General features: G+C 66.4%; 54 protein-coding genes and 2 tRNA genes (2 of these 56 running past the window's edge). 31 read left to right on the plus strand and 25 right to left on the minus strand.

Annotation, left to right across the window (positions count from 1 at the left end; translation table 11 throughout):
* Positions 1-1,921: the 5' portion of a twin-arginine translocase subunit TatC gene (locus tag AC5FRZ_RS02095; protein ID WP_170093173.1), read on the minus strand. The gene continues 242 nt to the left of window position 1, outside the view; the window shows 1,921 of its 2,163 coding nt (coding positions 1-1,921); its start codon is at positions 1,919-1,921; the stop codon falls past the left edge of the window.
* A 110-nt stretch (positions 1,922-2,031) separates the two neighbouring features.
* Between AC5FRZ_RS02095 and tatC the strand changes: the two genes are divergently transcribed.
* Positions 2,032-3,933, plus strand: a complete 1,902-nt coding sequence (tatC, locus tag AC5FRZ_RS02100; protein WP_493563735.1) for a twin-arginine translocase subunit TatC — start codon at positions 2,032-2,034, stop codon at positions 3,931-3,933.
* On the opposite strand, the gene AC5FRZ_RS02105 is transcribed toward tatC, so the two are convergent.
* On the minus strand, positions 3,930-4,910 hold the full coding sequence (locus AC5FRZ_RS02105; RefSeq protein ID WP_493563736.1) for a sensor histidine kinase: 981 nt from the start codon (positions 4,908-4,910) through the stop codon (positions 3,930-3,932). The genes tatC and AC5FRZ_RS02105 overlap by 4 nt on opposite strands.
* A gap of 91 nt (positions 4,911-5,001) precedes the next feature.
* Positions 5,002-5,874: an ATP-dependent sacrificial sulfur transferase LarE gene (larE, locus tag AC5FRZ_RS02110; RefSeq protein ID WP_170093176.1), complete on the minus strand. Its 873-nt coding sequence runs from the start codon at positions 5,872-5,874 to the stop codon at positions 5,002-5,004.
* Positions 5,875-6,071: 197 nt separating this feature from the next.
* Between larE and AC5FRZ_RS02115 the strand changes: the two genes are divergently transcribed.
* Positions 6,072-6,821, plus strand: coding sequence for a ribonuclease H-like domain-containing protein (locus AC5FRZ_RS02115; RefSeq protein WP_493563737.1), 750 nt, complete (start codon positions 6,072-6,074; stop codon positions 6,819-6,821).
* A 133-nt stretch (positions 6,822-6,954) separates the two neighbouring features.
* Here AC5FRZ_RS02115 and AC5FRZ_RS02120 read toward each other — a convergent pair whose 3' ends face one another.
* Positions 6,955-7,590 carry a rhomboid family intramembrane serine protease gene (locus tag AC5FRZ_RS02120; protein WP_206039118.1) on the minus strand — a complete coding sequence of 212 codons (636 nt, stop codon included), beginning with the start codon at positions 7,588-7,590 and terminating at the stop codon, positions 6,955-6,957.
* Between the two features lie 70 nt (positions 7,591-7,660).
* Positions 7,661-8,788, minus strand: a complete 1,128-nt coding sequence (locus AC5FRZ_RS02125) for an ORC1-type DNA replication protein (RefSeq protein ID WP_208627616.1) — start codon at positions 8,786-8,788, stop codon at positions 7,661-7,663.
* Between the two features lie 137 nt (positions 8,789-8,925).
* Between AC5FRZ_RS02125 and AC5FRZ_RS02130 the strand changes: the two genes are divergently transcribed.
* Positions 8,926-9,111: a hypothetical protein gene (locus AC5FRZ_RS02130; protein WP_170093179.1), complete on the plus strand. Its 186-nt coding sequence runs from the start codon at positions 8,926-8,928 to the stop codon at positions 9,109-9,111.
* A 118-nt stretch (positions 9,112-9,229) separates the two neighbouring features.
* Here AC5FRZ_RS02130 and AC5FRZ_RS02135 read toward each other — a convergent pair whose 3' ends face one another.
* Positions 9,230-10,000: a CPBP family intramembrane glutamic endopeptidase gene (locus AC5FRZ_RS02135; protein ID WP_208627618.1), complete on the minus strand. Its 771-nt coding sequence runs from the start codon at positions 9,998-10,000 to the stop codon at positions 9,230-9,232.
* Between the two features lie 195 nt (positions 10,001-10,195).
* Between AC5FRZ_RS02135 and AC5FRZ_RS02140 the strand changes: the two genes are divergently transcribed.
* Positions 10,196-10,870 carry an ABC transporter permease gene (locus tag AC5FRZ_RS02140; RefSeq protein ID WP_372479832.1) on the plus strand — a complete coding sequence of 225 codons (675 nt, stop codon included), beginning with the start codon at positions 10,196-10,198 and terminating at the stop codon, positions 10,868-10,870.
* A gap of 19 nt (positions 10,871-10,889) precedes the next feature.
* Here the strand turns inward: AC5FRZ_RS02140 and AC5FRZ_RS02145 are convergent, their stop codons facing one another.
* Together AC5FRZ_RS02145 and AC5FRZ_RS02150 are read right to left on the minus strand one after the other, a co-directional pair.
* A complete protein-coding gene (locus AC5FRZ_RS02145; RefSeq protein ID WP_208627620.1) occupies positions 10,890-11,306 on the minus strand; it encodes a plastocyanin/azurin family copper-binding protein in 417 nt (138 codons plus the stop codon).
* A gap of 38 nt (positions 11,307-11,344) precedes the next feature.
* Positions 11,345-13,363, minus strand: a complete 2,019-nt coding sequence (locus AC5FRZ_RS02150; protein ID WP_493563738.1) for a helix-hairpin-helix domain-containing protein — start codon at positions 13,361-13,363, stop codon at positions 11,345-11,347.
* Positions 13,364-13,450: 87 nt separating this feature from the next.
* Here AC5FRZ_RS02150 and AC5FRZ_RS02155 point away from each other — a divergent pair, with 87 nt between their 5' ends.
* On the plus strand, positions 13,451-13,828 hold the full coding sequence (locus tag AC5FRZ_RS02155) for a universal stress protein (RefSeq protein ID WP_493563739.1): 378 nt from the start codon (positions 13,451-13,453) through the stop codon (positions 13,826-13,828).
* A gap of 49 nt (positions 13,829-13,877) precedes the next feature.
* Entirely contained in the window at positions 13,878-15,404 is a 1,527-nt protein-coding gene (locus AC5FRZ_RS02160) for a glutamate-cysteine ligase family protein (protein WP_170093185.1), read from the plus strand.
* A gap of 100 nt (positions 15,405-15,504) precedes the next feature.
* Here AC5FRZ_RS02160 and AC5FRZ_RS02165 read toward each other — a convergent pair whose 3' ends face one another.
* Complete coding sequence (locus tag AC5FRZ_RS02165; protein WP_170093186.1) at positions 15,505-16,116, minus strand: cell division protein CdpA domain-containing protein; 612 nt, start codon at positions 16,114-16,116, stop codon at positions 15,505-15,507.
* Between the two features lie 123 nt (positions 16,117-16,239).
* Here AC5FRZ_RS02165 and AC5FRZ_RS02170 point away from each other — a divergent pair, with 123 nt between their 5' ends.
* Positions 16,240-17,175 carry a GIDE domain-containing protein gene (locus AC5FRZ_RS02170; protein WP_493563740.1) on the plus strand — a complete coding sequence of 312 codons (936 nt, stop codon included), beginning with the start codon at positions 16,240-16,242 and terminating at the stop codon, positions 17,173-17,175.
* 159 nt (positions 17,176-17,334) lie between these two features.
* Here AC5FRZ_RS02170 and AC5FRZ_RS02175 read toward each other — a convergent pair whose 3' ends face one another.
* From AC5FRZ_RS02175 to AC5FRZ_RS02190, 4 genes are all read right to left on the minus strand, one after another.
* On the minus strand, positions 17,335-18,078 hold the full coding sequence (locus tag AC5FRZ_RS02175; protein WP_153552181.1) for a DNA polymerase sliding clamp: 744 nt from the start codon (positions 18,076-18,078) through the stop codon (positions 17,335-17,337).
* Positions 18,079-18,151: 73 nt separating this feature from the next.
* On the minus strand, positions 18,152-19,246 hold the full coding sequence (gene nirK, locus AC5FRZ_RS02180; protein WP_208627629.1) for a copper-containing nitrite reductase: 1,095 nt from the start codon (positions 19,244-19,246) through the stop codon (positions 18,152-18,154).
* 301 nt (positions 19,247-19,547) lie between these two features.
* On the minus strand, positions 19,548-21,851 hold the full coding sequence (locus AC5FRZ_RS02185; protein ID WP_372479825.1) for a methyl-accepting chemotaxis protein: 2,304 nt from the start codon (positions 21,849-21,851) through the stop codon (positions 19,548-19,550).
* Between the two features lie 6 nt (positions 21,852-21,857).
* Positions 21,858-22,964: a BMP family lipoprotein gene (locus AC5FRZ_RS02190; protein WP_372479824.1), complete on the minus strand. Its 1,107-nt coding sequence runs from the start codon at positions 22,962-22,964 to the stop codon at positions 21,858-21,860.
* A gap of 278 nt (positions 22,965-23,242) precedes the next feature.
* Here AC5FRZ_RS02190 and AC5FRZ_RS02195 point away from each other — a divergent pair, with 278 nt between their 5' ends.
* Positions 23,243-24,034 carry a 23S rRNA (uridine(2552)-2'-O)-methyltransferase gene (locus AC5FRZ_RS02195; protein WP_208627632.1) on the plus strand — a complete coding sequence of 264 codons (792 nt, stop codon included), beginning with the start codon at positions 23,243-23,245 and terminating at the stop codon, positions 24,032-24,034.
* A 514-nt stretch (positions 24,035-24,548) separates the two neighbouring features.
* Here AC5FRZ_RS02195 and AC5FRZ_RS02200 read toward each other — a convergent pair.
* Positions 24,549-25,301, minus strand: a complete 753-nt coding sequence (locus AC5FRZ_RS02200; protein WP_493563741.1) for a pirin family protein — start codon at positions 25,299-25,301, stop codon at positions 24,549-24,551.
* A gap of 150 nt (positions 25,302-25,451) precedes the next feature.
* Between AC5FRZ_RS02200 and AC5FRZ_RS02205 the strand changes: the two genes are divergently transcribed.
* The 4 genes from AC5FRZ_RS02205 to AC5FRZ_RS02220 all read left to right on the plus strand — a co-directional run bounded on the left by AC5FRZ_RS02205 (position 25,452) and on the right by AC5FRZ_RS02220 (position 29,083).
* Positions 25,452-26,072, plus strand: coding sequence for an SWIM zinc finger family protein (locus tag AC5FRZ_RS02205; protein ID WP_170093211.1), 621 nt, complete (start codon positions 25,452-25,454; stop codon positions 26,070-26,072).
* 102 nt (positions 26,073-26,174) lie between these two features.
* Positions 26,175-26,609: a TRAM domain-containing protein gene (locus AC5FRZ_RS02210; RefSeq protein ID WP_153552176.1), complete on the plus strand. Its 435-nt coding sequence runs from the start codon at positions 26,175-26,177 to the stop codon at positions 26,607-26,609.
* A gap of 88 nt (positions 26,610-26,697) precedes the next feature.
* Positions 26,698-28,263 (plus strand): lipopolysaccharide biosynthesis protein, encoded by a 1,566-nt coding sequence (locus tag AC5FRZ_RS02215; protein WP_372479819.1) that lies wholly within the window; start codon positions 26,698-26,700, stop codon positions 28,261-28,263.
* 37 nt (positions 28,264-28,300) lie between these two features.
* Entirely contained in the window at positions 28,301-29,083 is a 783-nt protein-coding gene (locus tag AC5FRZ_RS02220; protein WP_170093213.1) for an SDR family oxidoreductase, read from the plus strand.
* On the opposite strand, the gene AC5FRZ_RS02225 is transcribed toward AC5FRZ_RS02220, so the two are convergent.
* From AC5FRZ_RS02225 to AC5FRZ_RS02235, 3 genes are all read right to left on the minus strand, one after another.
* A complete protein-coding gene (locus tag AC5FRZ_RS02225) occupies positions 29,080-29,316 on the minus strand; it encodes a hypothetical protein (RefSeq protein WP_153552173.1) in 237 nt (78 codons plus the stop codon). The genes AC5FRZ_RS02220 and AC5FRZ_RS02225 overlap by 4 nt on opposite strands.
* Positions 29,317-29,375: 59 nt before the next feature.
* Positions 29,376-30,374: a mannose-1-phosphate guanylyltransferase gene (locus AC5FRZ_RS02230; protein WP_493563742.1), complete on the minus strand. Its 999-nt coding sequence runs from the start codon at positions 30,372-30,374 to the stop codon at positions 29,376-29,378.
* Positions 30,375-30,519: 145 nt separating this feature from the next.
* Complete coding sequence (locus tag AC5FRZ_RS02235; RefSeq protein WP_015761999.1) at positions 30,520-30,813, minus strand: DUF7091 family protein; 294 nt, start codon at positions 30,811-30,813, stop codon at positions 30,520-30,522.
* A gap of 209 nt (positions 30,814-31,022) precedes the next feature.
* On the opposite strand from AC5FRZ_RS02235, the gene AC5FRZ_RS02240 reads away from it, so the two are divergent.
* From AC5FRZ_RS02240 to AC5FRZ_RS02250, 3 genes are all read left to right on the plus strand, one after another.
* On the plus strand, positions 31,023-31,955 hold the full coding sequence (locus tag AC5FRZ_RS02240) for a replication factor A (protein ID WP_372479817.1): 933 nt from the start codon (positions 31,023-31,025) through the stop codon (positions 31,953-31,955).
* Position 31,956: 1 nt separating this feature from the next.
* The gene (locus AC5FRZ_RS02245; protein WP_493563743.1) at positions 31,957-32,562 is read left to right on the plus strand and encodes an RPA family protein; all 606 of its coding nucleotides are present in this window, start codon (positions 31,957-31,959) and stop codon (positions 32,560-32,562) included.
* 179 nt (positions 32,563-32,741) lie between these two features.
* On the plus strand, positions 32,742-33,179 hold the full coding sequence (locus AC5FRZ_RS02250; RefSeq protein ID WP_015762002.1) for a DUF8146 domain-containing protein: 438 nt from the start codon (positions 32,742-32,744) through the stop codon (positions 33,177-33,179).
* Here AC5FRZ_RS02250 and AC5FRZ_RS02255 read toward each other — a convergent pair.
* The gene (locus AC5FRZ_RS02255; RefSeq protein ID WP_372479816.1) at positions 33,171-33,623 is read right to left on the minus strand and encodes a DUF5814 domain-containing protein; all 453 of its coding nucleotides are present in this window, start codon (positions 33,621-33,623) and stop codon (positions 33,171-33,173) included. The two genes, AC5FRZ_RS02250 and AC5FRZ_RS02255, sit on opposite strands and share 9 nt — an antisense overlap.
* A 103-nt stretch (positions 33,624-33,726) precedes the next feature.
* Here AC5FRZ_RS02255 and AC5FRZ_RS02260 point away from each other — a divergent pair.
* Positions 33,727-33,797, plus strand: a tRNA-His gene (locus AC5FRZ_RS02260).
* 356 nt (positions 33,798-34,153) lie between these two features.
* On the plus strand, positions 34,154-34,777 hold the full coding sequence (locus AC5FRZ_RS02265; RefSeq protein WP_493563744.1) for an HNH endonuclease: 624 nt from the start codon (positions 34,154-34,156) through the stop codon (positions 34,775-34,777).
* Here AC5FRZ_RS02265 and AC5FRZ_RS02270 read toward each other — a convergent pair.
* From AC5FRZ_RS02270 to AC5FRZ_RS02280, 3 genes are read right to left on the minus strand one after another with little or no spacing between them, the layout of a single operon-like run.
* Positions 34,726-35,913 carry a site-2 protease family protein gene (locus tag AC5FRZ_RS02270; RefSeq protein ID WP_372479814.1) on the minus strand — a complete coding sequence of 396 codons (1,188 nt, stop codon included), beginning with the start codon at positions 35,911-35,913 and terminating at the stop codon, positions 34,726-34,728. The genes AC5FRZ_RS02265 and AC5FRZ_RS02270 overlap by 52 nt on opposite strands.
* 48 nt (positions 35,914-35,961) lie before the next feature.
* A complete protein-coding gene (locus AC5FRZ_RS02275; RefSeq protein WP_493563745.1) occupies positions 35,962-36,561 on the minus strand; it encodes a DUF5789 family protein in 600 nt (199 codons plus the stop codon).
* A gap of 43 nt (positions 36,562-36,604) precedes the next feature.
* Entirely contained in the window at positions 36,605-37,336 is a 732-nt protein-coding gene (locus tag AC5FRZ_RS02280; protein ID WP_493563746.1) for a DUF4013 domain-containing protein, read from the minus strand.
* A gap of 108 nt (positions 37,337-37,444) precedes the next feature.
* Here AC5FRZ_RS02280 and AC5FRZ_RS02285 point away from each other — a divergent pair, with 108 nt between their 5' ends.
* The 11 genes from AC5FRZ_RS02285 to AC5FRZ_RS02335 all read left to right on the plus strand — a co-directional run bounded on the left by AC5FRZ_RS02285 (position 37,445) and on the right by AC5FRZ_RS02335 (position 50,049).
* On the plus strand, positions 37,445-39,538 hold the full coding sequence (locus AC5FRZ_RS02285; protein ID WP_493563747.1) for a DEAD/DEAH box helicase: 2,094 nt from the start codon (positions 37,445-37,447) through the stop codon (positions 39,536-39,538).
* 163 nt (positions 39,539-39,701) lie between these two features.
* Positions 39,702-41,585: an SLC13 family permease gene (locus tag AC5FRZ_RS02290; protein WP_493565070.1), complete on the plus strand. Its 1,884-nt coding sequence runs from the start codon at positions 39,702-39,704 to the stop codon at positions 41,583-41,585.
* Between the two features lie 65 nt (positions 41,586-41,650).
* Positions 41,651-41,723: transfer RNA gene (locus tag AC5FRZ_RS02295), tRNA-Pro, on the plus strand.
* Positions 41,724-41,844: 121 nt separating this feature from the next.
* Positions 41,845-42,738, plus strand: coding sequence for a hypothetical protein (locus AC5FRZ_RS02300; RefSeq protein ID WP_493563748.1), 894 nt, complete (start codon positions 41,845-41,847; stop codon positions 42,736-42,738).
* Between the two features lie 121 nt (positions 42,739-42,859).
* On the plus strand, positions 42,860-46,528 hold the full coding sequence (locus AC5FRZ_RS02305) for an LAGLIDADG family homing endonuclease (protein ID WP_493563749.1): 3,669 nt from the start codon (positions 42,860-42,862) through the stop codon (positions 46,526-46,528).
* Positions 46,529-46,801, plus strand: a complete 273-nt coding sequence (locus AC5FRZ_RS02310; protein ID WP_170093250.1) for a DUF7854 family protein — start codon at positions 46,529-46,531, stop codon at positions 46,799-46,801.
* A 48-nt stretch (positions 46,802-46,849) separates the two neighbouring features.
* Positions 46,850-47,410 carry a DUF7504 family protein gene (locus AC5FRZ_RS02315; protein ID WP_493563750.1) on the plus strand — a complete coding sequence of 187 codons (561 nt, stop codon included), beginning with the start codon at positions 46,850-46,852 and terminating at the stop codon, positions 47,408-47,410.
* Positions 47,411-47,449: 39 nt separating this feature from the next.
* Positions 47,450-47,785, plus strand: coding sequence for a DUF7855 family protein (locus AC5FRZ_RS02320; RefSeq protein WP_153552158.1), 336 nt, complete (start codon positions 47,450-47,452; stop codon positions 47,783-47,785).
* Positions 47,782-48,579, plus strand: a complete 798-nt coding sequence (locus AC5FRZ_RS02325; RefSeq protein WP_493563751.1) for a DUF7856 family protein — start codon at positions 47,782-47,784, stop codon at positions 48,577-48,579. Before AC5FRZ_RS02320 ends, AC5FRZ_RS02325 begins: the two co-directional genes overlap by 4 nt.
* Before the next feature lie 25 nt (positions 48,580-48,604).
* Positions 48,605-49,378, plus strand: a complete 774-nt coding sequence (locus tag AC5FRZ_RS02330; RefSeq protein WP_493563752.1) for a DUF7857 domain-containing protein — start codon at positions 48,605-48,607, stop codon at positions 49,376-49,378.
* On the plus strand, positions 49,375-50,049 hold the full coding sequence (locus tag AC5FRZ_RS02335) for a MinD/ParA family ATP-binding protein (RefSeq protein ID WP_493563753.1): 675 nt from the start codon (positions 49,375-49,377) through the stop codon (positions 50,047-50,049). The genes AC5FRZ_RS02330 and AC5FRZ_RS02335 overlap by 4 nt, the downstream gene beginning before the upstream one ends.
* Positions 50,050-50,079: 30 nt before the next feature.
* Here AC5FRZ_RS02335 and AC5FRZ_RS02340 read toward each other — a convergent pair whose 3' ends face one another.
* A complete protein-coding gene (locus AC5FRZ_RS02340) occupies positions 50,080-50,940 on the minus strand; it encodes a transcription initiation factor IIB (RefSeq protein ID WP_493563754.1) in 861 nt (286 codons plus the stop codon).
* A 193-nt stretch (positions 50,941-51,133) separates the two neighbouring features.
* Between AC5FRZ_RS02340 and AC5FRZ_RS02345 the strand changes: the two genes are divergently transcribed.
* Positions 51,134-51,640, plus strand: a complete 507-nt coding sequence (locus AC5FRZ_RS02345; protein WP_170093256.1) for a DUF7858 family protein — start codon at positions 51,134-51,136, stop codon at positions 51,638-51,640.
* Between the two features lie 144 nt (positions 51,641-51,784).
* On the opposite strand, the gene AC5FRZ_RS02350 is transcribed toward AC5FRZ_RS02345, so the two are convergent.
* Together AC5FRZ_RS02350 and AC5FRZ_RS02355 are read right to left on the minus strand one after the other, a co-directional pair.
* Complete coding sequence (locus AC5FRZ_RS02350; protein ID WP_170093257.1) at positions 51,785-52,498, minus strand: ParA family protein; 714 nt, start codon at positions 52,496-52,498, stop codon at positions 51,785-51,787.
* Between the two features lie 47 nt (positions 52,499-52,545).
* Complete coding sequence (locus AC5FRZ_RS02355) at positions 52,546-52,965, minus strand: HIT family protein (RefSeq protein WP_153552151.1); 420 nt, start codon at positions 52,963-52,965, stop codon at positions 52,546-52,548.
* Between the two features lie 114 nt (positions 52,966-53,079).
* On the opposite strand from AC5FRZ_RS02355, the gene AC5FRZ_RS02360 reads away from it, so the two are divergent.
* Positions 53,080-53,460 (plus strand): secondary thiamine-phosphate synthase enzyme YjbQ, encoded by a 381-nt coding sequence (locus tag AC5FRZ_RS02360; RefSeq protein WP_372479804.1) that lies wholly within the window; start codon positions 53,080-53,082, stop codon positions 53,458-53,460.
* 74 nt (positions 53,461-53,534) lie between these two features.
* Here AC5FRZ_RS02360 and AC5FRZ_RS02365 read toward each other — a convergent pair whose 3' ends face one another.
* Positions 53,535-54,170, minus strand: a complete 636-nt coding sequence (locus AC5FRZ_RS02365) for an IS6 family transposase (protein ID WP_493563755.1) — start codon at positions 54,168-54,170, stop codon at positions 53,535-53,537.
* 120 nt (positions 54,171-54,290) lie between these two features.
* Between AC5FRZ_RS02365 and AC5FRZ_RS02370 the strand changes: the two genes are divergently transcribed.
* A protein-coding gene (locus AC5FRZ_RS02370) for a hypothetical protein (protein WP_493563756.1) crosses the window boundary here: on the plus strand, positions 54,291-55,315 show its 5' portion. 208 nt of this gene lie beyond the right edge of the window; 1,025 of the gene's 1,233 nt are visible here — the first part of the coding sequence; it begins with the start codon at positions 54,291-54,293; its stop codon lies off the right edge, out of view.

Below are 55,315 nucleotides of genomic sequence, written 5' to 3' on the forward strand. Positions count from 1 at the left end.
GGATCTCGAACAGCAGTCCGATCCCGACCGTCAGCGCGAGCACGAGCCAGCCGAACTTGGCGACGCGATACGAGATGATCATCCCCGACTGGAGCACGTCGAAGGCCAGCCAGGAGATCACCGTCGGCGCGACGTAGGTGAACCCGACGAGGCTCCCGCCGATCATCGACGCGATGACGGTCCCGCTCCAGATCCCGAGCACGCCCCGCTGGCCGCCGACGAAGCCCCGTTCTTTCAGCGCCGGCCAGGCGAAGTAGACGATCAGTGGCAGCACCGCCACCGCGCCCAGGATCGCGGAGAACTTCACGATGAAGATCAGGTGCTCGACCGGGTGGAGGTTGACGAACGTCACGTCGGCCCGCATCGACGGCGGGAGGTTGCTGACGAACGTGTTCCGGATGTCTCCGATGCCACCGGAGTACAGGAAGACGAAGGCGGCCCCGGAGATCGCCATGAACGTGCCGACGAACCAGATCGCCTTCGAAGTCAGCGAGTCGAGGATGAAGGCGATGTCGTGGTAGTAGCCGCCGATGTCGTCCTCGGTGGTCTCCTCTTCGGTGAAGGCGTTCATCACGCCGGCCGTCGTCGAGGTGACCACGTCGGCGTCCTCCTCGTCCTCGTCGTCGGCTGCCTCACCCGTGCCCGCCATCGTGTCCTGAGCGAAGTCCCAGCGGCCCAGAATCGCCTCGGCTTTGTCCGGATTCCCGTCGTCCATCGCCGACTGGGCCAGTTCGAGCGCTTCCTGCTCTTCCATCTCCTGGAACCGCTGGACCGGCGCGCTCCGGACGGCACCGGCGCTCAGCGGTTCGATGTCGATGGCCGTCGGATCGCCGTAGTTGCCCGCCTCGGCGGCCGCCACGTCGAGGGCCTGGATCATGTAGTAGTACAGGACGACGATCGCGGCCACGACGCCGAACACGGCGGCGATGGCGATCGCGGTCGTCTCCGTTCCCAGTCCGAGCAGGTCCGGGCGAGCGATGTCGCCGGTGAGCCGGTCGGAGGGGAACCACGCCGCGAACGCCTGGATGTACTGGAACGCGGGCGTCGCGAGCAGGTAGTACACCGCGCCGCCGGCCACGACCGCTCCGGCCGCGAGCTTGTTCCAGCGCGTGCGCGCGACGGTGGCAGCACCGACCTCCTCGCCGGCCCGCTTGGTCAACACCAGTATCTTCGAGATACCGAGGCTGACGACGTACAGCCCGACGAGGGGCAGCGCCCACATCACCTGCGTGAACGGGTCCGGCGGCGAGAACAGCGCACCGAACCCGAAGATCAGGACCACCGCGACTCGCCAGCGGTCACGGAACGTCTCGTAGGGGACGATGCCGGTGTAGCTCAGCGCGCTCATAAACAGCGGGAGCTGCGCCGCCAGCCCGAACGAGAAGCCGAGCAAGGCGACGAAGCCGACCCACTTGGTGATCGAGTAGTCCGGCCGGAAGCCGGCGGCGTCGGCGTTTTCCGCCAGGAAGTCGAACATCAGCGGGAAAAAGAGGTTGTACGAGTAGAGGATCCCGCCGGCGAACAGGCCGATAGCGATCAACAGCAGACTCCAGAGCTTCCACAGTGGCACCCTGTCGGCGGGCCACAGATCCCGCTCGCGCAACGCGTCGCGGCTGTAGTAGATCAGGAAGGGGAGCGCGAGGAGGATACCGATGACCGCCCCGATTTTCACCTGCAAGAGGATCACGTCGAAGGGCGTGACGGCGACGATGTCGGCCTCTTCGGCGGTCCGTTCGATCATGTCCGCCTTCAAGCGATCCCACAGGAACTCCTGGAGCGCGTAGATCGTTCCGACGAGGCCGACGACCCAGACGATGAACACCTTCTGGAGGTGTTTTTGCGCGGCTCTGAGCATCGAGCCCATCGTCTCGCGGCCGCTCTGGACAGACCGCATCGTGTCTTCGTCGAGCCCCGTAGACATCTGGTCGGAGACTTGCCGACTCTGCGTTATCAATTTGTTCATCGCGCGAACGCTCCGGTCGGGACTGCGAAAAGAAAGTTTACAACAACGAGCAGCCAAGGGGGCCACAGATGGGCGACCGCGACGGCGACGACGAGCGAGCCAGCGAGGAGCCGGCCGACTCCCACTCGGAGGAGTCGCCGGCCGACGAGCAGCAGGTACCCTCGTCGACCGCCGTCGACGCGAAAGCCGACGACGCGTCCGACGCGACGGAGGACTCGGCGGACGACCCGGCAGACGACGACCGCGAGAGAGCGGACTCGGACTCGTCAGCCGACACGGAAGACGAAGACGGAGCCCCCGACTCGGAGGAAGACGAAGACGGAGCCCCCGACTCGGAGGAAGACGAAGACGGAGCCCCCGACTCGGACGACGATCCACAGGAGTGGTGGAAAGACCACGACCCCGCGAACGACGTCGACGAGTCCGGCGACGACGAGTCCGACGACGACGAGGAGCTGCCGCCGGCCGCCCGCCGAGACCAGACGCAGGCACGCGGCGACGCTCGCCGGGCCGACGAGACCGGCGACTCGTCGGACACCGACGATTCCGAGGACGGTGACGCCGACACGGCGTCGGACACCGACGACGGTGACAGCGACGACTCGGAGGAGCCAAAGCAGGTCCACGCGCCAGGCCCGTCGCCGAAAGGCGGTGGCACCGCGGCCAGTGCGACAGCGCGGCCGACGCGCGATCGCGAACCGCCGTCCCCGCCGGACGATGTCGGGCCGTCGACGGCTCCCGACGACGAGGAGATGCCCCTGACCGAGCACGTCGAGGAGATGGCGCTGCGGTTCCTGGCGGTCGGACTCGTCATGTTCGGCGTCGCCGGGATCGTCGTGTTCTACGCCAACGACCTGATCAACTTCCTGTGGTACTCGTTCCTGGGCGACCCGGCGCTCTGTCCCGGCCCGGACTGTGGCGTCAAGCCTCGCGTCTACCACCCGCTCTCGCTGGTGCTTGCGCGTCTGAAGGTGTCGACGCTGGTCGGGCTGATCATCGCACTGCCGGTCGGCGTCTACCAGACCTATCGGTTCATGCGCCCCGGCCTCTACCCTCGCGAGCGACGCTACTACCTCGCGGCCGTCCCTACGAGCCTCGTGCTGGCGGCCGTCGGGGTCAGCTTCGCGTACTTCGCCGTCCTCCCCTCGCTGTTCGCCTACTTCACCGAGTACAGCGAGCAGGCGGCGACGACGGCCTTCGGCCTGACCGAGACGTTCAACCTCATCGTCCTGATGCTCGGCTTCTTCGCGCTCGTCTTCCAGATTCCGCTGCTGGTGATGCTGGCGATCATGATGGGCGTGACGACCCGCCAGTGGCTCGAAGACCGGCGGCTGTACTTCTGGGGTGGCTTCGCTGCCGTCGCCTTCCTCTTTAGCCCGGACCCGACCGGGATGGCACCGCTGATCGTCGCGGTGACGATGATCTTCCTGTTCGAGGGGACGCTGGCGCTGCTTCGCTGGACCGGCACCGGTTCGCCGGTTCCGACGGCCGAGGAGGCGGCCGACCGCCGACCGGTCGCCTACCTCGCTGCGGCGCTCGGCGGCTACGTCGCCAGCAGCGGCCCGATCCCGCCGGGCTACTACGACGCGCTGCCCCAGGTCGTGATCGACCAACTCGCGAGTGCGGGTGGACCGATCGCGACACCGGCGATCATCGCGGGTGCGCTGATCGCGCTGTTCGAGATCGGAGCCTTCCTGCTCCGGCGTTACGGCCGCTCGCGGCGGGCGCTCAAGGCACGGCTCGCGGTCGAAGACGCCCGGATTCCCGTCTGGCTCGGTGCGGTCGTCGTCGGCTACTTCGGGAGCCCGACGCCGACGCTCGTCACCGCTGCTCGCGATCTGGCTCTCTCGCCGACGCGGGCGGCGCTGGTCGGTGTCGGCCTGGTGGTCCTGTACGAACTGTTCGTCGCCGTGCTCCGCTGGCGTGAGGGCGACGACGCCGCCGAGACGCCGACGACAGAAGAGGCCTAGGCGTCTTCGAGCGACGAGATTCCGGACACTTCGAACCGTGTCCCTGACGGTTCTCCCGCCGACTGCTGGTCCGTGACCGCGATCGACCAGCCGTGTGCGTCGACGATCTCGGCGACGATCGCCAGCCCGAAGCCAGTCCCCTCGTCGCTCGTCGTGTACCCTCGCTCGAAGATCCGGTCGCGGTCGGCCGGGCCGATTCCGTCGCCGTCGTCGGCGACGTAGAAGCCGTCGCCGTCGGAGAGGAGCCCGACCGTGACGGTCACGTCGTCTGTGGCGTGGTCGACGGCGTTGACGAAGAGATTCGAGAGCAGCCGGTCGAGCCGTCCGGGCGTGGTAGTGAGCGTCGCGTCGGCACGGACCCGAAGTCGCGCTCCGCCGGTGTCGATGCCGCGCCAGGCGTCTTCACACACCGACGCCAGCGACACCCGCTGGGGCTCGTCGACGGTGTCGCCCTGTCGCGCCAGGGTCAGGAGATCGTCGATCAGGCGTTGCATCCGCTCGTGAGCGTCTGCGAGCCGATCGAGGTGGGTCTCGTCGCCGGTCTCTCTGTACAGTTCGAGCTGCGTGATCGCGAGCTGGATCGGCGTCTGGAGGTCGTGTGAGATGCTGCTGGTGAGCGTGTCGAGTCGCTCGCTCTGGCGTCGCAGTTCTCCCTGCTCGTCGACCGTTTCGAGACTCCCGTCGGCGAGCGTATCGACGTGGTCGGCAAGCGCCGCCGTGGGCTCTCCGTCGACGGCGACGCGCTCGTCGACGACGCCGTCCGGGAGGTCGCTGGTCTCGGCGGCCAGCACCGTCACGGGGGCGTCTGCCAGGCGTGTCGCGTCCACCTCGCCGACGGCATCGACGACCACGAAGGACGTGCGGGGATCGTCGAGGACGCGCTCGTCGGGCGTCTCCACTGCGAGCACCGACCCGGTGACGGCACGCTCGAAGGCGAGGCCTCGCTCCTGTGGACCGACGTAGACGACCGGGGGCATATCCTGTCCGAGGTGACGCCGGTGCTAAATGATTGGCGGTTTAATCTCGCATTTCTCTTGTAGGAAATCTAAATCGCTCGGCGAGCCCGTCTCACTCTCCGGTCGGGTACTCCGTCGAGAACACGTCTTCGACGACGGCGTCGTCGTCCTCGGACTCGTCGTCGGGGCTCACGCTCCCGGTCTGGTAGCCGTGGAGATCCAGCGTCACGTGGTCGAAGCCCAGATCCGCGACGTGGTCGCGGGCGGCCCGGACGAAGTCGGGATCCAGTGCCACGTCGAGTTCGTCGTCGCCGACCTCGATGCGGGCGAGCCCGTCGTGGTCGCGCACGCGGAACTGCTCGAAGCCCCAGGTCCGCAGGAGCTGTTCGGCCTTCTCGACGCGAGAGAGCCGGTCCTCGGTCACTTCCAGCCCCGTCGGGATCCGGGAGGAGAGACAGGCCATCGAGGGCTTGTCGGCCACAGACAGGTCGTACTCGCGAGCGATCTCGCGGACCTCCTCTTTGGTGATGTCGTGTTCCAGCAGCGGCGAGTAGGCGTTCAGCTCCTCGACGGCCCGGAGGCCGGGACGGTGTCCCTCGCCGGGGTCCGAGGCGTTGGTGCCGTCACAGACCACGTCGATGTCGAGCCGGCGGGCCTCGTCGTACATCGCCGAGAGGCGCATCGAACGGCAGTGATAGCACCGTTCGTCGTCGTTGGCGACGAACGCCTCGCTGTCGAGTTCGCTGAACTCGACGATCTCGTGGCGAATCCCGATCTCGTCGGCGACGCGGTTGGCGTCGACCAGTTCGGCTTCGGGAAGCGTCTCGCTCTTTGCGGTACAGGCGACGGCGTCGTCGCCCAGCGCGTCGTGGGCGAGTGCGGCGACGACGCTGGAGTCGACGCCACCCGAGAAGGCGATCAGGACGCCCTCTCGGTCGGCCAGATCGGCCCGTGCGGCGTCGAGCTTGGTCTCGACGGCAGTCATGCACCGTCGTTCGGTGCGGACGGGCAAAAGCCCGTTGCGTTAGCCGTTCACAGGGCCGATCGCTGACACGACCGAGGGTAGCACCGCTGACGCTTCGGTGGGAGTTTCACTGCGGCGGGTGAGTGCTCGCTTCGGTCATCGGGACGCCGACCGACCGGACCGACTCATTTATGAGCGACCACACCGCCTAGGGGAGCGTGCGCGTCGAGAACAGTTTCATCGGGGTTCGTGGTGTCGGCGAGCAGACCGAACGCACTCTGTGGGAGGCCGGGATCACCCACTGGGACGCCTTCGAACCGGACCCGGTCGGGCCGACGACGGCCGACCGGATCGAGACGTTCATCGACGAAGGCCGCCGTCGGCTCGCGGACGACGACGTGGCGTACTTCGACGAGCAGTTCCCCTCCGGCGAGCGGTGGCGCGTCTACGAGACCTTCGCCGATCGGGCCTGCTTCTTCGACATCGAGACCACCGGGCTGGACCAGCAGCGCAATCAGGTGACGACGGTGAGTTTCCACCGGGACGGCGACACCGAGACGCTCGTAGCGGGCGACGACCTCACCGCCGAGCGCTTGCGGGCGACGGTCGGCGACGCCGACCTGCTGGTGACGTTCAACGGCAAGCGCTTCGACGTGCCCTTCCTCGAAGCCAACTTCGACGTGGATCTGGACCGACCCCACCTCGACCTGATGTACACCTGCAAGCAACTGGGTCTCAGCGGCGGCCTGAAACAGATCGAGCAGGACATCGGCATCGAGCGAGACCGTCCGGACATCTCCGGCGAGGACGCCGTCCGTCTGTGGCGCGAACACGAGCGGGGCGAGGACGGTTCCCTGGAGACGCTCGTCTCCTACAACCGCGAAGACGCCGTCAACCTCCGGACGCTGGCCGATCGGGTGACGACCCGCCTCGACGAGCGAGTGTTCGTCGACCCGGCCAGCCAGTAGCGCCACCCCTCTCTTTCGAGTGCAGAACCCACCGACACACATCGAGTGCCGTCGGTAGCTGCGGGGATGGTGGACTGGTCCAGTCGACCCCCGCTCGTACCGAACACACAGCCGTCTCGTACTGCCGGCAGCATCACGCTGGCTCTGGCTGGGTTCCCTTCTGCCGTGGGCGCAACACGTGGACGCGGCCGGCCACCAGCCCCAGCAACAGACCGGTGAAGTGCGCGACGAGCGCGACCTGTGGCCGGGCCGTGGCCAGCGTGACGATGATCGCGATCGCCGCGAAGGCGGCCAGTTGCAGCCTGGGGCTGAGCTGAATCGTCCCGACGACGCGATCCGTGAGTCGGTTGCTGGTCAGCAGGTACCCCGCCAGTGCGAAGACCGCCCCGCTCCCGCCCAGTACGCTCACCTGGCCCGCGCCGCCCAGCACCGCGCCAGTCAGCGGTGCGAGCCACACCTCGGCGAGCCCCGAGAGCGCCCCCGCGACCACGAAGAAGGCGTGAAAGCGGGCCGGCGTCGTCTGGCGTTCCAGCAAGATTCCGACGACCGCCAGCGCGACCGCGTTCGCGATCAGGTGCGAGACGCCGCTGTGGGCGTAGACGCTCGTCACGACCGTCCAGGGGTTGTGAGTCACCGGCGTCGTCAGCACGAACAGCGACTGCATCGCGACGCGGCCCGCGACCAGCGACACGAGTTCCTGACAGAGAAACACCGCGAGGAACGCAGCCAGCGTCATCACCGTCGGACTCCCCAGGAGTCGTCGTCGCATTACAGTTCGTACGGACTGTTGGCACAAAAAATGGCGGTCTGGACTGGGGGTCGACGTACAGCCGGGGGTATCAGAGCCGTTCGAGGACGGCCTCGGGGTCGTACTGCAGCGTGAGTTCTCGCGAGCGCCCGCGGCCGTCGACGTTCGTGTAACTGGCCTCGATGACGCCCAGTTGATCGAGCTTGTTGATGATCTCGGAGTAACGGGTGTAGCCCAGATCGGTCTGGTCGTTGAACACGTCGTAGATCTCGCCGGCTCGCTGGCCGTCGTGCTGGGCGATCACCTCCGCGAGTGCGGCCTCGGAGTCCGACAGTTCTCGCAGGCGTCGCGAGAGGTGGACGTACTTGGACTTGTCGTAGGCCGCTTCCACGTCTTCGCGCTCGACGGTGCGGGAGGCTCGCATCTCCGCGTTCATCCCCGCCCGACGCAGCAGGTCGATTCCCACGCGGAGGTCCCCACCCTGCTTGGCGGTGAGTTCGGCGACGCGGTCGAGCACCGTCGTGTCGACGACGCCGTCGTGGAACCCGCGGTCGGCCCGCTCTCGCAGGATGCCGACGATCTCGGGCTCGTCGTACCTGTTGAAGTAGATCTCTTCTGGCCGAAAGACGCTCTGGACGCGCGTATCGAGCGCGTCGATCACGTCCAGATCGAGGTCCGAGGAGATACAGATGACGCCGATCTTGGCTCCGGAGTGGGCCTCGTGGGCGCGCAACAGCGAGTACAGCGTGTCGCTGGCTTCGGACTCGTAGAAGAGGTAGTTCACGTCGTCGAGCGCCACCACCAGCACCTCCTCGCGCTCGACGAGGCGGTCGGTGATCTGGGAGAACAGCTTCTTGAAGGAGATGCCAGAGGAAGGGGGTTCGTAGTCGAAGATTTCGGCGAACAGCCGCGAGAAGACGGCGTAGCGCGTCGAGTCGACCTGACAGTTGACCCGCACCGCCTGCACGTCGGTCTGGGCGGTCAGTTCGTCGAAGAGGATCTGGGTCGCCGTGGTCTTGCCCGTCCCCGGCGGCCCGCGTGCGATGACGTTCAGCGGCCGGGAGCCACGGACGGCGGGCCTGAGCGCGTACTTCAGGTTCTCCATCTGGCTCTCCCGGTGTTCGAACGTCTGGGGGACGTAGTCGATCTCGAAGACGTGTTCGTCCCGGAACACGGACTCGTCCCAGGAGAGCATCCCCTCCTCCGGGTCGTCGCTCATCACTCTCACCGGGGTTCGCGCGCCACTTAACGATTCCCCAGGGTGGTGAAAGTGAAATCGCAGGCTGATGTCGGACGCTGATGACGGCCACTTCTTCGATCAAAACTGACATCTGGTGGTGTCATCTAAGCGATGATATGGTCGAGGGAAATCAGTTGGTGAATATTGTTGCCGTCCTGATCATCATCGGCACAGCCGTCGTTACGGATGAGCTTCTTCTCGGTATCATCGCCGTGATACTGCTGCGAATCCTGACCGTGCTCGTCGATTTGCGTCGCAGTCTTCGACAGACCGATCGGCCGTTCGCCGCAGGCAGCGAATAACGCCCTCGAATCTTCGGCGAGGTAGAATCGTTCTGGTTGGGACTGCCGCGCCGGCCGACGGCTGACGACCGGCCGTCTTCGGGGTCGTTCGACCACGTTCAGAGACTCTCTCGCACGCTCAGAGGAGCCCGAAGAAGGGAACGTCGACAGCCGTCCAGGAGAGCGCGTGGATCAGTGCGACCACGAGGAGGTTCCGCGTCCGCTCGTAGGTGAGACAAAACACCAGCCCCTGGCCGAACAGGACGATCAGGTACGTCGCCAGGAACTCCGGCCCGCCACCGAGCCCGTACAGGCCGTGCATGAGCGCGAAGAGAGCCGCGCCCAGGACGACCTCCAGGGCCGGATGGAACCGCTCTCCGAGCCGTCCCTGGACGATTCCGCGAACGAACTGTTCCTCGACGAGTGCGGGCAGCAGGTACAGCCCGAGGAAGACGAGTGGCCACAGCAGCGGCCACGTCCCGAGGCCGACGGCCGAGCCGGAGCCACCGGAGCCGCTGAGGACTTCGATCGAGAGCCCCGCGAGCGGCAACACGAACTGGATGGCCTCGGCCATCAGATCGAGGCCGGCGGCTCCGAGCACCATCCACAGCGTGTCGTGGAGTGTCGGTCGCCGGATCTGCACGACGTTCCAGCGTCGCGTCGTCGCGAGATAGCCCACGACGACGACGGCGACAGCCACCTGTGATCCCTTCGTGCCCGCGAGCGACGCGAGATCCGCGGACCACGGCGCGACGAAGCGATCGAGCAGCGATCGGTGTATCGGGAACACGAACAGCGAGAGGACCGACGCGAACAGCGTCAGACCGGTCATCCGGATCACCGTCCCGACGCCAGTGTCCGGGCCGACGCGTCGAGACAGGCTGTGCAACCAATGTGCTATCTGGACCATGTGCGTCTCGTTCGACGGTCGACGCCCACATCAACGCCACAGAGAGTTAACGCCGTTTTATCGGCGTGTACGCCCGTCTCTGTTCACTCTGGCTGATCGTGTACGCCCGTACACTCGCCCCGAACGAGCGGCGTCCACGACCGGACGGCCGCGTCGAACAGTAGAGTGAAATGTGCTATCGCTCTACGACGACACATGGCCGATCGGGTTTCCTCGCTGCTCACGCGGACCCAGCGCGAGCGCGTCCGAACCGACTTCGCGGACGTAGAGCAGGCGAAACGTCGCCGGGATCAGCGAAAGATCCGCTCGCGCGTCGCTGCGGGCGTCGAGGACTTCGAACTGCTCGTCGACTACCCGGACCGGCAGTTCGAGCTGGCCTTCGAGGACCACTCCGACGAACTGCTCGAAGCGCGCCTCGCCGACGCGTATCTGACGGTCGAGCGATGCAGAGCGATCAACGATGTCGACCGCGACGACCTGCTCGAACGGGCACAGCAGCGTCGGAGCGCGGTCGAGACGGACGAGACGCCGTCACTCGAAGCCCTCTCGATCCAGACGAGCGAACAGCGCCGACAGCGCGTCGCGGCCGACCTCGCGGAGAGCTACCGCCCGAGTCGGTGGAAACGCCTCTCGGACGCACTGTTGAAGATCGGGCTGGCGCTGATCGCGTTCGTGAGCGTGCTCGCGGTGATCGTCCCCGAGTTCACGAACGGCTTCGGGTCCGTTCCGGGCATCGTCGGTGCCGGTGTGCTGGCGGGCGGCCTCGGCATCGTGGGGCTCCGGGCGGTGAAGTACGACCTGCTCCCGGCGGTGCTGGCGCTCGCGGACGATCCGGCGGGGACGGTCCAGTCCGCGTGGAACCGGCTTTGAGGGTGGCCGCGTCGCCGCTTCACTCCTCGACGACGACCGTCCCCACCATCCCGTTTGCCACGTGGGGCGTACAGATGTAGTCGTACGTGCCCGGGACCTCGAAGGTGTGCTCGAAGGTCTCGCCTTCTTGGAGGGTCTCGTAGCTGTTGCCGGCCTCGTAGCTGGAGAACGGTTCGGCCCCCTCGGGAAGCGAGGCGCTGTCCCACCCGTCGGGCCGACAGCTGACGTTGTGGTTCGGGCTCTGGAACCGCCAGGTGACCGTCGTCCCCGTCGTGACGGTCAGCGGATCGGGCTGGAAGACGTACCTGCCGTTCGGTCCGACCAGCACCTCGTCGTCGCCGGGCGTGGCCGTTTCTGAGTCGCCGCTGCTGGCACAGCCGGCCAGAGCGCCGGTCGCGCTCACGCCGGTCACGCGGAGGAACGTGCGTCGTCGCATCGTCCGAGACGCAGTGCCGGCGCTACAAATAGGGTTCGCTACTCGAATTTCCCGAGCAGGTCGCCGTAGAAGTCGCCCTCGGCGTCGTCGGCCAGCTTCTCGACGATCAGCTCCGGCGTCGAGCGAGCCAGCGTGCCCTTGACCGGCGAGCGATTGACCCGAAGCTCGCCGTCGACCAGCCCCTCGGCCTGGATGCCGTCGACGCTCAGCTCCGCGTCCGCCGCCTCGATGATGTCGCCCGCGAGATGCGAGACGAACACGCCCGTCGCGTCGCACTCGGCGAGGGCTTCGAGGATGCCGGCGACGATCGTCGCCGCCGCGCCGGGCTCGGTGATCGACTCCAGTTCGTCGACCAGCACCATCACGCGGCCGGCGCGAGCGTCGCCCGGACTCCCGTCGACACCGTCGACCAGCGCGCCGAAATCGCGCAGCGTCGCCTCGAAGGCCCCGGCGTCCAGCGTCCCCTGTGTCTTGGCGTGGTAGTGCAGTTCCCGGACGCGGCCGATCCGGGCGTGCTCGGCCGGGACGGGCAGGCCCATGTGGGCCAGCGTCGTCACCAGCGCCACCAGATCCAGCGTCGAGGTCTTCCCGCCGCTGTTGACCCCCGACAGCAGCGCCACGCCGTCGACGCGGTAGTCGACGGGCTCGACGGCTTCGAAGGCCACGTCGAGCAGCGGCGAGCGCCCGCCCTCGATGGCGAAGCCGGGGTCGTCGCCGGTCCCGTCGACCCCTCCTACTTCGGGCATCGTACAGTCGAAGTCGGCGGCGAACCGGGCGATCGCGAGCTCGACGTCCAGTTCGAGTGCGGTCTCGACGAGCGTCTCGGCGGCCCCACGCATCTCGGCGAGGTCGTCGGCCAGCTCCCGTTTCAACCGCGTGGCGCGCTGGTCTCGTGCGGCGGTCAGTTCCTCGCGCAGGCGCGAGACGGCCTCCTCGTTGTGTTCGACGGGGTAGGTCGGATCGTCGGGGAAGGCCCGCCGTGCGACCGCCTCGGTGTCTGTCAGGCCCAGCGTCTCGATCAGGCGGTCGCGGGCCTTCGCGACGGCGGCGTCGTACTCGTCTGCCAGCTCTCTGGACAGCAGCGAGTCCACTCCGGCCCCTCGCTCGACGAGCGAGAGCAGGTCCGTCCCCTCGATGGTCACGTCTCGCTCTTCGATTGCCTCCCGGAGGTGGTCGTTGGCGGCGGACTCGGCCGTCGAGACCGCCGCATCGAGGTCGTCGACGGCGACGGTCAGCCGATCGAGTTCGTCGTCGCCTCGCACGCCACCGTCTTCGGCGAGCCGGTCCAGCGCGCTCTCCAGGGCGTCCAGATCACAGGGGGCATCGAGGTCGGCCACACGGTGTACCGCGACGGCCGCCCGGATTCGGTCCCGGTTGCGCGTGAAAAACGCAAGCGGGCGCTCTGGCACCACGTCGGCGGGGTTCTCCAGTGCGTCGGGCTGGACGCGCACGTCTCCGTCCACGTCGAGGCCGGCGAACGACTCGTCCAGCGCGACGACGGTCGCGTAGCTGCGACCCAGCTCAGCGAGCTGTCTGGCGTCGTCGACCACCTCGACGGTGACTTCCGGGATCGCCGCCTGTGCCTCGGCGTAGCGCTCGGCGTCGGTCGTCGCCAGACACCGGTCTCGGACGCGCACGTCGCTGGGATCTGCCAGCGGTTCGACGGCCGACAGCGCGTCGCGGACCGCCTCGTCTGGTTCGCGTTCCATCGCCGCCCGCGCTCGCTCCCGGACGGCCGCGATGCGCTCGGGGACGACGCTGGGATAGATCGTCTCCAGGCGCTTCTCGGCGTAGTCGGTGACGGTCCGGTCCTGTAAGAGTCCCAGCGCTTCCCGATACATCTCGCGTGCGCGACTCGTCGCGGCCCACCCGCCGGGGTCGTCGTGTTCGTCCCGGATGGCCGCTCGCGCGATCCGGGCGGCCCGTCCCTCGCTGATCCCCGGGGCCTGGGCCAGCGTCGCCACGTCCCCCTCGCGAAGCGCCCGCTCGGGATCGTCGAGTTCGGCCAGTGCCGCCGCCGTCTTCTCCCCAACGCCGGAGACCGATTCGAGCTCCATCTACCCGACTCCTGCACCCCGGCGGAAAAAAGTCTCCCGCTCGTCGCGATCCCAACGGATTTGCCGACAGCGGTCGACCGAGCGGGCATGACGGAGTATCTCGTCGCCACGTCGTCCGTCCACGTCACGGCCGCCGCCGCCGACTACCTCCAGGAGCGCCTCGATCCGGCGACCGACGAGGTCGTCGTCGTGGCGGTTCGCGAGGCCGACAGTCCCGGCCGCGACGCCGGTGACGCGGCCAACGTCGCCCGGTCGCGACTGGCCGCCGTCGCGCCGACGGTGGAGACTCCCGACGGCGATCCGACCGAGACGCTGCTCGACGCAATCGAACGGCGAGCCCCCGACGTGGTCCTGGCTGGGCCGAACCGGGGCGTCGAAGGAGCCGAGGGCGTCGGCTCGACCGTCCGGGCGCTCCTCGAACGGGCGCGGTGTCCGGTCGTCGTCGTCCCGTTGCCCGAGCTCTGAGGGGTGTCGGGACGGCCCTTTTAACACTGGGGACGGAGAAGGCGCTTGCATGTCCGCCTCGGAACTGGCGCAACGAGTGCGAGAGGCACTGTCGGCCGACGGCGACGAGTTCGAGGCTCGTGCCGCCGAGGAGGCCGAGTGGCTCAAAGCGGAGGTCCGCGATGGCACCTTCGACAACACCGAAGCGATCGTCGGGCTGGAGCTGGAGCTGTACGCCGTCGACGACCGGACCGACGCCCTCCAGCGCGTGCCCCGGAACCTCCTGGAGCTGATCGGCTTCGAGAAGGAGCTGGGGCTGCACAACGCCGAAATGCAGACCAGCCCCCAACCGCTCAACGAACACGGACTGGAGGCCCAGCTCGCGGAGCTGCGGGCCAACCTCGCGCCCGCGCTCGAACAGACGCACACGGAGAACATCCAGCTGGTCTCCGACGGGATGTGGACGGTCCCGCCGAACGGCGAGACCGCGAGTGGCTACCTCTGTGACTCCGTCGAGGAGCAGGGGATCCGCATCGCGACCAACATGTCTGCCGCAGTGCGCTACCACGCGATGGCGAACACGGACTACCCGTCGGGGATGGCCCTGGACGCGCCCAACGTCTCGCTCCAGGCCGACACCGTGATGCCAGAGAGCCTCATCACCTCGATTCAGCCCCACTACCAGATCCCGCACGCGCCGGATCTCCCGGAGTACTTCCGGTACGCCTTGCGGATCGCCGGCCCGCTGGTCGCGCTGGGGGTCAACTCGCCGTTCTTCCCGCCGGAGCTCTACGACGACGTGCCAGACAGCCGGATCGTCGACGAGGCCCACATGGAACACCGGATCGGCGTCTTCGAGTCGGTGCTGAACCCGCGCGAGACCGGCTCCGGGACGGACGCGCAGCCGAAAGTCACCTTCCCGACGGACTTCGAGACCGTCGAGGCGGCCATCGACGACGTGGTCGCCGACACCACGATCGTCCCGATGTCGGTGTCGACGGGCGAGCGCTTCGACGACGCCTTCGCACACCTTCGGCACAAACACGGCTCGTACTGGCGGTGGGTCCGACCGGTGTTCGACGGCCCGACGCGGTCGGCCGCCAACGCCCGCATCGAGTTCCGGCCCCTGCCCGGACAACCGACCGTCAGCGACGCCGTCGCCTTCCAGGCCGTGTTCGCCGGCCTGATGAAGAGCCTCACCCGGCTGGAACACCCCGTGCGCTCGCTGGACTGGGAAACGGCCGAGGCGAACTTCTACGCGGCCGCTCGCGACGGGCTGCGGGCCGACTTCGAGTGGATCACCGCCGACGGCACCGAGACCAGCGCCGTCGACGAGATCTACGGCGAGCTGTTCGAACTCGCCCGCGAGGGACTGGAGGGCCGCGGGCTCTCGACGGAGCAGGCCCTCGGGTACATCCAGCCGCTCAAGGAGCGCGTCGACCGGCGGCTCACTCCCGCCCGCTGGAAACACGAGCAGGTCCAGACGGCCGTCGACGAGGGCGTCCCGCTGACGGAGGCGATCTGGGGGATGCAGTCACGCTACGTCGACCACCAGTCCGAGACGCTGCTCGACGGGAGCTTCACCGACTGGCTGTAGCCGACGCCACGTGGTCGACGGTCGGGCGGGACCCACTTCAGCGTCGGCTCCCGGTCTTTTCGTCTCGAAACGGCGACGGACTGGCCTTCGGCCGCGCGCGCTACTCGTCGACTCGCTCTTCGAGCTCCCGGATGACCTGCTCGGTCTCGCCGCCGTCGCCCCGGACGACCTGCTTGTACTCCGAGTACTCCTCGCGAGACAGCTCTACCGTCTTGGTCTCGCCCTCTCGCCGCAGTTCGAGCCGAACGGTGCCGTGTGGGTTGTTGCGGATCCGGTAGCTGGCGACGGCGGTGAAGACGAACCAGAACGCCAGCGACCCCCCGAGGAAGTACACGGTCGTGGTCGGGAAGGCCAGCGACTGAGCGGTCCCGGTCCACCGGGCCGGGTAGGCGTAGGCGAACAGGCCGACGCCGACGACACAGAGGAGCGTGCCCGCGAGCACGCCGACGTGCTCGCGGCGCGTCGCTGGCAGGACGACGACGACCGACGCGAGCGACGCCGGGACACCCAGTCCCGCGAGGACGCCGGCCAGCGACTGGGCCTCGGTCGCGCTGTCGGCTCCCAGTAGCGTCCCGAGCGGCGTCGTCACGATGAGGATGCCGACGACGACGGCGAGCACGCCGACCGCGAACAGCACGACCCCGGCGTAGACGCGTCTCGGATCGCGCCCGTTCCAGCGGGAACCGCCGTAGGCGTCGCCGAGACTCTCCATACGCGGCTACTCGTGGTCGTCGTACAAAAGGGTCCGTCAGACGGTCGCAAGACGGAGCGGGCTCGGTCCCCCTCGCGGTCGACGGTCCGTAGCGGTTAGGTACTCCCCGCCGGAACCCCCGCTATGGCCGATCCGTTCGGACTCTTTCTGGGTTTCGTGGCTCTCCTGGCCGTGGCCTTCCTCGCGGTGTACGCCTACTACGAGAGTGCCGGCGCACCGGCACCGCTCCGCACCCGCCACGGACTGACGCCGGGGCGATCGGCGGTCGCCGTCGCTGTCGGCGTCGGCGTCGCCGTGCTGGTCGTCGCCGTCGGCGGGCGAGTCTCGTTCGAGGCGGTGTTCGCCAGCCGACGATACGTCCTCCGGGTCGGTCTCTGGGTGGTCGTCCTCGTCGGCGCCTGCGAGGCAGTGGCCGGGGGCTACGGCTTCGCCCGCCGGTGGTGGCGGTGCCGGCCCGACCAGGTCGACGCCACGGGGCGGGCCGAGACGGGGACGACGGCGGTGTCCGGTACGGTGACCGACGGCCACGCCGACGCTGCGCCCGTGACCGGTCGCTCGGCGGTCTGCTGGTCGTGGTCCGTCTCGGTCACCGGGCCGGGACTGCGACGCTACGACGAGGACGACCCCCACCGGACCGTCGACGGCGGCACCGGCGGCTGTCCCTTCGTCCTCGACGACGGCTCCGGCCCGCTGTGTGTCGATCCCACCGACGCGACGCTCGCTCTCGACGGGGAGCGGTCGGTCGTCCGGCGACCGGACAGCGAGCCGCCCGACGGCTTCGCCCATCCCGCACCCAGCGTCGAAGCCGACTACGCCGATCGGCCACGCGAGTACACCGAGGCGGTGCTCCGGCCCGGCGACACCGTGACTGTCTGGGGTGCGGTGGTGAGCGACGACGACGGACCGGTCCTCCGCGGTCCCCGGACCACGATCGTCGCCGGGTCGCCGGCCGGCGTCGCGCGGCGGTACCGCCGCCGGGCCGCTGGCTACGCTCTCGCCGGGATCGCGGGCGGTGCCGTCGGCGTCCTCGGCCTGCTCTGGAGCGTCGGCGGGCTCTGATGTCGTCTCCCCCGTCCGATCTCGACAGGCTACGTATCGATCGCTCTGACTGGGGGCGATATCGGGAGACAGCAGCAAAACGCGGCTGACACTGCTGGCCGTCACTGCGACGCGGTATTCGCGATCTGGCGAGCTTCTCCCCAGACGTAGTCGGCAGCGTTACTCGCTCTGGATGCGCGGCGCGAGCATGTAGGTGACCGATCCCTGTCCCTCGGCGAAGTCGAAGTGCATCTTGACGGGGAACTCGTCGCCCAGTTCCATCCGGACCTCGGCGTCTTTCGGGATCGCCTTGTTCATGTTCTGCAGGTAGTCGAGTGAGAACAGCGAGTGAGCGTCGCCGGGCGTGAGATCGATCAGGTCCTCGCGGTCGAGTTCGAGGTGGACGTCGTCGGTGTCGCCCTCGGCGTCGACGTAGAACAGTTCGTCGGTGGCGTCGACTCCCAGCGCGATGTGATCGGAGACCATGTCGGCGGCGGTGACGGCACGGTCGATGTCTTTGCCCTCGATGACGACGTGGGCCGCCAGGTCGAGATCCGGCAGGTCCGGCTCCTGTCGGATCGAATCGGGGTCGATCAGCGCGAGCGTGTACTCCAGCCCGTCGATGGCGATGTGGAGCTTGCGCGTCTCTTCGTCCAGTTCGAGGTGGACGAGCTGTCCGGCGTCGGCCATGCCGGCGATGTCTTCGAGCCGCGAGAGGTTGACACCGATGAGGCCGCCGTCGGTCTCGTAGGATTCGAAGGCTGCGGCTTCGAGTGTGAGATCGACCATCCCGACGTTTGCGGGATCGACGGCGCGAATTTCGAGGCCCTCCTCGTTCAGGTGGATCTTGCACTCGTCCACCAGCACGCTCACGGAGTCGAGTGTCGCCTGGAGCGTGTCTGCGCTCACGATGGCGTTGAACATCTTGGCCACGGCTACGCCCCCATCCATTAAAAAAGACGCCATTCATCGCGTGCGCGTGCGGCGACGACCGTCGTCAGGGCTCGGGGTCGAACACGTCGGGTTGTTCGTCGCCTTCCCGCATGATGACGGCCATGTTGCCCTTGCGAGCGACTCGGGTGAGCGCGTGGTCGACGAGCTTGATCGCACCGGGCACCTCGGCGTGCAGCGTCGCGATGACCGTCGATCCGGGCTTGACCGGCGTCGTCTGGACGTTGACGTGGGGATCGCTCTCGATGGCACCCTGTGGGTACACCTCGTCCCAGACGGAGCCGATGGGGTGGAAGCTCGAATCGAGGTTCGGACCGCCAACCGCCATGTACACCCTCGCGGTGTCGCCCACCTGCATCGTCGGCGCGCCGTGGACGTCGGGCGTGATCGCGTACTTCTCCCCGTTGGTGAGGACGTAGGTCGGGTCCTCTGCCTTCATCGACTCGAAGTCGAAGTCGTGGTGGCCCTCTTCGCCGGTCTCGCCCGTCGTGTACAGCTCGTGCTGCCCGAAGTAGAACTCGTGGTCGACCTCGGGCAGCCCGTCTTCCGGTTCGACGAGGATCATGCCGAACATCCCCGAGGAAATGTGCATGTCGAGGTTCGGCACGGCACAGTGGTAGATGTACGAGCCCGCGTACGTCGCTTTGAACCGGAAGGTCTCGGTCTCGCCGGGTGCCACCATCGACGCCTCCGCGCCGCCGCCGGGACCGCGCACCGCGTGGAGGTCGATGTTGTGGGGCATCGAGTTCCCCTCCTCGTTCGTGATGGTCAACTCGACGGTGTCGCCCTTCCGAACGCGGATCATCGGCCCGGGGATCTGGTCCTCGAAGGCCATGTACGTGTACGTGACGCCGGGCTCGACCTCGGCGACTAACTCCTTGGTCGTCAACTCGACCTCGACCGTCTCGGGTTCGTCTCGATCGATCGGCTCGGGAATGTCGGTCGGATCAGCGGCGATACGGTCGACGTCGGTCTCCTTGGCTGGGTTCATGCTTGGCTCCTGTGGGGTCGCGCGATCAGTCGTCGATACCTCGGTCGCCTCCTGGTTGCTCGGCGCGGTACAGCCAGCGAGGGCGGCCGTCCCGCCGACACCGAGCGCCTTGAGCACGCGGCGACGCGTCGAGCGTGGAATGGATGACATTGAGCTTGCCTCCGACATCTGTACCTTTCTGCCCAGACCACATATATACAGAAGCGGCTTCTCAGGCCGTCAGAAGCGCCCGAACAAGTTCGGGATGTACAGAAAACACGTACTACTACACGACGATAGCTATGCCTTCGTACCGCGGGCCGTCTGCCTGTAACGGCGTTCGTCGTCAAGAGGTGGTTGACGCGGTGACGCAATGACAGGTAACAGTCTCATACGGATTATTGTAGATCTTTACCGGATTGACCGCACACCGTGGTGCGGTCGACCGGGAAAACGGCTACACTAATCCGTATCAGTCCCTGCCGTCGGTTTCGGATTCGTCGTCGACGGTGAAGGCGTCCAGAGAGTCTGCAAGCGTCGTCGCACGCTCGTTGAGCGTGGCGGCACTGCTCGCGATCTCGGCGACCGACGCCGTCTGCTCTTCGGCGGCGGCCGAGACTTGCTCTGCACTCTCGGTCACCTCCTGACTGATCTCCGTGACCTCGTCGACCTGACTGACGACGCGCTGCGTGGCGTCGGCCTGTTCGTCCGTGGTCGTGCTGATGTCTTGGACGCCCTGATTGGTGTCTTCGATCGCGTCGACGATCTCCTGTAGCGTGCTGGAGACTTCTCTGACGGTCTCGACCCCGTTACTGATTTGATCTCTCGTCGTTCGGATGTCTGTGACTGTCTCGTCGGTCGCATTCTGGAGTTCGTCGATCTGTGTCTCGATTTGCTCTGCCGCGGTCTTCGTCTCCTCGGCGAGATTCTTGACCTCGTCGGCGACGACGTTGAATCCCTCGCCGCTGCCGTCGGCGTGGGCAGCCTCGATGTTCGCGTTGAGTGCCAGGAGGTTCGTCTGCTCTGCGATGTCGGTGATGAAGTCGACGACCTTGCCGATCTCGTCCATCTGGCTCTGGAGTTCGAGCATCTGTTCGACGGCGGCATCCGAGCGTGACTCGATCTCGGCCATGTCGTCGATGGCAGAGCGGGCCGCTTCTCGCCCCTCCTTTCCGCGTTCTGCCGTCTCGCCTGCCGTGTTGGCGACCGTCGCGGACGCGGACGCCACTTCTTCGATGCTCGCCGAGAGGTTGTTCATGTCGCCGGCAGTCTCTTCGAGTGTCTCGTTTTGCCGGAGTGCACCGTCGGAGATCTGCTGGATCCGTTCGGCGACGGTCTGGCTTGTGGTCTCTATCTCACCGGCACCGCTCGAGACCTCTTCACTCGCTGTCGCGACTTCCTCTGCGAAGGCCATCACGCTGCCGACGGTCGATTCGAGTTGGTCGATCATCGCGTTGAACTCCGTCGCGATCTCGACCATCGCTTCCTGATCGGTGTCGAGGTCCATCCGACGAGTGAGGTCGCCGTCCGCAACTGCCCGCATCACGTCGCTGTAGGCCGCGGCCTGCTCTTTGAGCTGCTGGCTGACTGCTTCTGCCTGCTGTTTCGCGGCCTCGGCTTCCTCACGTGCCGACTCGGCCTCCGAACGAGACTGTTCGGCCTCTTCGAGTGCCTCTTCGGCCTCGGTGATACGTCGCCGGAGAGAGTTACGCATCGCGTCGAAACTGTCGTACAGTCTGCCGATCTCGTCTTCCCGCCCGGTGTCGAGATCGACGTCGAGGTCGCCAGCCTCCATCTGTTCGGCTCGGCTTCGGAGGCGCGTCAGCGGGCTGATCGTCCGCTTGCCGAGCACGACTCCGACGACGCCGAGCGACAGGAGTCCGAGCACCACGAGTAGCCCGACCGACTGGGCGACGTCGTTACGGACGGCGAAGGCCGTCGAAGTCTCGATGTCAGTCATGGCGACCCAGTCGGTGCCGGGAACGGTCGCGTACGCGTAGACACGGTCAGTCCCGATCCGGGTCGTCGTGCCGTTCACGGTTCCGTTCCGGATCGCCCCGAACTGCTGGGTGTGTTCCGTCGTCGACACTGTCCGGTCGATGTCGAGGACTGTCTCTCCGTTTTCGTTGACGATCGTCGTCCGTTGGTCGGTGTTTTCCCCCTGGATCCGTTCGAGTTGTGGTTGGATCCGACTGACGACGACGACGTAGGAGTTGGGCCGCTGTGGGACGGAACTAGCGAACGCCATCACCGGCCGATCGTTGAGAACCGGTGAGCGGTACGAGCGGTCCGACTGCCAAACGCGGCTGTTCTCTCCCGGCCCTTCGGGTACCTCTGCGTCGGTCCACGGAGCGTCGACCTCGTCGAGTGAGCGATCTTCGATCGGTAGCTCCGTGCTCGCGACGACCCGGTTCTGGCTCGTGTTCACGTAGTGCATGCTCACGATGTCTTCCGAGAGCAACTGATCCTGCAACAGGATGTGTGCCGCCGCCGTCCGGTCGGACTGGAGTGGTTCGCCACTGGACACCGACCGGGTACTCGTTCGCATCTCTGCGACCCACGAACCGATCGACTCGCCCTGGAGTTTGCTGGTCTCTTCCAGTTGCTGCGTCGTACTGCGCTCGACCGTCTCCTCGGCTTGGACGTAGGTCATCCCCCCGACCCCGGCAATGACGATCATGACCGCGAGAAACGCGATCGCGAACTGTGCGGCGTACCGCTGTCGGACGAACGACGGCGTGAGCAGACGGCCGTAGCGCGTGAGTCGATCACTCATCTGTCGTCACCCCTCTACCTCCGTCGGAACCGTGATCTCTCCGGCGACGATGTCGTCTCTCGACTGCTGGAGTGCCGCGGCGACCTCGTCGGGGACGGCGGGTTCCAGCGAGATACCGTAGACTAGGTCGACGCCGTTGGCTTCGAGGCCCAACGAGACGACGTTGCCGCCCTGGAAGTCGTTCTCGACCACGTCGGTGGTGGCGCTGTAGACCGCGTTGTCGACGCGCTTGACCATGCTCGCGAGGATCACGTCGGCGTACTGTGGATTGCTCCGAGACTGGTCGGCGTCGACCCCGATCGCGTACCGGTTCGACGCTTGAGCGGCCTGAAAGACCCCGAGCCCTGCACTGCCTGCGGCGTGATAGACGATGTCTGCGCCCTCGTCGTACATCGCCTTCGCAGTATCGTACGCCCCTTCGATGTCACTGAAGTTCCCCAGATACGACGAGCGGACGGTCACGTCCGAATCGGCGTAGTTCGTCCCGGCCCGGTATCCCGCCTCGAAGCGCTCGATCAGCGGATTCTCGACACCGCCGACGAAGCCGACTGTCCGCTGGTCGGGGACTGTCGCGCCGGTACCGAGATCGATCTCTCTACTCGTCAGTTCGCCCGCGAGGTGGCCGGCCTGGAACGACCCCTCGTGCTCACTGAAGACGTAACTGGCCACGTTCTCGGCGTCGACGACACTGTCGACGATCATGAACCGCTGCTCGGGAGACTCGGATGCGATGTCGCTCAGTGATCCCTCCTGGACGAAGCCGATACAACAGAGAAGATCGTAGTCAGGTGCCTTGCTGTCGGCCAGTCGTTGCTGGAGCAGTGCGATGTCGTCTCGAGTCTCGGGTTCGTGATTCGAGAACGAGATCCCGTAGTCGAGTCGCGCCCGCTGGATACCCCTGTTTGCGGCGTCGTTGAACGATCGATCGTCGAGTCCGGCGAGGGCGTATATCATGCCGACCTGCGTGACATCCTCGTCGACCTGTTCGGTCTCTGTCTGTCGACCTGTCGACTCGTTATCCCCCGTGATGTCCGAGCAGCCTGCGAGCCCGGCCGCGCCGACACTGGCGGTCGCCTGGAGCAGTTGTCGTCTGGTAAAGCGTGGGAAACTCATTGCACGTTACCTTTCAGACGGATCTGTTCGATAAAGAGTGTATCTCACCAATATCGTAATTGATAATATATATGGTAGTCACTCACTCACACTGGTATGGTCGCTCCAGAGAGCCGCCCCGACCACGCGAGACGAACAGACAGCCATCCGTACGGTGGTGTGTCGCTTCGGTTCCGATCGCTCATTCGATGTCCCTTTCCCCTTCGGCCGCGTCCATCAGTGTATGACCACCAGTACGTCCCGACACGGAGAGCGAGTCTCACGGAGGCAACCGTAACATGTCCGGGAAAGACGACTACTACAACAGGGCCAAGCAAGAGGGGTATCGCGCCCGCTCGGCCTACAAGCTACAGCAACTCGACGAGACCGCCGGCCTGCTGGGCCAGAACCGGACGGTGCTGGACCTCGGGGCCGCACCCGGCGGCTGGATGCAGGTCGCCGCGGAACGCGTCGGCAGCGGCGGCGTCGTGATCGGCGTCGACCGCCAGCGCATCGACGACCTCGACGATCCCGACCCGAAAGTCGAGACGATCCGCGGGGACATGACCGACGAGGCGACGAAAGCGGAGGTGCGCGACGTGGTCGGTGCCGAGGGCGACGAGCGGCCGGTCGACGTGGTCATCTCCGACCTCGCGCCGAACATGACCGGGGAGTACGACCTCGATCACGCCCGCTCGATCCACCTCGCACGCCAGGCGTTCGCGGTCGCCGAGGACGTGCTCGCGACCGGCGGCGACTTCGCGGTGAAGGTGTTCGACGGCCAGGACCTCGCCGACCTGGAGGCCGACATCGAGAGCGAGTTCGAGTACGTCCGGCAGGTCCGGCCCGACGCCTCTCGGGACTCGTCGTCGGAGCTGTACCTCGTCGCGAAGGGCTTTCTCACCGCGCCGGTCCGCGAGGGCGACACGGTGGAAGTCACCATCGAGGACGTGGGCAGCGAAGGCGACGGCATCGCCAAGGTCGAGGGGTACACGCTGTTCGTCTCCGGGACCGAAACGGGCGACACCGTCACGGTCCGGGTCGACGACGTGAAGCCGAACTTCGGGTTCGCACAACCGATCGGCGAGTAGCCCGTTCGGGTACGTCGTCGTCCCCTCTCGACAGACGGCGTCTCGGCACTGGCTCAGATCTGTCGGTCCGTACAGCTGCGAGTTCACCAGTCAGGCGTCCGTACCTCTTTATTGGATGACCGTCTGGAAGAGATATGGTTCCCCTTTCCAAATACTGGTCTAGTAAACCTGTCCAGTTCCTCCTTGTCGTAATCTCTGCAGTCATCGCTATCGACCTGTCTTACGAGTATTGGGCGACAGCAGGGCGAGCTAATATCTATCTCGGTGTCATCGGTGTATGCACGCTACTGGTCGTGCTTTTTTCTACACTTGGTTCTAAATCTGACAACGTTCAAAAATCGGACTGATAGACTCAGCACCTGTACTGACCGCACGTTTGCCGTAGCATCCGGGCGACCGAGCGGTCCGGAGGACCCGGCAGGTCGCCGGCAGCCTCACTTCGCGACGCTCAGTGAGACCGCGTTTTTGCGCAAGCGGTCGCCGAAGGCGACCCGTAGCGCAAAAAGGTGGTCGGCTATCGTCCGATCGTCCCCTGTCGCGTGACCGGCGCGTCGGGGTCGATGAGGAACGCGACGACGATGGCGTCGTCCTCCGCCGTGAGCGTCGCCGTTCCGTCGCCGACGACCAGTGCGCTCTCGGTCTCCGCCAGCGTCGCGTCGTCGACGGTTGCCGCTCCCTCGAACACGTAGACGTAGGTGTCCCGGCCCGCTCGCTCCGGGAGCGTGATCTCGTCGCCCTCGTCGAGTCGCAGATCGTACAGGTCCACCTCGTTGCGAACCGTGACGGGGGCGTCCGACCCCTCGGGGCCGAACACGCGACGCCACTCGCCGTCGACCGGGTCGGGGAGGGGTTCGTGCTGGATGTCGGGGTCCAGGTCGAGGCTGTGGGGCCGGACGAAGATCTGGAGCATCCGCAGCGCCGGATCGTCGGCATCGGTCCGCTCGGCGTGCCAGAACTCCCGGCCGGCGTTCATCGCCATGACGTGCTCGCTGTCGGTGACGAGGTCGTTGCCCCGCCGGTCGTCGTGGCGCATCACGCCCGCTGGGACCCAGGAGACGATCTCCTCGTTGCGGTGGGGGTGCATCCCGATCAGCGTGTCCGGGTCCATGAACGACTCGACGACCGTCGCCAGCGGGCCGTAGCCGTGGTCCTCGTGGTCCGGGTGGTTCCGGCCGGGGAAGTTGAAGTGGATTCGGAACTTGCCCTGGTTCTGGGCCACGTCCGTCCGCGGGGCCGTGTAGATCTCCGTCGTCGTCTGCTGGCTCATACCGCTCGTTGGGCGTCGAGACACATATGCTGGCGGTGGCATCGCTGTCACCCGTCGGGTGACGCTCCACACCGGCCGAGCGATTTAGGCTGCTGGAGCACCTACCTGTTCGTACGGACACACCTCGCCCAAACACCCGTGTCCACCACTATGACGCTCATCGATCCCGCCGACGCGCCGCGCAAGACTGCACTGGCTCCCGACCTTCGACGACTCGACGAGCGGGCCGCTCGTGCCTGGACGGAGGCGATGGCGGTACGGTCGCTTCCGGGCTCGCGCTACGCCGTCGACTCCGAGAGCGGTGCGACCTACGTCGTCGACGCGACGACCGGCAGCTGTACCTGTCCCGACCACGAGATCAGAGGTCGGCGGTGCAAGCACGTCCGCCGGGTGGCCATCGAGATCACCGCCGGTCGGGTCCCACCGCCGGGACAGGTCCGGGCGGTGTGTGACGCCTGCGAGACCGAGACGTTCGTTCCCGAGGACGCCCCGACGCCCCACCTCTGTGCGACCTGCGCGCTCGATCCGGGGGCGGTCGTCCTCGACCGGGAGACGGGCGACCGGCTGGTCGTCGTCCGCGTCACCGATCGGCGGGCCGACGACGTCCGCGTCGACGCCGCGGACTGTACGGTCGCGGCCTACCCCACCAACGAGGGGTATCCGGCCGACGACGTCGTCGTCGAGGTGGCGTATCTGGGCGACGGCGACCGCCGGTACTCGTTCCCCCGGTCGCGGCTCCGGCGAACGGACGACGCGGCGCTGCTCGCGTGACCGAGCGCCGTCCCCAGGCCCCGACGCGCCCACACGACGCCGTTCGGCCCCGAGAAACCGTCGCTCGTAAGCGTTTTGCCGACGGCCACAGTAACCAGTCGCATGGCCGACTGTCCACTCGCGGACGACTGCCCCGAGTTTAGCGAGCGAATCGAGGGGATGGGGTGTCAACACTACGGCGACCGCGGTGGTGCCGAGTGGTGCAACCACTACAATCAGCCGATCTCGGATCTGAAGAGCCAGCCCGTCAAACTCGGCGAGGAGGTCGTCGTCGAGGTCGACGACATCCACGAGAGCGGTGCCGGCGTCGGCCGCACCGAGGACGGCTTCATCGTGATGGTCGACGGCCTCCTCCCACCGGCGAAGGCCCGCGTCCGGATCACGAAGGTCCGGTCGAACCACGCCCGCGCCGACGAGGTCGAACGCCTCGAACTGGACGAGGACGACGGAGAAGACGACGAAGACGAGGGGTACCAGGGCGAGGACGACGACGACGGCGAGCGTCTCGGTAGTCGCGACAACTTCTGGGGCGGATAGCGCCGCCGGGGTGGACAGTCACCCGTTTTTTCCCAGCCACGGAGAGTGGATCATCGGATTTATTCGAGCCCGTCGGACACGGTAGCCCGTGCCATCGGCGTCCTCGCCCGAGTCAGACACCGCTCGCAGCGACGAGCACAGCGAGGCGTCCGTCGAGGCGACCCTCGACGACGCGCTGGAACGGGTCGCCCACGGTGCGACGGTCTCGATTCCGGGGATTCTCTTCCAGCGCGCGCTCACGCTGGCGTTCACGGCCGTCCTGACGAACGGCTTCAGCGCCGGAGCCTACGGCGTCTTCGCGGTCGCACGCAGGCTCCAGCGCTTCCTGTTGCACCTCGCGCTTGGCTTTCGCTCCGGCCTGAGTCGCTTCCTCCCGAACGCCGACAGCGACGCGGAGCGCGACGCGTTGCTGACCGTCGCGAGCCTCCTGTTGCTCGGCGTCGCGACGCTGTTCGGTGCGGCCCTGTACGTCGCGACGCCGCTTGCCGTCACGGTGACCGGCGAGGGCGAGCGGTTCGGGACCTTCCTGCGAATCTTCGCCGTCGGGCTGCCGGCCAGCGTCTGGCTCTTTACCGTCGCCGAGATGTTCCGCGGCTTCGAGGCCGTCGGGCCGCTGACGCTGACGCTCCGGATCGCCGTCCCGACGGGCCAGTTGCTGGTCGGCGTCGCCGGGACGATCCTCTTCGCCGACCTGGCGGCGGTGGCGCTGGGCGTGGTCGCGGTGATGGGGCTGGTCGGCGTCGTCGCCGCCGTGTGGCTGGCCCGTGATCGCGGCGTCCGGCCGCGACTGCGAACCGACGGCGAGGGCTCCATCTGGCGGCGCTACGTCCGCTACACCGCGCCGCTGTTCGCGGGCGGGTTCGCGACGGTCGTCCAGCGCCTGGGCTTTTATCCGCTGATCGCGCTCTTCCTCTCTGGCGTCGCGGGGGGCGTCTTCTCCGTCGGCGTCCTGCTCGGCTCGCTGGTCAGACTTCCGCTCATGGGGATCAATCAGTTCATCCCGCCCGTCGCGGCGGCCCTGCACGAGGAAGAGTCGCGGGCCGCGCTGTCGCGACTCTATCACGTGACCAGCCGGATCGTCCTCGTGGGCGTGACGGCGCTGTCGGTCCCCGTCGTGGTGTATCGCGAAGCCGTCATGGCGCTGTTCGGGCCGACGTTCGTCGAGTACGCGCCGCTCCTGCCGGGCTTCGTCGTCGCCCAGTACGGCGCGTGTGCGGCCGGCAGCGTCGGGATCCTGTTGACGATGACCGACAACCAGCGCGCACTGTTGCTCGTCAACACCGTCGTCACGCTCCTGTTGATCGCGGTCGCGGTCCCGCTCACGCTGGCCTACGACCTGCCCGGGCTGGTCGCGAGCTACCTGCTCATGCTGACGCTGAACAACGGGTTCGAGGTCGCCGTGCTCTATCGACTCGAAGGGCTCCAGCCGTTCACTCGGCTGCACCTGCAACCGATCGCCGCCGGGGCCGTCCTCGCGGCCGTCACGCTCGGGGCGAAGGCGACGCTCCCGTCCACGACTGCGCTCGTCGTCGGCACCGCCGCGGGACTGGCGGCCTACGCGGCCGTCCTGCGGTGGCTGGGGTTCACGCCGACCGAGCGGCGGCTGGCCGAGACGCTGCTCGACCGCTATCGCACTCGCCTGTCGAGGCGCTGACGACGACGTTTTGGGGCTGCCGCGCACACCGGGCCACATGGATCTGGAACTCGACGGCAACGTCGCACTGTGTACCGCAGCGACCAGCGGCCTCGGACTGGCGAGTGCCACGGCGCTGGCCCGCGAGGGCGCTCACGTCGCGGTCTGTGGCCGCACGGCGGCCCACGTCGACGCCGCTCGCGAACAGCTCGAAGCGACCGGCGACGGCGACGTGCTGGCCGTCGAGGCCGACATCACCGACCAGGATCACGTCGCCGCCTTCGTCGAGGAGACCGTCGACGAACTGGGCGGGCTGGACCACGTCGTCACGAGTGCCGGCGGCCCATCCAGTGGGGACTTCCGCTCGACGACCGACGACGACTGGTACCACGCCTACGACCTCCTCGTGATGAGCGCGGTGTGGACCACGCGCTTTGCCTACCCGCACCTCCGGGACTCCGAGGCCGGCACGGTCGTCAACATCACCTCCCGCTCGGTCAGAGAGGTCATCGACGACCTCGTGCTGTCGAACTCGGTCCGGCGGGCCGTCATCGGCCTCATGAAGACACAGGCCCGCGAGTTCGCCCCCGAGGTCCGGGTCAACGCGGTCCTCCCCGGCGCTCACGAGACCCCGCGCATCCAGGAACTGATCGAGGACGCCGTCGAACGCGGGGAGTACGACAGCTACGAGCAGGGCCGAGCGGAGTGGTCCGACGCGCCCCTCGACCGGATCGCCGACCCGCGCGAGCTGGGCGACGTGGTCGCGTTCCTCTCCAGTGTGCGCTCCTCGTACGTGACGGGGACGGCACTGCCAATCGACGGCGGGTCGATGCGGAGCTAGCGCCGCTCGGGTTCGTCGATCCCGCCGACGACGGTGCGCTCGCTGACGACCGACTGCCAGACGACGATTCCAAGCGACGCGACCGCGACGATCGCCGTCAGCAGGTAGCCCGTGCTGTCGACGGTGTAGAGTTCGCCCGGGAAGAAAAACGACAGCGCCAACAGCCCGACGGCCGCGAAGCCGACGATGAACGGAATGACGAACAGCCAGAACTGCCGGGCAGCGCCTGCCATAGCGCCGCCTACTGCCGGCGATGGGAAGACTTTTTCGGCAGTGCCAGTCGTCGCGCCCCTCAGAACGCGTCCTCGTCTCGGAGGCGGGCGACGACCTCGCGGACGCGCTGGCTCTCGTCGGCGGGGACGACCAGCGTTCGGTCCCCGTAACTCGCGACGACCAGATCGGAGACGCCGACGAGGCTGACGTGGCCGTCGGTCGCGACGACGTTGTCCGCCGCGTCGACGGTCACGGCGTCGCCGAGCACGGCGTTACCGTCGTCGTCTGTCGGCAAGTGCCGCGCCAGCGCGTCCCACGCGCCCAGGTCGTCCCAGGCGAAGTCGGCGGGCACGACGAACACCTCCTCGGCCTGTTCGAGGACCGCGTAGTCGACGCTGACCGGATCGACGGCGTCGAACCCCCGTTCGGGTTCGCCCCGCTCCAGTGCGTCGACGAGGGCCGACAGCGGCGACGCCCGCGCGGCCGACAGCAACGCTTCGGGCGTCCACGCGAACATGCCGACGTTCCAGTAGCAACCACGGTCGACGTACTCTGTGGCGGTCTCGCGGTCCGGCTTCTCGCGGAACTGCGTGACGGTCTCGTAGCCCTCTCGGCTCTCTCCGGGCTCGATGTAGCCGTAGCCCGGTTCGGGACGCGTCGGCTCCACACCGACGGTCACCAGCCCCTCCGTTTCGACTGCGGTGCGAGCCGCCCGCCGCCCGACGGCCTCGAAGCCGTCGCCGACGGCGTGGTCGCTTGGCACCGCAAGGAGGACGCAGTCGCCGACCTGCTCGCGGATCCGGTGGGCGGCGTAGACGAGCGCGGGGCCGGTGTCTTTCGGCGCTGGCTCGGTGAGGACGGCCGCCTCGGGCGCGTGGTCGTGGACCTCGTCGGCGAAGGCCTCGCGAGTGAGGACGTACGTCTCCTCGGCGAAACCGACTCGCTCGATGGCGCTGGTCAGCAGCGACCGGTCACCGCCGAACGACTGGAACTGTTTGGGCCGGTCCGAGCGACTGGCTGGGTAGAGGCGCGTCCCCGTCCCGCCGGCCAGTACCAGAGCGACGATGGGGCGATCCATGTATTCGCTTGGACGCCGGCCGCTCTCAAAAATTCTGTCCGAGAGACTGTCGGCCGGTTCACTCGACCGAAGTCGAGCCTCTTTCGCCAACACTTTTCGACACGCAGTGGGCTTCTGGCGCACCCGTAGTCGAAAAAGGTGGTTTCTACCAGGTCTCGACGCTGCCTGCTTTCACGTCTTCGGCACAGCCCTGGCAGTCGGGGTGGTCGGGGTCGAAGCAGGCCGGGCGCGCCTGGTCGTCGAGGCGGACTGCGCGGCGCTCGGCGTAGCGTCGACAGACGATGCGAGCCTTCCCGTCGTCGTTCTGGGGGAGATCCGCGAGCGCGGACCGCTTGGCGTCGGTGTAGGCCTGTTTGGCGTCCTCGATCTGGCGGCCCGCCGACCGGAGGGTCGTCCTGATCATCTGCTGAAAGAGGCTCGTCCGGTCGTCGTCGGCCATACGTACCGTTTCGGCTCGCGCCTCAAGAATCTTCTCTGGCAACGAAGGATCGTGTTCAGACAGGCAGAGGGTGTTGGAGCAGAGACGCCGAAAGCCCTCGCCACGCCGGGCGTCGCTTTCACTTTCGGTGTGGTTGACGAGGGTTTATGTACCGAGACGACCAATCGACAGGTGTCTCCCATCGAAAACACGCGGAGACAGAGACACCAATGACCGATTTGCATACCCCTGCGACAGAGATACAAGAGCAGTTCGACGACCAGTTAGACGTGACCGTCGACGAGATCGAGGAGCGCCTCGAAACGCTGGTCGAGGAGTACAAGGTCCCGCTCAGCGAGGCCCGCCGCAGCGTCGTCAACACGTACCTCGACGACGCCGGCATGGACCGCGACCAGCTCTCGGGCGGTGGCGGCAACGAGCACGTCGACATCGCCGAGGTGGACGCCCCCGAGGAGTGGATCGACGTGACCGCGAAGGTCGTCGAGCTGTGGGACGCCACGGCCGACGCCGTCGCGCAGGTCGGCCTGCTGGGCGACGAGACCGGGACGATCAAGTTCACCAAGTGGTCCAAGTCCGACCTCCCGGAACTCGAAGAAGGGCAGGTCTACGAGCTTCGAAACGTCGTCACCGACGAGTACCAGGGCCGCTTCTCCGTGAAGCTCAACCGGACGACGACCATCGAGGCCGTCGACGAAGAGATCGAGGTCGGCGACGACGCCGTCGAGGTCGAGGGCGCGCTGGTCGACATCCAGTCTGGTAGCGGCCTGATCAAGCGCTGTCCCGAGGAGGACTGTACGCGGGTCCTCCAGAACGGCCGCTGCAACGAGCACGGCGAGGTCGAAGGCGAGTTCGACCTCCGCATCAAGGGCGTCCTCGACGACGGCGAGGAGGTCACCGAGGTCATCTTCGACGAGGAGGCGACCGAGGCACTGACCGGCATCTCGCTGGCGGAGGGCAAAGAGATGGCCATGGACGCGCTGGACACGACCGTCGTGGCCGACGAGATGCGCCAGAAGGTGCTGGGTCGGTACTACCGAGTCACCGGCCCGACGCTCGGACGGTACGTCCTGGCGAACGAACAGGAGCGACTGGACGGGCCAGTGGACGCCGAGGCGATGCTGATCAAAGCGAGGTCGATCTGAGATGGCTGCAACACCCACCCGCGAAGTCGCACGCCGCGTCTTCGCCAGCGAGTTTAACGACGCGAGCTACACCTTCAAAGAGTCCGACGACGAGCGCGCACCCGTCTACGTCCTGTTGCCGACGGGCGAGCGGGCCAACCGCGTGTTCCTCGTCGGTACGCTGACCGAGACCGAGGACGTCGGTGAAGACAGCGAGTACTGGCAGGGACGAGTCGTCGACCCCAACGGCGACACGTTCTTCATGTACGCCGGCCAGTACCAGCCCGACGCCGCCTCGATGCTGCGGGAACTGGAGCCGCCGGCCTACGTCGCCGTCGTCGGCAAGCCCCGGACCTACGAGACCGACGACGGCGAGGTCAACGTCTCTGTTCGTCCGGAGTCGATCTCACAGGTCGACGAGGCGACCCGCGACCGCTGGGTCGTCGAGACCGCCCAGCGAACGCTCGACCGGATCCAGGCGTTCGACGACGAGGACGGTGCCGAGATGGACGAGTACGTCCAGATGGCCAGCGAGCAGTACGACCTGCCCGTCGAGAACTACCGCCGCGCCGCGGTCGGCGCACTGGAGAGTCTCGAAGGCGATCAGCGAGACGCGCCAGAAGCGTAGCGAAGGCGGGTCTCGGAGTTGCGAGCGGGGAACAGCGTGACCCGTGAGCAGCGAGAGACGACCAGCGCCGAGCAGTAGTCCGACTTCCGGCACCCGTTCGTTTTCTTTCGATCCCCCGTCAGCCGTGCGATCGTCTGACAAACGGTTAAGTATGATGCGGGGACAAACTGAACACAAGGATGAGCAACAAGAACAAGACGATCTCGTTCCGGGTCAGCCAGGAGAAGTTCGAGACCCTCCGTGGCATCGCCGAGGAACGAGACATCTCGCTGTCTGCGGTGTTCCGTGACTACGTGGATCTCCTCGTCGCTCACGACGGCCAGGTCGAGGTCGTCCCCGAACACGAACTCAACGAAGCGACGGACACCGAGGAGACGACCGAGAGCTTCCCGCCGAAAGTCGAGGTCCCGAAGAGCTTCGTCCGAGAACACGAGCGGCTGGAACTGGAGGCCGACCACCTCCGCGAACAGCTCGAAGAGCACAAGCGCTACGTCACCCAGCTCCGCCAGCAACTCGACGAACACGACCAGGAAGACATCGTCCAACTCGAAGATCTCGACGGCGAAGACGACGACGACGCGTCCTACCGCATCGGTAGCTTCGACGACCTAGACTAATTCGTCTCTGCTCTCGCGTGCCTGCTTCGCTACGTCCGGTTTTCCGTCTACGTCTGCCAGTGCCTCGACCGCTTCGAGCGTCCTGACCGAGTCGTCCAGAAAGGACAGCACGTCGCCGGGGTAGGCATACAGCATGTAGTCGTCGCCCATCACGTCGACGATGGCGTCGGGGCCGAGTCCCTGTGCCCGAAGCTCCAGGAGGTATCGGACGAACTTCTCCTCGGGACAGCCACAGTGGGGATTCGCCTGACAGTCACAGTCGAGGAAGTCTTCGGCGAACTCGAGGACCCGATCCTGGCTTGCCTCGTTGAGCTTCGCGAGTCCCTCGCCCTGAAAGAGGATGTCCAGCGTCGCTCCCTTGAACGCGCCCTTCGGGAACGAGGTCTCCAGCTGTGAGGCGAGCTGGCGGTGGTTCTTGACGTAGATCTTGTCGGTGATGGCCACGCTTAGAGACCGTTGGGGTGTGGCGTGTAAAAGCGTCTCGAAGGCCGTACGGAGTCGTAACGTATATGAGTTCCAGCGGGATAGTGGTAAACGCTTCAGCGTGTCCGGGCTGGGGTAGTGGCATCCTACAGGCTTGTGGTGCCTGTGAGGCGGGTTCAATTCTCGCGCCCGGACCTAGTAATTTTTACATTACTTAGCGTCGGCTGTGTAATCATCTGCTTCACTTTCACCGTGGTATCGTATGCTATAATATCGACGGAGTTGTTGTCGTAAATATGCCTGTTCACGGATGCCCGACGTGTGGAAAAGTCTTCGACAGTCGACGAGGACTTGGTGTTCACCACAGCCAGGTCCACGACGAGCATCTTCCGAACCGGGAATGTGCGGCCTGCGGTGAATCGTTCTATTCGGAGTACGAGAAGAAATACTGTTCCGATGAATGTCTCGATAGATCGGTCTCCTACACGGGATCTGACAATCCCAATTACAGCGATGCGAAGGAGGAGACGGCGTGTGAAATCTGTGATACCGTGTTCGAGTACTATCCGAGTGAAAAGCCCGGGAAATTCTGCTCTGAATGCGTCGAATCCGAGTCGTGGCGCACACCCTTCGACATCGACGGGGAAAAGAACCCCCGCTGGAACGGTGGTAAAGCCACCGTCGCCTGTGACGAGTGCGACGCCACAGTCGAGCGCTACCCCCACCAGATCACCGGGGAGGCCACGTTCTGCGGTCCCGACTGTCAGTACGCGTGGCTCTCGGAGCAGTTCACGGGCGAGGGCCACCCGAACTGGGAGGGTGGGACGGTCGGGCCGTACGGTAAGGGGTGGAACGCGGTCCGGGCGGCGGCACTGGAGCGGGACGGCCACGAGTGCGTCGTCTGCGGGACCACGGCCGATGAACTGGGGCGCAACCCCGACGTCCACCACGTCGTCCCGGTGCGGGCGTTCGTCGAGCTGCCGGTGCTGGCCGAGCGGGACGCCCACACGCTGGACAACGTCGTCTCGCTGTGTCCGCCCTGTCACCGGCGGGCGGAGTTCGGCCACGTTTCGCGCGAAGCACTCCGGTGGCGGGCGGGGCTCGCTGGGCCGGCCAACGGCCGTCACGCCTGTGGCTCGAAGACGGTCGCTTCGCCTTCGTCGTCGGCCTTGTAGTCGGGGTTCTCTTTGATGATCGTCAGTGCCGTCATGATGTCGCTGCGGGTGAGCAGCCCGCGGAACTCGTCGGCTTCGTCGAGGACGATCAGGCGGCCGACGTTGTTCCCCTCCAGCTCCGAGAGTGCGGTCATCACGTCTTCCTCGGGCGAGAGGACGATGAGCTCCGTCGTCATGATGTCGCTGACGGTGTAGGCGTCCCGTTCGACCTCTCGCACGGCGCGGGCGTCTTCCAGCGTGACGAGGCCGACGATCTCACCGTTGCGCTCGACGGGGTAGCCGGTGTGGCGTTCCTCGAACATCGTCCGGATGAGTTCGCGGACCTTCGTGTCGGGGTCGACGGTGGTCACGCGGTCGGCGGGCGTCATCACGTCGGCGACGGTGACGCCTTCGAAGGCCGCTCGCATGACCGTCTGGCGGGACTCGCCGGCCGCGCCGATGTAGATGAAGAAGGCCAGCCCGATCAAGAGCGGATTGAACGGCGGGAACAGTCCGAACAGCGCCAGCAGGATCGCGAAGCCCTTCCCGACCTCGGCCGCGATCTCCGTGGCGCGAGCGTAGGGGTTCGTCCTGGCCAGCAGCGCCCGGAGGATGCGGCCGCCGTCCATCGGGAACCCCGGTAGCATGTTGAAGACGGCCAGCGCGACGTTCATCAGCGCGAGGTAGCCAAGGACGAAGCGGACGGCAGCGAACGCCGTCGTCCCGCTGGGGACCAGCACGAACCCGACCAGCGAGACGATCCCGACGAGGACGCTGACGACGGGGCCGGCCAGCGCGATGAGAAACTCCTGTCGCCAGTCTTCGGGCATCTCGTCTAACTGTGCGATGCCGCCGAACAGCCACAGCGTGATCGACTCGATCGGGTAGCCGTAGCGGATCGCCACGAGTGAGTGGCCCAGCTCGTGGAGGACGACGCCGGTAAACAGGCCGATCGCGGCAGCGATGCCCAGCAGCCACGGCAGGAGATCGGTGGTGAGGACTGCCGGATCGAGGTTCCCACCGAACCGATTGAGCAACTCGACGGTCGGCTCGACCTGCGAGCCGATGATCCACGCGAACAGTGGCAACACCAGCAGGAAGGTCAGGTCCAACTGGATCGGAATGCCGAAGGCACTGCCGATACGGAATCGTCGCATAGTCGTCGCTTGTCGTGGGAGGGGCTTAAGCCCCCTGCGTGACCGGCCTCAGACGCCGAGCCACTCGTCGTTGCGAACGCTGTACCCGTTCGAACGACAGAACGTCGCGGCTTCCCGGCGCACCGCTCGCGATCCCGGCAGCGTGCCCGTCTCGTCGATCCGTTCGACGATCCAGTCGGCGACGTACTGGATCCCTTCGTCGTCGTCGTCGGCGTCGATCGCTTTGAGTGCCCGGAACGTCTTCTCGTAGGCCTCTCGCTGTGAGGTGCCAAGCGAGGTCTGCTGGATCGACTGACAGTGTTCGACGATGCGCTTCATCGCCGCGGCGATGGTCGGACGCTGGACGCGGGTTCGGACGGTCGCCGGCTCGTTGAAGCTCTCTCGATCGGTATCTGGGAGGAGATCCGCGACCGTGTGGACGCCCGCGTCCGACTCGACGGTCCGATCTCCGAGGGTTTCGACGACTTCCCGCGCTGTCACGGGGAACGACAGCGTGTCCAGTTCCGTCTCCAGTTCGCCCAGTGCCCGCTCGTCGACGGGCGGCTCCGTCTCGTCGTTGCGTTCGAGCGCGGTGAGGATGTCCCGCTCGCGCTGGCGTCGGTCGGCGTCATCGGCCTGATCGTCTCGTCCGCTCTTGTTGTCTGCCATTGTGAATTATTTCATCTCTGAACTGATAACGCTGTGGTCGACATTACGCGACACTCGTGCTCTCGTCGACCGTCGACTCGACGTGCGTGTCGGTCGCCGCGGCGAACCCGTCTCCCAGGAGCCACCCCGCGATGATCAGGGCGTAGAAGCCCAGGAAGACGCCGACGATCCCGCCGAGGATCGGGACGACGTTGAGTGCGCCAGCGAGGACGCCGACGACGACGTTGAGCGCGATCACGTAGAGCCACGCGACGGCGTAGTCGCGTGACGTGACGGCGGTTCTAATGACGGTCACGTCGAATCCGGCACCGAAGGACCGCTCTCTCGCGTAGTTTGCGACGCCCGCCAGACCGACGTAGCCAAAGACGATCGCCAGCACCCACCAGAGCACGAGGCCGCCGAACAGTCCGAACAGCCCCAGTCCCGCGGCGGTCTCTGAGCCGGTCGTGAACGCGAGGATCGAGCCCCCAACCAACACGCCGAACACGACCGTCGGGATGAGCTGGTAGACGAAGGTGATGACCGCCGCGACCAGTCCCTCTGTGAGCAGTGATCCCCACTCGTCGAAGACCGGCGGCTCGCTTGCGTCCTCCATACCGGCCCGGATCGCACGGACCGTGTAGCCCGTGACCACGAAGATCGGCACCACGAACACCGCCAAGAGCGTCGCTACGCCGCCGATCGCGACGGTCACGATCCAGTCGTCCGATTCCATCGGATACCGTGCCAGTTCCTCGATATCGGGGTTCATGTTGGTGTCTCTGAATTCACACATCTGTGAAGTAAGCGTTCGCGTCGGATCCGTACCGACTGGTTGCGGGGTAGTCGAGCGAACTGACGAGGTTCCGAACCGCTCAAATAGCTCCGTCGCGTTCGTCCAGGCGTGTCTCAGCAGGTCGCACGCGTCGATACGCTGTTCCTCCACGAGCACGGCGACGACTACCGGGTCGTCGTTCGGCGGGACGGTGATCGAGTGTTTCACGGCGTGCTCGAACTCAAACAGACCGACGCCGGGCCACGGCCTCGCCGGCTCCGGATCAAGCAGGGGGCCAGCGAGGACCTGCGCAGTCCCGACCAGTTCGTCGAACTCGCGCGTCGGGCCTCGCGGATCCGTATCTCCGAGCAGACCTCCGGACGGGGCCGCGAGGAGCTACAGGCGATGCTCGACGGCTACCAGCTCTCGGCGAAGGTCGTGCGCACCTGCCGGTACTGTGCCTCCAGTGGCCGGTACTCGCCGATCACGAGCGAGACGGCGATCAAGGCCGACGACGAACACATTTGTCCGGACTGCGCTCGCGAGGAACTGGACCGCGAACTCGCACTCAACGGCGGGATCACCGGCGACGCCCAGGCTCGCCTCGAAGAACTCCTGCTCGACGTTCAGGACCTCGATCGCATCGAGAACCTGCTCGCTGGCGAACTCGATCCCGACCTGACGAAGTTCGACGAGATCTCGGCGACCGTCGACGACATCGACCTCGTGCCGGTGGACTCGCTGGATCTCCACCCCGGCATCCAGCAACACCTCGAAGGCCGCTTCGACACGCTCTTGCCGGTCCAGAGTCTCGCCGTCGAGAACGGTGCGACCGACGGCAGAGACCAGCTGGTCGTCTCTGCGACCGCGACCGGGAAGACGCTGATCGGCGAGATGGCCGGCCTCGACCGCGTGCTGAACAACAAGGGGAAGATGCTCTTTCTCGTCCCGCTGGTGGCGCTGGCAAACCAGAAGTACGAGTCGTTCACGGAGCGCTACGGCGACATGGTCGACGTGTCGCTGCGCGTCGGATCGAGCCGGATCGACGGCGACGGCAACCGCTTCGACCCGAACGCCGACGTGATCGTCGGCACCTACGAGGGCATCGACCACGCGCTGCGGACCGGTAAGGACCTGGGCGACATCGGCACCGTCGTCATCGACGAGGTCCACACGCTGGGCGAGGGCGAGCGTGGCCATCGCCTCGACGGCCTCATCTCGCGGCTGAAGTACTACTGCGAGCAGGGCGAGACTGCGGAACAGTCTCGGAAAGGGCGAACGGGCGGAGCCCGTGAGCAAAGCGTCGGGCCGGACGGCACCCAGTGGATCTACCTCTCGGCGACGGTCGGCAACGCCAGCGACCTCGCCAAGAAGCTCCGGGCGAACTTGGTCGAGTTTGAGGAACGTCCGGTCCCCATCGAACGGCACGTCACCTTCGCCGACGGGCAGGAGAAGACCCGCATCGAGAACAAACTCGTCAGGCGGGCCTTCGACACGAAATCGAGCAAGGGCTACCGGGGCCAGACCATCATCTTCACCAACTCCCGACGGCGCTGTCACGAGATCTCTCGGAAACTGGAGTACGACTCGGCACCGTATCACGCCGGTCTGGACAACAAACGCCGCCAGCGCGTCGAGCGGCAGTTCGCCGACCAGGACCTCGCGGCAGTCGTCACGACCGCCGCGCTGGCCGCCGGGGTGGACTTCCCGGCCTCGCAGGTCGTCTTCGACTCGCTGGCGATGGGCATCGAGTGGCTGTCGGTCCAGGAGTTCAGCCAGATGCTCGGCCGCGCCGGCCGGCCCGACTACCACGACAAGGGGACCGTCTACCTGCTGGTCGAACCCGACTGCTCCTATCACAACAGTATGGAGATGTCGGAAGACGAGGTCGCGTTCAAACTGCTCAAAGGCGACATGGAGCCGGTCATCACCGAGTACGACGAGGCCGCGGCCGTCGAGGAGACGCTGGCCAACGTCACCGTCGCCGGCGACCAGGCAAAGCGGCTCAACGACCGCATGATCGGCGAGGTCCCGACCAAGCACGCGCTGGGCAAACTCCTCCAGTACGAGTTCATCGACGGGCTGGAGCCGACGCCGCTGGGCCGGGCCGTGACGCGGTTCTTCCTCGCACCCGATCAGGCGTTCGCGATTCTCGACGGGATCCGAAAGGACCTGCACCCCTACGAGATCGTCGCCGAGATGGAGCTCCGAGAGCGCGACTGATCGGTGCGCTCTCGGAGTGTGTGAGCGGGGCGTGTACGACCCGTGAACTGCGAGGCGTTCCGAGAGTGACACTGCGCTGAACGCGTGGCGCTTCGCGAGGGTGACGTTTTTATCCCCGCCGGCCCCCTCCTCTGCTGTGACACTGCCACCGATCACGCCGGCAATGGCGTTCGTCTTCGCCGTCGTCGCCGGTGCGCTCGTCCTCTTCGCGACCGAGCGCGTGCCCGTCGACGTGACCGCCATCGGCGTGATGGTGGCGCTACTGGTCGTCGAACCGCTGACCGCGCTGCTGGCCGACGCCGGACTGCTGGCCGAGCGACTCTACGTCCTCCACGAGCCCGGCGACGCCGTCGATCCGGTGGCCGTGGGGCTCTCGGGCTTTGCCTCTCCGGCGACGATCACCGTCCTCGCGATGTTCGTCCTCTCGGCGGGCGTCCAGCGGACCGGCGTGATCCAGATCCTGGGGGCCAAGGTCGCCGCGTTGACCGGCGACAGCGAGACCAGACAGCTCGGAGCAACCGTCGGCATCGTCGGGCCGATCTCCGGGTTCATCAACAACACGGCGGCCGTCGCCATCCTGCTGCCCATGGTGACCGACCTCGCACACAAGGGTCGGACCTCGCCCTCGAAGCTGTTGATGCCGCTCTCTTTCGCCTCGATGTTCGGGGGGATGCTCACGCTGATCGGCACCTCGACGAACATCCTCGCCAGTGATCTCGCCGGCCGACTGGCGATCGAGGATCCGGCGCGCTACGGCGACCTCCACGTGTTCTCCATGTTCGAGTTCACACAGCTGGGCGTCATCCTGCTCGTCGTCGGCTCGCTGTACCTCATGACGGTCGGCCGCTGGCTCACTCCCGAACGGATCGAACCGCGTGGCGATCTGACCCAGGAGTTCGAGATGGCCGACTACCTCACCGAAGTCGTCGTCCGCGAGGACTCGCCGATCGTCGGCCAGACCGTCCACGACGCGCTGGAAGCGACCGAACTCGACATCGACATCGTCCAGCTGATCCGGGATCGCCGGACCTTCCTCGAACCGCTCGGTGCGAAGTCGATCCGGGCCGGTGACGTGTTCGCGATCCGGACCGACCGGGACACGCTCGTCGAACTGCTCGACGCCGAGGGCCTGGACGTGGTGCCCGACGTGGTCGTCGACGAGGCCGAACTCGAAGAGGCCGAAGAGCGACAGAACCTCGTCGAGGTCGTGATCGCACCGGGCTCGGAACTGGTCGGTGCGTCGCTCCGATCGACGAACTTCCGCCAGCGCTACGACGCCAGCGTCCTCGCGCTCCGGCGCGGCGGCGAACTGATCCGCCAGCGGATGGACCGGACGACGCTTCGCGTCGGCGACACGCTCCTGGTCCAGGGAGCCGGCGACAGCATCGATCGCCTGAACAACAACCCGAACTTCATCGTCGCCCGCGAGGTCGAACGCCCCGACTTCCGGGAGTCGAAAGTCCCCGTCGCCGTCGGCATCGTCGCCGCCGTCGTCGCCGTCGCGGCACTCACGCCGGTCCCGATCGTCGTCTCGGCGCTGGCCGGCGCGCTCGGGATGGTCCTCTCTGGCTGTCTGCGCTCCTCGGAGATCTACGACGCCGTCCAGTGGGACGTGATCTTCCTGCTCGCGGGCGTCATCCCGCTGGGGCTCGCCCTGGAGGCGACCGGCGGCGCGGCGCTGCTGGCCGACCTCCTCGTACTCGCCGCGCCGTCGTTCCCACCGCTCGTGGTACTCGGACTGATGTACGTCGTCACGGCGGTCCTGACGAACATCATCTCGAACAACGCCAGCGTCGTCCTCATGATCCCCGTCGCCGCCGAGGCCGCCGTCCAGCTCGGGGCCAACGCCTTCGCGTTCGTGCTGGCCGTGACCTTCGCCGCCTCGACGGCCTTCATGACGCCCGTGGGCTACCAGACGAACCTCTTCGTCTACGGCCCCGGCGGCTATCGCTTTACCGACTATCTGCGGGTCGGCGCGCCGCTACAGGCGATCTTTGCCGTCGTCACGACGCTGGGCATCGCCTACTTCTGGGGCCTGACTCCGTGACAGGGTGTGTCGATGTGCCACCGCAACGAAACCCTTTACTCAGCGACGGCCGCATCTATTGGTACGGGATCGTGGGTTAGCCTGGTATACTTCGGGCCTTGGGTGCCCGTGACCCCGGTTCAAATCCGGGCGATCCCATCCACCTTTTTCGTCGCCGCCCTTCCTCGCGAGCCTGCGGTTCCTCGAAAAACGCGGACGAAACAGACTCTCCGCATGCGTGGACAAAGCGTTTGTAACCGGGTACGCAAGTGTGGCTGGAATGGTCAACACGACGAAGTTGCTCTTGGGTCTCACCTTCGCACTGGTGCTCTTGATCGTGGACGTGCTCGTCTCTTATTTCACTGGCACCCTGGGCGACGGCGTTGCAACGTTTCTCATCCAGGCGCTCGGGACTGTTGCCACCCTCCTTTTCGTCGGAGCGACCTTTCTCACGGTCCGTCAAAACCGAACGACGATCCGGGAGCTCAGAAAGGATCGAGAAAAACAGGTCGTCATCGACGAACTCCAGTACGTCATCCAGCCCGCAATCGATCGCCTCACCGGGAATATCGAGAAACTCGAATCGGGGTTCGTCGGTTGGAAACCGGGCGACCAGGCATTTCCAGAACACGAGCAGTGGGAGCCCGACGGTGGGCTTTCGATTCAGAAGCCCCTCTCGAAGACGCAAACAGACGAGGCAGCACTGTTGCGTTCGAAAGAGCGCCATCCGGAGTTACACTCGGAACTGGCGTCGTACGACACTACCGTCGAAGACCTGACTGCCGCGGCACACGACGTGGTGCGGACAGCTGGTCCCGAACTGACGAAAAAAGTCGAGCGTGACGTGCCTCGGTTCGACTTCTCTCGGGGGAGTATGTCTGTCGACCCGCCGCGGCTTTTGTCGTATCTCTTAGACGGCGAGGGGCGGGAGTACCGCGACCTCCACACTGGCTGGTCGCAATTACTCGAACACCACGGAGACGAATTTCGGGCGCTCCTCGACGAGGTCGCTCTCGAAGAGCGCCAGCACCTCCGCGACGAGAAGAGTCGAACGCTCGCCGAGTCACGACGGCTGAGGGACGATCTCATCGAGAGACGGAACACGCTTCAAGAGGAGTACGGGATCTCGGTCAACGAATTCACGCAGGAGAATCTCGTCGAGAGCGCCAAGTAACGACCACTGCACTCGTCGATGTGGTCCGTACTGACTGATACGGGCGCTTCCCGGTTCGGTCCGACCACTTCCACCCCGGTTTGCGAACCTTCTTGAGCGAGGACGCACTATCTCGGTTCCAATGGCTACCGGCGTCGACAACACCGAACTCACCGACGCGTTCGAGGAGTTCTACCGGGACTACTACCGCAACGAGATCGGTGAACTCGCCCAGAAGTACCCCAACGACCAGAAGTCGCTGTGGGTCGACTGGGACGACCTCTATCGCTTCGACCCCGACCTCGCCGACGACGTGCGCAACCGCCCCGAGCAGATGCAGGACTACGCCGAGGAGGCGCTGCGACTCTACGACCTCCCGGTCGACGTGAAGCTCGGCCAGGCCCACGTCCGCTTTCACAACCTCCCCGAGGCCGAGGACATCCGGGAGATCCGCCACGAACACCACGGGATGCTCATCGCCGTCCAGGGGATCGTCCGCAAGGCGACCGACGTGCGGCCCAAAGTGACCAACGCCGCCTTCGAGTGCCAGCGCTGTGGCACTCTCACCCGGATTCCCCAGGTCGCCGGCGACTTCCAGGAGCCCCACGAGTGCCAGGGCTGTGAGCGCCAGGGGCCGTTTCGCCTGAACATGGACCAGTCGGAGTTCGTCGACGCCCAGAAGATCCGCGTCCAGGAGTCCCCGGAAGGACTGCGCGGCGGCGAGACCCCGCAGGCCATCGACGTGAACATCGAAGACGACATCACCGGCGAGGTGACTGCCGGCGACCACGTCCGCGTGACCGGCGTCCTCAAACTCGACCAGCAGGGCGACGACCGCAATCAGTCCCCGATGTTCGACCTCTACATGGACGGGATCGACGTCTCGATCGAGGACGAACAGTTCGAGGACATGAACATCACCGAAGAGGACAAAAAAGAGATCATCGAGCTGTCCAACGAGGACGACCTCTACGACAAGATGGTCGGCGCGATCGCGCCGTCGATCTACGGCTACGAGCGCGAGAAACTCGCGATGATGCTCCAGTTGTTCTCCGGAGTCACCAAACACCTCCCAGACGGCTCCCGAATCCGTGGCGACCTCCACATGCTACTGATAGGTGATCCGGGAACGGGGAAGTCCCAGATGCTCTCCTACATCCAAAATATCGCCCCTCGTTCGGTCTACACCTCTGGGAAGGGGTCCAGCAGCGCCGGGCTCTGTGTCACTGGTGACACGATGATCCACACCGACGAGGGATTCCGACCGATTCGTGATCTCGTGTCGTCGGAACTCCCAGAGCCAGTGTCCGAGGAAACGTCGGTGCGAAAGCAGATCGATCTCCAGACGTTCGACCGCGATGCAGGGGAGATGCAAGATGGGACCGCCTCGCGTGCGTGGCGGATGCCGGAGAAGACGTGTCGACGGATCGAAACGAGCCACGGCAAGGAACTCGAAGCGTCCGTGAACACTCCGGTGCTGACGTGTGGCACCGACGGGATCGAGTGGACCGAGATCTCCGAGGTCGAACAGGGCGATCACGTCGCAGTCCCGCGATACAATGCTATCGACCGGTCGGAGGTGCCAGTGAGAGAGTTCCTCGAACTGACGACCGAGAAGGTCCTGCTCACGGACGACTCGATCGAGTTCCTCCGCGAGTCGTTACAGGCAGAGTTCGGGACGCTCAGAGATGCAGCCGCCGCGCTGGATCTCTCGGAGGACTTCATATATCTGCAGCTCAAGAACCACCACGTCCCGCTGGAGAAACTCGACCGGATGCTCGATGCGATCGGGGCGACACGTGAAGACGTAGATTTCGATCGCCTCATGATCAGGCACGGGGACTCGATTACGCTCCCGGAGACGTTCGACGAGGACCTGATGTACCTGCTGGGGCTTGTGTTCGGAGACGGGGACATCTCGCTGGATCGTCGCGGCGGAAACAGAGGGATGGTCCGCATCTCGAACAGCGACGAGGCGTTACTGGAACGGGCTATCGAGATTTTCGATGCGAAGTTCGATAAGCGGCCAGAGATCGAATATCAAGACGAGAGGGTCCCCTGCATTCGAGTCAACAGCGCGACGATCGCTCGGATATTCGCCAACGCCGGAATGCAGACGCCGAAACAGGATCTCGCACTGGCCGACTCCCTGACGGTCAGTGAACACGCGGACGCCTTCATCCGTGGCCTCATGGATGCCGACGGATCCGTCTCGAACCGAGACGACGGCGGTTCGAGCGTTCTTCTGTCGACGATCAGCGACGAACTCGCTCGACAACTCCAGCTCATGCTCGAAACCTACGGTGTGCGGGCGAGGACGCGCGAACGCGACCGTCGCGGGAGCTACGAACGTGGGGACGGGTACGTCATCGAGTCCAAACACGTCCAGCAGTTCGTCGAGATCTACGGTGCAGACATCGATCGATACGCCGAGGCGATCGGCTTCGACAGTGTCGAGAAACAGCGATCGCTCGCCGAGATAACCGCTGTCGAGCGACGCCAGCGTGAGACGCTCCCGATCGGTTCTACCCTCGCTACAGTCGAGGGGGCCGCCGGCCAGTACTATCAGAACATCAACCAGAGTGAAGACCCCGGCCGTTCGCGGGCCAGATCGATGCTCGAAGATGTCGATCTGGGACCGACAGAGCCCCTCGTGAAGGAGGCGGTCGACGCCGATCTGCGATGGGACGAGGTCGTCGCCGCCGTGGACACCGGCGAGAAAGAAGTGTTCGACCTCACCGTTCCGGAAACGCACAACTTCGTCGGCAACGGCATCGTCACACACAACACCGCAGCGGCGGTTCGGGACGACTTCGGCGACGGCCAGCAGTGGACCCTGGAGGCGGGTGCGCTCGTGCTCGCAGACCTCGGGATCGCCGCTGTCGACGAGCTGGATAAGATGAATCCGGACGATCGGAGCGCGATGCACCAGGCCCTGGAACAACAGGAGATCAGCATCAACAAGGCGGGCATCAACGCGACGCTGAAGTCCCGGTGTTCGCTGCTTGGAGCTGCGAACCCCAAGTACGGCCGGTTCGACCAGTTCGAGCCCATCGGCGAGCAGATCGACCTCGAACCCGCGCTGATCTCTCGGTTCGACCTCATCTTCACGGTCACCGACGAGCCCGACGAGGAGGAAGACCGGAACCTGGCGAGTCACATCATCCAGACGAACTACGCGGGGGAACTCCACACCCACCGCACGGAGAACCCCACGTCGGACTACAGCCAGGACCAGGTCGACGCCGTCACCGAGGAGGTCGCACCGACGATCGAGCCGGACCTGTTGCGAAAGTACATCGCTCACGCGAAGACGAGTTGCTTCCCGACGATGACCGAGGAAGCGAAGACCGAGATCGAGGACTTCTACGTCGATCTGCGGGTCCAGGGGACCGACGAGGACGCTGCGGTGCCGGTGACGGCCCGAAAGCTGGAGGCGCTGGTCCGCCTCTCGGAGGCGTCGGCGCGGATCCGACTCTCGGACACGGTCGAGAAAGAAGACGCCGAGCGGGCGACGACGATCGCTCGCTACTGCATGGAGCAGATCGGCGTCGATCCCGAGACGGGCGAGTTCGACGCCGACGTTGTCGAGACCGGGACCTCGAAGAGCCAGCGCGATCGGATCCAGAACCTCAAGGGGATCATCTCCGACATCGAGGAGGAGTACGACGAGGGTGCGCCGGTCGACGTGGTCGTCGAGCGGGCAGAGGAGGTCGGGATCGACGAGTCCAAGGCCGAACACGAGATCGAGAAGCTCAAGCAGAAAGGCGAGGTGTACGAACCACGTACCGATCACCTGAGGACGACGTAGATGGACCGCATCTCAGCACTCAGGAACGTCGAGGACGCACTGGCCCGCTTCGAACGGGGCGAGTGTTCGCTGACCGACCTCGAAGCGGAAGTCCGGGGCGTCTTGCGGACCTACGCGACCGACTTCGACGGGGAGTTGCAGGCCTACCGTGCCGACGGCGGCGACGCCGACGGCGTCGTCGTCCTGGCGAGTTCGCGCCCCGACGCCCGCGACCGAGTCCAGTCGCTCGTCGAGTCGCCGGGCCGCTTCGAAGTGACGCCGGTCGATCCCTGACCTGGCAGTAGAAAGGGATTTGCGGGTGTAGTCCCTGTGGTTCCGGTAATGCAGTCCGTGATCGACCGGTTGGACGGTGTGACGACGCTCCTGCTCTGTGGGTCGTGTGCGCGGACCGACGAACTCTGTGGGCGACTGCTGGCCGACGGCGGTGCTGCGGGCCGGACGGTGCTGTGGGTCTCTTTCGGACAGTCGCCGTCGGAGTGTCTCGACGACAGGGTCGCGGCGGACGCCGACCGTGCCGTCCTCGCGGTCGGCACGACGCCGACGGGTGAGCGAGACGACGACGTCACCGTCGAGGTGATCTCGACGCCCAGTGACCTCGCGGCGCTGGGGATCAAACTCAGCCAGTTCATCGCGGAGACCGACGGCGAGCTGACGGTGTGTTTCGACTCGCTGACCGAACTGCTCGGCCACGTCGCGGTCGAAACGGCCTACGAGTTCCTGCACACGGTGACCCGACAGTGCTACCTCGCGGACGCCCGGGCCCACTTTCACCTCGATCCGGCGGCCCACGACGCACAGACGGTCGCCTCGATCACGTCGCTGTGCGACGCTCGCGTCGACCTCGACAGCACGCCACCGGTCCGCGTTCGAAACGGCCTTTAGTTCGTAAATTTAAACACTGAAAGCGAAGATCGTGGGCGTATGTTCCTCGTGATCACGTACTCGCGGTCGGCACGGTCGTCGCTGCGCAACGTCACGCGGGCCCACGAGGAGACGACCGTCCGGCAGTTCGGTCGCGCGGCACTGCTCGCAGGGACGGCCTTCGGGGCGTTTCAGGCGTGTCGGCTCCGCGAGAAGCACGGACGGGACGTACAGATCGAGCGCGTCGAACCGTTCGTTCCGGCGGACGTCCCCGCCGACGTTCGCGAGGCTGCCGGGGCCTACGAAGACCGCGACCAGCCGTCGGTTCCCTATCGCCAGTTTTCCGCCGGGACCGACCACCCCGGGCCGTCGGCGCTCCGGGAGCGAGACCTGTGATCGTCCGGACGGCAGACCGAACGTGGTGTGGCAGCGTCGCGGACCTCCGGTCGACCGGCGTCTCCGGCCACCAGGTCGTCGACGCCGTCCGCGGCGACGACGCCGCCTGTCGCGTCCACTGTCCCCCAGCGGGGCCGCTCTTCGACCGCGTGGGACACGTCCATCCGGAGATGGGACTCCGGGTCCGGCCGGCACTCGCCGTCGCTGCCAGGACTCGCGGCCTCACGCCACCGCAGGACGACGAGATCGAGCGACTGCGGGCCGAACGCGACGCGATCGACGTGGACGAGCGCGTGCCACAGCACGCGACACCACCCGAAGAGGATCCGGCGGCCCTCGAAGAGCGCGTCGCCGAACTCCGCGGTCGGATCTCGGCACTGCGAGCGCACGATATAGACGCCAGCGACGAGCGGGCGGCACTGCGTGAGGCTGCCACACGGCTGTCCGAGGCACAGACGACCCGTCTCGCGGCCGCACAGACCCGGCAGGCGACACGCGAACAGCGAGACCGACGCCAGCGTCGCCTCCGCCTCGACGACCGGATCGCCAACCGCGAACGCGACGCGCGCTCGTGGCTGGTCGAGCGCGTCCGCGACCCCTACGAACGGGCCGTGTTCGCGCTCGATCCCGGTGCCGACCCGTTCGACTGTGATCCGACGACCGCCGCTCTGGCGATTCTCCGTGTCGGGACCCAGCGAGCGCCGGTCGTGCTCGCGACGGAGCAGTTCCCGACGCCGGCCGCCGCGGCCGCCTGGGTGGAGGGCCCCGTCGTCGCCTGCGGCCCGGACGTTTAAATCGCGTGACGGGGCCACCGACCGTATGGTTTCGGTGGATGCGAGTGCGACGGCGATCGACGGTGTGACGCTCGTGACGGTCTCGCTGACCAGCGACGGGCTCGCCCGTCGGGTCCGCGTCGAACAGCGACTCGACGGGCCGGTCTGGCCGCCTCGCTGCGAGGGCGAACCCGAGCGCGGCTGGGACGAGTCGGGATACGAGGGCGTCGTGCCGGCCGACGGACGGCTCGCGCTGGGGTACGCGACGCCGGCACCACCGGCCCAACAGCCGGTCGTGGTCGAGGAACGCGAGGTCGTCCCGGACACGGGTGACGCCGCTGGCGAGGACGCGACGACGGTCCTCCAGCGACTCGGCGATCCGTCACCGCCCCGTGATGGGGTGCCCGAACCGGCAGCCGTTCGAGCCGACCCGCGTCCCGACTGTGACACGGCCACCGCGGCCGAGGAGACGCCGGACGATCCCGACCACAGCCCCTCTCCCGAGCACCGTGTACGCGACGAGTCGACAGCCCAGACAGTGCCGGACCGACGAGCGGGTTCGACAGATCCGGTGACCGACTGGCTCGACGGCGTCGAGGAGCGGGTGACGACGCTCGAACGACTGGACGCCGTCGAGACGGTCCCCGAGGCGACGACGGCCCTCCAGTCGACGGGGGGACTCGCTGCCGGCCGGCGGTCCGCCCGAGGGTGTGCCGCCGACCGACGCCGGCTCCTGGCGGTCGCAGACCGCGCACGCAGGCTCGCAGATCGGATCGAGGCGACCGATCCGCCGCTGTCGTCGCTGGAGCGGCTGGCATGATTCTGGCCGTGACGGGCGGCAAGGGTGGCGTCGGGAAGTCGACGGTCGCGTACAACCTCGCCGCCCACCTCGACGCGGTCGTCATTGATGGCGACCTCGGGATGGCAGATCTGCCCGCCGACCACGGGCCGGATCTGCACGACGTACTCGCCGGACGTGCGGATCCCGTCGAGGCCGTCAGAGAGGGGCCTCCGGTCTCGATCCTACCGTGTGGACGCAGTCTGGCCGGCGCTCGTGCCGGCGATCCCACGGCGCTCGTCGCCGCGATCGAAGCCGTCGAGCGCGCCTACGGCGACGTGATCGTCGACTCCCCGGCGGGATTGCGAGCCGACGTTGGCCTCCCGCTGTACGTCGCCGACGCGTGTGTGCTGGTGACCACCCCGTCAGAATCGGCCGTTACGGACGCGGTCCGGGTTCGTGAACTCGCACGAGAACTCGACGCCGGCCTGGCACGCGTCGCCCTCAACCGCGCGGACGACGGCGCGAACCCCGACGCCGTCGCGGCGACGCTTGGCGCACCGGTGAGCACGGTGCCCGACGACGCAGTCGTCGCGGACGCACAGGCCGCGGGTCAGCCGGTCTGTCGGGCGTCGCCGGGAACGCCCGCTTGCCGGGCGTTTCGATCGCTCGCCGACGCCGTCGAACGGGTCTGTCGCGGTCACCGCCCGTAGCCGCCGTTCTGTACCGTTTGCCGCCACCTCTCAGTCTTTGAGGGCCTGATACGTCGACCGCAGCGTCACCGGACTCACGTCTGCGACGGCGGCCGCCCGGGCCTGCGTCAGCTCGTAGTCCGCCTCTCGGGCGGCGGTGTAGAGACACGCGGCGGCGACGCCACCGGGGTTCTTGCCAGCGATCAGATTGCGCTCTGCTGCCAGATCGGCCAGTGCCGTCGCTCGGCGTTCGATCTCGTGGGGAACGTCGAGCTCGCTTGCGAACCGCGGGAGATACTCGCGCGGATCGATCGGACCCGTCGGCAGTCCCAGCTCGCGGTTGATCGCGTCGTAGGCGACCCGTAACTCGCCGGTGCTGGCCTGAGCGTCGGCGGCGACCTCCTCGACGGTCCGTGCGATCTCGCTCGTGCGACAGGTCGCGTACACCGCCGCGGCCGCGAACCCTTCGATCGACCGTCCCACCAGGAGATCGGCCTCCTGTGCGGACTCGAAGAGGACACAGGCCCGATCCCGAATCGTCGACGAGAGGTCGAGCCGACTCACCAGCCGCCGGATCTCGATGAAACCGATGCGCTGGTTCCGGTCGCGCTTCGAGCCGGTCTGGGCGCGGCTGTGCTCTCGACGGAGGCGCGCCATCTGGCGGCGCTTGCGACCCTTGAGACGAGTCGACCGTCCGATCTCCGTCGAGAGCCCGCGGTCGTGGCGCGAGCGGGTCAGCGGTGCGCCGGTGCGTGCCTTCTGCTCTCCGTCGTCCTCGAACGACCGCCACTCGGGGCCGCGGTCGAGCTGGTCCTCGTCGACGACGAGGCCACACTGGGTACACACTGCTTCGCGTGTCGATGCGTCGATCGCGCCGTCACACTCCGGACATCGCTGTGCCGTTTGGCTCATTCTATTTCGAGATTCGTCCGGATGGAATATTTAAAACCGGGTCGTTCGGACGGTGATCGGCGGTTTCGAGCGAATTTTACCGACCGGTAACCGGTAGGTAATGCGCCCGTAGAGCCGGTCGAACTCGCCCTCGACCAGCGACGGCTTTCGACGTTCAATGGGTTTAAATTACGAGAGGGATGATGTGATGGTAATGGGTCTCTCCGAGATCGCGGCCGGCATCGAAGTGACTGCCACCCAGCGCCAGCACGGCGTGGCGTCGGTCGATCGAACGGAGGGGACGCTCGCGGAACGCCTCGACGGCGTCGCGACTCGGCTCCCCTGTGATCCCGAGCGGGCGGCGACGCTGGTCGAGGCCTACGCCGCGGGCGAGAGCGTCGGTGACGCCGGGCGGGCGGCGGGACTCACACCGCTTACGGCAGCCAAGACGCTCCACCTGTGTGGCGAACACGTCTGTCCGCTCAGCCCGCGCCAGCGCGACGTGCTCGACGACTGGCTCTCGGGGGATCTCGCCCGCAGCGAGGCGGTCGCACTCACCGGCGCGAGCGAACGCGAGTTCGCGCTGGCGACGTACGTCGCCACGCACGAACCGATCGCCGACGCACGCGAAGCGCTCGAAGGCGCGCTGACAGACGGGCAGGGGACCGACCGACAGGCGTCGCTTGGCGACGCCGTCGAACAGCCGTCGGATCTGCTCTGAGGCGGATCGTTGTCGTCGTTTTCCCGGCTGAATGGACACTCTCGTGTGGTCGATCCGGGACAGACAGTCACCCGTACGAAGCTGTGGTTGTCACCGCCGTCCGATTGCCGGTCGCGATTCGACACGGCGGGCGAGCCAGCGGTGTCAGCTCAGCAGCCCCTCCTCCGGGAAGTCGAGATCGAGCGAACAGCGACAGAGCGCTTCGGTCATGGTCGCGACGGCGGGTGCGAACTCGGTGTCGGGATCGATCGCGGTCGGCTCCGTCACGCCACGTTCGGCGGCGGGAAGCTCGTAGTCCGCCGACAGCGCCGTCTCGCCGTCGGCGAACGTCCCGACCACCGCGTCGGCGTCGAATCCAAGGTCGACGAGTCGGCCGCGCATCCGGGGGAGGTGGTCGTTGCCCCGCCGCGTCGCCGGTGCGACGAGCGCTCGCCGATCGGCCCCCCGGACCGCTGCGACGGCCTGGTTGTCGGCCACCGGGGGCACGTCCAGCAACACGTGATCGTACTGTCCCGCGGCGTGGTCGATACACGTCTCCAGTCGCTGTGCCGCGTCGACCGTCTTGGCGCGTGCGAGTCGCTCGAACGGTGCGTGAGCGGGGTACAGTGCCACCTCGCCGTCCAGCTCGGGCCACCCCGGAATGGCCGCTTCCGAGAAGCCGGTCTCCTCGACCAGAACCGCCGTGAGATCGGGGTCCAGTCGTCCCTCGACGTAGGTCGACAGTCCCTGTGTGCCGAGCGCGGCGTCGAGGACGGCGACCGAGTGGCCGTCCCGCGCCAGCGTCGCCGCGGTCTCGACGACGGTGCGTGTCGTGCCGACGCCGCCAGCGACGCCGACGAACGCGAGCGTGTCTGCCATCGTAATATTCGGTCGCTCGCCACAGGATAAAAAGGGCCGGACTCCGGCTACGGCTCGATCGCCGCTTCGATCTCGTCGAGTTCCTCGTCCGAGAGGTCGGGCCGGGAGCCGAACATCGCGTGGATCGGACCGCCGCCGTCGCCCTCGAAGCGGGGGACGACGTGGGCGTGGACGTGGGGGACCTCCTGGCCGGCGTCCTCGCCGTTGTTGAAGGCGACTGTCGTGGCCGGTGCGTCGACGGCGGCCTCGACGGCCGGGACGACCTCGTGAAGCGCGCTGTACAGGCCCGTCGCTTCCGCGGCCGGCACGTCGTCGAGGCGCTCGTGATGGTTTTTCGGGATCACGAGCGTGTGGCCGCGAGCCAGCGGGTTCGCGTCGAGGAACGCGACGGCGTCGTCGGTCTCGTGGACGATTCGGCCGGGGATGTCGCCCTCGACGATCGAACAGAAGATGCAGTCCTCACTCATATCTTCCCGTGCGTCCGGCGACCAAATCAAAGTTCGCCACTCGCCCGTCGGTGCTCGCGACGATCGCTCGCAGATACCGACCGGTTCACGGTCCCCGCCGTCCACGTCTGGGACATGCCGACGTTCACAGTCGAGACGGACCGTCGCTGTCAGGCCGTCGACGTGACCGAACGAGTCGAGTCGGCGCTGCCCGCCGACGCGAACGGAACCGCGACGATCTTCGTGCAACACACGACGGCCGGCGTCGCCGTCAACGAGGCGGAGTCTCGTCTGCTCGGTGACTTCGAGTCGATGCTGACCGATCTCGTGCCCGACGACGGGTGGGACCACGATCGACTCGACGGCAACGCCGACGCCCACCTGCGGACGCTGTTGCTCGGACCGGGCGAGACCGTTCCGGTCGACGACGGCGACCTCTCGCTCGGGACCTGGCAGTCCGTGTTGCTCGTGGAGTGTGACGGGCCACGAGAGCGGACGGTGACGGTTCGAGCGTGAGGGCGGATCGTCCGATACGTTCGGGCTGCTTCTCAGACGGCGTATAAATCCTTCGCCGATGCTTGCGGTCGTGTTTAGTTTGGAGCATTGTGCCAGCTGGCGAAGGCTTGGAGCCAATTTTCGGCTGTCTCCGGTTCGACGTGACTGAAGCAGTTCGAAAACGACGAGGTTCGGCGCTTCAGTTCTCGGAAAATCCGTTCGACAGTATTCCGATTTCCGTGGCGAGATATTTGAAATCGCAGTCCTGAACGTTGTAGCGCAGTTTGGAGGTGTTGAGCGCCATCAACGAGAAATTCGGCAGTTTCGACATCGTGTTTCTGCCGGAGTTCGCGCAGGAAGATTTCGGTGAGGGCAGTCGTGGTAGTCGAAAAGAGACGAACGTGAAGCAGATCGTTTGTGGCGGGATCTGCGGCGGCGTACAGCCAAAATTGCTCGTCGTTGATCCGAATCACTGTTTCATCCACCGCAACTTGATTCGGAGATCGGCCAGATTCTGGCTGTAGATCGGCTTTCTGAACCCAATCGTGGATCGCCTTCCGACTGCGTTGGACACCCAAAGCTTCGAGCAAATCGACGGTATTCGACAGCGAGAGTCCCGCAAGATGGGACTGAATACCCAGCGCCATCGCCGGTTCGGGTGTCCGCTCACGCTCCATAAAATCCAAATCAATCCACTCTCTACTCCCACTGAGGCGGGTGATTTCTGGCATAGAGCACCAAGAAATTCTCCCGCCTCACTTTTCACGCTTAACTAAACACGACCATGCTTGCCGGCGCGCGGTCGACGACCCGGTATAAAGGTGACCGGCTGTCATCGATTACGTACCACGATGGTTCCACTAGACGACTCCTCCCGGTCGACGCGTCGCTCGGTGCTCCACCGCGGCGCGACGGCCGTCGCGATCGGGCTGACAACCGGCCTCAGTGGCTGTAGCGGTCTCCCGCCACTCGGCGACAAGCCCCAGTACGGCCGCGTCGACATCCCCGACCCCGGCCCGCCGGAGTACCGCCGCTGGCTCCCTGCAGGGTGGGACAGCGACACGGACGAAGACTGGTTCCTCACCTACGTCGAACCCGGACCGTTCGACGGCCCGGTCCCCGAGGAGTTGGTCTCTCGCCGGGCCGTCCAGCGCCGGGACCTGGAGTACCTCGGGATCGGCTACGAGAACTACGACAGCCTCACGCGTACGACCCTCGCCACCGTGCGAGAGGGGACGTTCTCGGCTGACACGGTTCGGTCCGCCCTCGCAGACAGTGGCTACGAGCCCGACGGCACGTACCGCGACTACGATCTGTACGCTCGCTCGGACATCTCGCGCCGAGTGGCCGTCCGGGACGGTGTCGTCGTCTCGACGAGCGCGTCGCTCCACAGGACGCCGGACCTGGAGGCGACGATCGACGCCGGAGACGGACAGACGGAGCGGTATCACGAGGTCGATCCCATATTCGAAGCGGTCACCGACGCGGTCGGTGCCAGCCGACTGCTGTCGATCGGCGACCACCCGAGTCTCAATCCGACCGTCGCTGCCCTCGGTGCCGACGCGTTTCGGGTCGACGGGGACGCTGCGTACCACGTCCTGCTCGAACAGTATCCGGAGACGGTCGAACAGCCCGGCGAGCGGATGAAAACCGCCATCGAAGACGAGCACTACACCGGTATGGCGGCGGCCGACACCATCGACATCGGCGTCGACGGCCGGCTGGCGACGGCCGGCGCTCGCGTTCCGCTGCAACCGGACGAGCCCCGCGACTTCGTCCACGATCCGCCCCAGATCACGTGGGGCGTGGCCTTCGACGCGGAGACCAGTACGGTTACGCTCCGCTACGAGCTCGGTCCCGAACTCGACGCAGACCG

The sequence above is a fragment of the Halomicrobium sp. HArcht1-1 genome (assembly GCF_058933285.1).

What these genes read in the sequence shown, in the direction of transcription:
- AC5FRZ_RS02245 (WP_493563743.1), top strand. Translation starts at nt 31,957, where the DNA reads ATGGCTGCAACACCCACCCGCGAAGTCGCACGCCGCGTCTTCGCCAGC.
- AC5FRZ_RS02140 (WP_372479832.1), top strand. Translation starts at nt 10,196, where the DNA reads ATGGCCGATCGGGTTTCCTCGCTGCTCACGCGGACCCAGCGCGAGCGC.
- AC5FRZ_RS02340 (WP_493563754.1), bottom strand. Translation starts at nt 50,940, where the DNA reads ATGAGCCAAACGGCACAGCGATGTCCGGAGTGTGACGGCGCGATCGAC.
- AC5FRZ_RS02270 (WP_372479814.1), bottom strand. Translation starts at nt 35,913, where the DNA reads ATGCGACGATTCCGTATCGGCAGTGCCTTCGGCATTCCGATCCAGTTG.
- AC5FRZ_RS02235 (WP_015761999.1), bottom strand. Translation starts at nt 30,813, where the DNA reads ATGGCCGACGACGACCGGACGAGCCTCTTTCAGCAGATGATCAGGACG.
- AC5FRZ_RS02200 (WP_493563741.1), bottom strand. Translation starts at nt 25,301, where the DNA reads ATGAGCCAGCAGACGACGACGGAGATCTACACGGCCCCGCGGACGGAC.
- nirK (WP_208627629.1), bottom strand. Translation starts at nt 19,246, where the DNA reads ATGTCATCCATTCCACGCTCGACGCGTCGCCGCGTGCTCAAGGCGCTC.
- AC5FRZ_RS02165 (WP_170093186.1), bottom strand. Translation starts at nt 16,116, where the DNA reads ATGGAGAGTCTCGGCGACGCCTACGGCGGTTCCCGCTGGAACGGGCGC.
- AC5FRZ_RS02130 (WP_170093179.1), top strand. Translation starts at nt 8,926, where the DNA reads ATGGTCGAGGGAAATCAGTTGGTGAATATTGTTGCCGTCCTGATCATC.
- AC5FRZ_RS02240 (WP_372479817.1), top strand. Translation starts at nt 31,023, where the DNA reads ATGACCGATTTGCATACCCCTGCGACAGAGATACAAGAGCAGTTCGAC.
- AC5FRZ_RS02360 (WP_372479804.1), top strand. Translation starts at nt 53,080, where the DNA reads ATGCCGACGTTCACAGTCGAGACGGACCGTCGCTGTCAGGCCGTCGAC.
- AC5FRZ_RS02305 (WP_493563749.1), top strand. Translation starts at nt 42,860, where the DNA reads ATGGCTACCGGCGTCGACAACACCGAACTCACCGACGCGTTCGAGGAG.
- AC5FRZ_RS02145 (WP_208627620.1), bottom strand. Translation starts at nt 11,306, where the DNA reads ATGCGACGACGCACGTTCCTCCGCGTGACCGGCGTGAGCGCGACCGGC.
- AC5FRZ_RS02275 (WP_493563745.1), bottom strand. Translation starts at nt 36,561, where the DNA reads ATGGCAGACAACAAGAGCGGACGAGACGATCAGGCCGATGACGCCGAC.
- tatC (WP_493563735.1), top strand. Translation starts at nt 2,032, where the DNA reads ATGGGCGACCGCGACGGCGACGACGAGCGAGCCAGCGAGGAGCCGGCC.
- AC5FRZ_RS02120 (WP_206039118.1), bottom strand. Translation starts at nt 7,590, where the DNA reads ATGCGACGACGACTCCTGGGGAGTCCGACGGTGATGACGCTGGCTGCG.
- AC5FRZ_RS02250 (WP_015762002.1), top strand. Translation starts at nt 32,742, where the DNA reads ATGAGCAACAAGAACAAGACGATCTCGTTCCGGGTCAGCCAGGAGAAG.
- AC5FRZ_RS02320 (WP_153552158.1), top strand. Translation starts at nt 47,450, where the DNA reads ATGTTCCTCGTGATCACGTACTCGCGGTCGGCACGGTCGTCGCTGCGC.
- AC5FRZ_RS02365 (WP_493563755.1), bottom strand. Translation starts at nt 54,170, where the DNA reads ATGCCAGAAATCACCCGCCTCAGTGGGAGTAGAGAGTGGATTGATTTG.
- AC5FRZ_RS02335 (WP_493563753.1), top strand. Translation starts at nt 49,375, where the DNA reads ATGATTCTGGCCGTGACGGGCGGCAAGGGTGGCGTCGGGAAGTCGACG.
- AC5FRZ_RS02210 (WP_153552176.1), top strand. Translation starts at nt 26,175, where the DNA reads ATGGCCGACTGTCCACTCGCGGACGACTGCCCCGAGTTTAGCGAGCGA.
- AC5FRZ_RS02170 (WP_493563740.1), top strand. Translation starts at nt 16,240, where the DNA reads ATGGCCGATCCGTTCGGACTCTTTCTGGGTTTCGTGGCTCTCCTGGCC.
- AC5FRZ_RS02280 (WP_493563746.1), bottom strand. Translation starts at nt 37,336, where the DNA reads ATGTGTGAATTCAGAGACACCAACATGAACCCCGATATCGAGGAACTG.
- AC5FRZ_RS02195 (WP_208627632.1), top strand. Translation starts at nt 23,243, where the DNA reads ATGTCCGGGAAAGACGACTACTACAACAGGGCCAAGCAAGAGGGGTAT.
- AC5FRZ_RS02155 (WP_493563739.1), top strand. Translation starts at nt 13,451, where the DNA reads ATGACGGAGTATCTCGTCGCCACGTCGTCCGTCCACGTCACGGCCGCC.
- AC5FRZ_RS02185 (WP_372479825.1), bottom strand. Translation starts at nt 21,851, where the DNA reads ATGAGTGATCGACTCACGCGCTACGGCCGTCTGCTCACGCCGTCGTTC.
- AC5FRZ_RS02135 (WP_208627618.1), bottom strand. Translation starts at nt 10,000, where the DNA reads ATGGTCCAGATAGCACATTGGTTGCACAGCCTGTCTCGACGCGTCGGC.
- AC5FRZ_RS02345 (WP_170093256.1), top strand. Translation starts at nt 51,134, where the DNA reads ATGGGTCTCTCCGAGATCGCGGCCGGCATCGAAGTGACTGCCACCCAG.
- AC5FRZ_RS02160 (WP_170093185.1), top strand. Translation starts at nt 13,878, where the DNA reads ATGTCCGCCTCGGAACTGGCGCAACGAGTGCGAGAGGCACTGTCGGCC.
- AC5FRZ_RS02315 (WP_493563750.1), top strand. Translation starts at nt 46,850, where the DNA reads ATGCAGTCCGTGATCGACCGGTTGGACGGTGTGACGACGCTCCTGCTC.
- AC5FRZ_RS02330 (WP_493563752.1), top strand. Translation starts at nt 48,605, where the DNA reads ATGGTTTCGGTGGATGCGAGTGCGACGGCGATCGACGGTGTGACGCTC.
- AC5FRZ_RS02355 (WP_153552151.1), bottom strand. Translation starts at nt 52,965, where the DNA reads ATGAGTGAGGACTGCATCTTCTGTTCGATCGTCGAGGGCGACATCCCC.
- AC5FRZ_RS02175 (WP_153552181.1), bottom strand. Translation starts at nt 18,078, where the DNA reads ATGTTCAACGCCATCGTGAGCGCAGACACGCTCCAGGCGACACTCGAC.
- larE (WP_170093176.1), bottom strand. Translation starts at nt 5,874, where the DNA reads ATGACTGCCGTCGAGACCAAGCTCGACGCCGCACGGGCCGATCTGGCC.
- AC5FRZ_RS02220 (WP_170093213.1), top strand. Translation starts at nt 28,301, where the DNA reads ATGGATCTGGAACTCGACGGCAACGTCGCACTGTGTACCGCAGCGACC.
- AC5FRZ_RS02225 (WP_153552173.1), bottom strand. Translation starts at nt 29,316, where the DNA reads ATGGCAGGCGCTGCCCGGCAGTTCTGGCTGTTCGTCATTCCGTTCATC.
- AC5FRZ_RS02125 (WP_208627616.1), bottom strand. Translation starts at nt 8,788, where the DNA reads ATGAGCGACGACCCGGAGGAGGGGATGCTCTCCTGGGACGAGTCCGTG.
- AC5FRZ_RS02205 (WP_170093211.1), top strand. Translation starts at nt 25,452, where the DNA reads ATGACGCTCATCGATCCCGCCGACGCGCCGCGCAAGACTGCACTGGCT.
- AC5FRZ_RS02190 (WP_372479824.1), bottom strand. Translation starts at nt 22,964, where the DNA reads ATGAGTTTCCCACGCTTTACCAGACGACAACTGCTCCAGGCGACCGCC.
- AC5FRZ_RS02300 (WP_493563748.1), top strand. Translation starts at nt 41,845, where the DNA reads ATGGTCAACACGACGAAGTTGCTCTTGGGTCTCACCTTCGCACTGGTG.
- AC5FRZ_RS02105 (WP_493563736.1), bottom strand. Translation starts at nt 4,910, where the DNA reads ATGCCCCCGGTCGTCTACGTCGGTCCACAGGAGCGAGGCCTCGCCTTC.
- AC5FRZ_RS02290 (WP_493565070.1), top strand. Translation starts at nt 39,702, where the DNA reads ATGGCGTTCGTCTTCGCCGTCGTCGCCGGTGCGCTCGTCCTCTTCGCG.
- AC5FRZ_RS02350 (WP_170093257.1), bottom strand. Translation starts at nt 52,498, where the DNA reads ATGGCAGACACGCTCGCGTTCGTCGGCGTCGCTGGCGGCGTCGGCACG.
- AC5FRZ_RS02310 (WP_170093250.1), top strand. Translation starts at nt 46,529, where the DNA reads ATGGACCGCATCTCAGCACTCAGGAACGTCGAGGACGCACTGGCCCGC.
- AC5FRZ_RS02230 (WP_493563742.1), bottom strand. Translation starts at nt 30,374, where the DNA reads ATGGATCGCCCCATCGTCGCTCTGGTACTGGCCGGCGGGACGGGGACG.
- AC5FRZ_RS02150 (WP_493563738.1), bottom strand. Translation starts at nt 13,363, where the DNA reads ATGGAGCTCGAATCGGTCTCCGGCGTTGGGGAGAAGACGGCGGCGGCA.